This window comes from Arthrobacter sp. 7Tela_A1 (assembly GCF_049311065.1).
Classification (GTDB): Bacteria; Actinomycetota; Actinomycetes; order Actinomycetales; family Micrococcaceae; genus Arthrobacter_B.
This window is the reverse complement of sequence record NZ_JAXIOO010000025.1, coordinates 1-53,446: the sequence shown is the minus strand read 5'-3', so window position 1 is coordinate 53,446 and position 53,446 is coordinate 1. Positions and strand designations below refer to the sequence as shown.

36 protein-coding genes and 1 tRNA gene are annotated in these 53,446 nt (G+C 66.7%); 29 read left to right on the top strand and 8 right to left on the bottom strand.

Annotation, left to right across the window (positions count from 1 at the left end; genetic code table 11):
* Window positions 1-50 precede the first annotated feature (50 nt).
* Window positions 51-857, bottom strand: a complete 807-nt coding sequence (locus tag TVB01_RS11550) for an RDD family protein (RefSeq protein WP_422456054.1) — start codon at window positions 855-857, stop codon at window positions 51-53.
* Window positions 858-1,024: 167 nt separating this feature from the next.
* Between TVB01_RS11550 and TVB01_RS11545 the strand changes: the two genes are divergently transcribed.
* Window positions 1,025-2,020, top strand: coding sequence for a stage II sporulation protein M (locus tag TVB01_RS11545; protein WP_422456052.1), 996 nt, complete (start codon window positions 1,025-1,027; stop codon window positions 2,018-2,020).
* A gap of 128 nt (window positions 2,021-2,148) precedes the next feature.
* Window positions 2,149-3,723 carry a DUF1461 domain-containing protein gene (locus TVB01_RS11540; protein ID WP_422456051.1) on the top strand — a complete coding sequence of 525 codons (1,575 nt, stop codon included), beginning with the start codon at window positions 2,149-2,151 and terminating at the stop codon, window positions 3,721-3,723.
* Window positions 3,724-3,798: 75 nt separating this feature from the next.
* Here TVB01_RS11540 and TVB01_RS11535 read toward each other — a convergent pair whose 3' ends face one another.
* Window positions 3,799-5,619, bottom strand: a complete 1,821-nt coding sequence (locus TVB01_RS11535) for an AMP-dependent synthetase/ligase (protein WP_422456050.1) — start codon at window positions 5,617-5,619, stop codon at window positions 3,799-3,801.
* A gap of 40 nt (window positions 5,620-5,659) precedes the next feature.
* A complete protein-coding gene (locus TVB01_RS11530) occupies window positions 5,660-7,279 on the bottom strand; it encodes a dolichyl-phosphate-mannose--protein mannosyltransferase (RefSeq protein ID WP_422456049.1) in 1,620 nt (539 codons plus the stop codon).
* Window positions 7,280-7,328: 49 nt separating this feature from the next.
* Here TVB01_RS11530 and rsmI point away from each other — a divergent pair, with 49 nt between their 5' ends.
* Both rsmI and TVB01_RS11520 read left to right on the top strand, forming a co-directional pair.
* Window positions 7,329-8,240 (top strand): 16S rRNA (cytidine(1402)-2'-O)-methyltransferase, encoded by a 912-nt coding sequence (gene rsmI, locus TVB01_RS11525; protein WP_422456056.1) that lies wholly within the window; start codon window positions 7,329-7,331, stop codon window positions 8,238-8,240.
* Between the two features lie 156 nt (window positions 8,241-8,396).
* The gene (locus TVB01_RS11520) at window positions 8,397-9,875 is read left to right on the top strand and encodes an NAD-dependent succinate-semialdehyde dehydrogenase (RefSeq protein WP_422456048.1); all 1,479 of its coding nucleotides are present in this window, start codon (window positions 8,397-8,399) and stop codon (window positions 9,873-9,875) included.
* A 107-nt stretch (window positions 9,876-9,982) separates the two neighbouring features.
* Here the strand turns inward: TVB01_RS11520 and TVB01_RS11515 are convergent, their stop codons facing one another.
* Genes TVB01_RS11515 through TVB01_RS11505 form a run of 3 tightly spaced genes read right to left on the bottom strand, consistent with a single transcriptional unit; the run spans window position 9,983 to window position 14,895 of the window.
* On the bottom strand, window positions 9,983-12,364 hold the full coding sequence (locus TVB01_RS11515) for a transglutaminaseTgpA domain-containing protein (RefSeq protein WP_422456047.1): 2,382 nt from the start codon (window positions 12,362-12,364) through the stop codon (window positions 9,983-9,985).
* Window positions 12,361-13,809, bottom strand: a complete 1,449-nt coding sequence (locus tag TVB01_RS11510) for a DUF58 domain-containing protein (protein WP_422456046.1) — start codon at window positions 13,807-13,809, stop codon at window positions 12,361-12,363. Before TVB01_RS11510 ends, TVB01_RS11515 begins: the two co-directional genes overlap by 4 nt.
* A gap of 24 nt (window positions 13,810-13,833) precedes the next feature.
* Window positions 13,834-14,895 carry an AAA family ATPase gene (locus tag TVB01_RS11505; protein WP_422456045.1) on the bottom strand — a complete coding sequence of 354 codons (1,062 nt, stop codon included), beginning with the start codon at window positions 14,893-14,895 and terminating at the stop codon, window positions 13,834-13,836.
* Window positions 14,896-15,007: 112 nt separating this feature from the next.
* On the opposite strand from TVB01_RS11505, the gene TVB01_RS11500 reads away from it, so the two are divergent.
* Complete coding sequence (locus tag TVB01_RS11500) at window positions 15,008-15,943, top strand: TatD family hydrolase (RefSeq protein ID WP_422456044.1); 936 nt, start codon at window positions 15,008-15,010, stop codon at window positions 15,941-15,943.
* Between the two features lie 274 nt (window positions 15,944-16,217).
* Window positions 16,218-17,345 (top strand): transglycosylase family protein, encoded by a 1,128-nt coding sequence (locus TVB01_RS11495; protein WP_422456043.1) that lies wholly within the window; start codon window positions 16,218-16,220, stop codon window positions 17,343-17,345.
* Window positions 17,346-17,374: 29 nt separating this feature from the next.
* Here the strand turns inward: TVB01_RS11495 and TVB01_RS11490 are convergent, their stop codons facing one another.
* A complete protein-coding gene (locus tag TVB01_RS11490; RefSeq protein ID WP_422456042.1) occupies window positions 17,375-18,607 on the bottom strand; it encodes a helix-turn-helix domain-containing protein in 1,233 nt (410 codons plus the stop codon).
* A 232-nt stretch (window positions 18,608-18,839) separates the two neighbouring features.
* Between TVB01_RS11490 and rsmA the strand changes: the two genes are divergently transcribed.
* The 3 genes from rsmA to TVB01_RS11475 are packed head-to-tail and all read left to right on the top strand — an operon-like array spanning window position 18,840 to window position 22,545.
* Entirely contained in the window at window positions 18,840-19,718 is an 879-nt protein-coding gene (gene rsmA, locus TVB01_RS11485; RefSeq protein WP_422456041.1) for a 16S rRNA (adenine(1518)-N(6)/adenine(1519)-N(6))-dimethyltransferase RsmA, read from the top strand.
* Window positions 19,715-20,662: a 4-(cytidine 5'-diphospho)-2-C-methyl-D-erythritol kinase gene (locus TVB01_RS11480; protein WP_422456040.1), complete on the top strand. Its 948-nt coding sequence runs from the start codon at window positions 19,715-19,717 to the stop codon at window positions 20,660-20,662. Before rsmA ends, TVB01_RS11480 begins: the two co-directional genes overlap by 4 nt.
* A gap of 23 nt (window positions 20,663-20,685) precedes the next feature.
* The gene (locus TVB01_RS11475; RefSeq protein ID WP_422456039.1) at window positions 20,686-22,545 is read left to right on the top strand and encodes an ABC-F family ATP-binding cassette domain-containing protein; all 1,860 of its coding nucleotides are present in this window, start codon (window positions 20,686-20,688) and stop codon (window positions 22,543-22,545) included.
* Between the two features lie 83 nt (window positions 22,546-22,628).
* Here TVB01_RS11475 and TVB01_RS11470 read toward each other — a convergent pair whose 3' ends face one another.
* Window positions 22,629-23,723: a TetR family transcriptional regulator gene (locus TVB01_RS11470; protein ID WP_422456037.1), complete on the bottom strand. Its 1,095-nt coding sequence runs from the start codon at window positions 23,721-23,723 to the stop codon at window positions 22,629-22,631.
* A 118-nt stretch (window positions 23,724-23,841) separates the two neighbouring features.
* Here TVB01_RS11470 and TVB01_RS11465 point away from each other — a divergent pair.
* The 20 genes from TVB01_RS11465 (at window position 23,842) to TVB01_RS11370 (ending at window position 53,349) form a co-directional block, all read left to right on the top strand.
* Window positions 23,842-23,913: transfer RNA gene (locus tag TVB01_RS11465), tRNA-Gln, on the top strand.
* A gap of 85 nt (window positions 23,914-23,998) precedes the next feature.
* Window positions 23,999-25,510, top strand: coding sequence for a bifunctional UDP-N-acetylglucosamine diphosphorylase/glucosamine-1-phosphate N-acetyltransferase GlmU (gene glmU / locus TVB01_RS11460; protein WP_422456055.1), 1,512 nt, complete (start codon window positions 23,999-24,001; stop codon window positions 25,508-25,510).
* Entirely contained in the window at window positions 25,507-26,490 is a 984-nt protein-coding gene (locus tag TVB01_RS11455) for a ribose-phosphate diphosphokinase (RefSeq protein WP_422456036.1), read from the top strand. The genes glmU and TVB01_RS11455 overlap by 4 nt, the downstream gene beginning before the upstream one ends.
* A gap of 329 nt (window positions 26,491-26,819) precedes the next feature.
* A complete protein-coding gene (locus tag TVB01_RS11450) occupies window positions 26,820-27,428 on the top strand; it encodes a 50S ribosomal protein L25/general stress protein Ctc (RefSeq protein WP_422456035.1) in 609 nt (202 codons plus the stop codon).
* Window positions 27,429-27,434: 6 nt separating this feature from the next.
* Window positions 27,435-28,019, top strand: coding sequence for an aminoacyl-tRNA hydrolase (gene pth, locus TVB01_RS11445; RefSeq protein WP_422456034.1), 585 nt, complete (start codon window positions 27,435-27,437; stop codon window positions 28,017-28,019).
* A 427-nt stretch (window positions 28,020-28,446) separates the two neighbouring features.
* Window positions 28,447-31,035 (top strand): AAA family ATPase, encoded by a 2,589-nt coding sequence (locus tag TVB01_RS11440; RefSeq protein WP_422456033.1) that lies wholly within the window; start codon window positions 28,447-28,449, stop codon window positions 31,033-31,035.
* Window positions 31,036-31,065: 30 nt separating this feature from the next.
* Entirely contained in the window at window positions 31,066-33,747 is a 2,682-nt protein-coding gene (locus tag TVB01_RS11435; RefSeq protein WP_422456032.1) for a LuxR C-terminal-related transcriptional regulator, read from the top strand.
* 162 nt (window positions 33,748-33,909) lie between these two features.
* Window positions 33,910-34,998, top strand: coding sequence for a Gfo/Idh/MocA family protein (locus TVB01_RS11430; RefSeq protein ID WP_422456031.1), 1,089 nt, complete (start codon window positions 33,910-33,912; stop codon window positions 34,996-34,998).
* On the top strand, window positions 34,995-35,999 hold the full coding sequence (locus tag TVB01_RS11425) for an NAD-dependent epimerase/dehydratase family protein (RefSeq protein ID WP_422456030.1): 1,005 nt from the start codon (window positions 34,995-34,997) through the stop codon (window positions 35,997-35,999). The genes TVB01_RS11430 and TVB01_RS11425 overlap by 4 nt, the downstream gene beginning before the upstream one ends.
* Window positions 35,996-37,138: a DegT/DnrJ/EryC1/StrS family aminotransferase gene (locus TVB01_RS11420; RefSeq protein ID WP_422456028.1), complete on the top strand. Its 1,143-nt coding sequence runs from the start codon at window positions 35,996-35,998 to the stop codon at window positions 37,136-37,138. Before TVB01_RS11425 ends, TVB01_RS11420 begins: the two co-directional genes overlap by 4 nt.
* On the top strand, window positions 37,135-37,836 hold the full coding sequence (locus TVB01_RS11415) for an acetyltransferase (RefSeq protein WP_422456027.1): 702 nt from the start codon (window positions 37,135-37,137) through the stop codon (window positions 37,834-37,836). Before TVB01_RS11420 ends, TVB01_RS11415 begins: the two co-directional genes overlap by 4 nt.
* Window positions 37,833-38,960, top strand: a complete 1,128-nt coding sequence (locus TVB01_RS11410) for a DegT/DnrJ/EryC1/StrS family aminotransferase (RefSeq protein WP_422456026.1) — start codon at window positions 37,833-37,835, stop codon at window positions 38,958-38,960. The genes TVB01_RS11415 and TVB01_RS11410 overlap by 4 nt, the downstream gene beginning before the upstream one ends.
* Window positions 38,957-40,489 (top strand): oligosaccharide flippase family protein, encoded by a 1,533-nt coding sequence (locus TVB01_RS11405; protein ID WP_422456025.1) that lies wholly within the window; start codon window positions 38,957-38,959, stop codon window positions 40,487-40,489. Before TVB01_RS11410 ends, TVB01_RS11405 begins: the two co-directional genes overlap by 4 nt.
* Window positions 40,486-42,633: a glycosyltransferase family protein gene (locus tag TVB01_RS11400; protein ID WP_422456024.1), complete on the top strand. Its 2,148-nt coding sequence runs from the start codon at window positions 40,486-40,488 to the stop codon at window positions 42,631-42,633. The genes TVB01_RS11405 and TVB01_RS11400 overlap by 4 nt, the downstream gene beginning before the upstream one ends.
* Window positions 42,630-44,624, top strand: a complete 1,995-nt coding sequence (locus tag TVB01_RS11395; RefSeq protein WP_422456023.1) for a glycosyltransferase — start codon at window positions 42,630-42,632, stop codon at window positions 44,622-44,624. The genes TVB01_RS11400 and TVB01_RS11395 overlap by 4 nt, the downstream gene beginning before the upstream one ends.
* Window positions 44,621-45,340, top strand: coding sequence for a hypothetical protein (locus TVB01_RS11390; RefSeq protein WP_422456022.1), 720 nt, complete (start codon window positions 44,621-44,623; stop codon window positions 45,338-45,340). Before TVB01_RS11395 ends, TVB01_RS11390 begins: the two co-directional genes overlap by 4 nt.
* Window positions 45,337-45,990, top strand: coding sequence for a hypothetical protein (locus TVB01_RS11385; RefSeq protein WP_422456021.1), 654 nt, complete (start codon window positions 45,337-45,339; stop codon window positions 45,988-45,990). The genes TVB01_RS11390 and TVB01_RS11385 overlap by 4 nt, the downstream gene beginning before the upstream one ends.
* Window positions 45,991-45,992: 2 nt before the next feature.
* The gene (locus TVB01_RS11380; protein ID WP_422456020.1) at window positions 45,993-47,354 is read left to right on the top strand and encodes an O-antigen ligase family protein; all 1,362 of its coding nucleotides are present in this window, start codon (window positions 45,993-45,995) and stop codon (window positions 47,352-47,354) included.
* Window positions 47,351-48,733, top strand: coding sequence for a hypothetical protein (locus TVB01_RS11375; RefSeq protein WP_422456019.1), 1,383 nt, complete (start codon window positions 47,351-47,353; stop codon window positions 48,731-48,733). Before TVB01_RS11380 ends, TVB01_RS11375 begins: the two co-directional genes overlap by 4 nt.
* A gap of 134 nt (window positions 48,734-48,867) precedes the next feature.
* Window positions 48,868-53,349 carry a DUF4082 domain-containing protein gene (locus TVB01_RS11370; protein WP_422456018.1) on the top strand — a complete coding sequence of 1,494 codons (4,482 nt, stop codon included), beginning with the start codon at window positions 48,868-48,870 and terminating at the stop codon, window positions 53,347-53,349.
* The last annotated feature ends 97 nt before the right edge of the window (window positions 53,350-53,446 follow it).

Genomic DNA, 53,446 nt, shown 5'->3' with positions numbered 1-53,446 from the left:
GCGGGCGGGCTCGGCGCCCCCCGCCGCCCCGGTGTGTTGTTGTCCGGGACCTAGCGGTCTTCGAACGGCAGCCGGTGCAGCCGGGAACCCAGCTTGCCGGTCCGTTCGCGCTGCGCACTCAGCCGCGCGAAGTCACGTTCGCGCCGCTGCACCATCACAGCGCGCAGGTAGCTTTCCGGGAGGGTGCCCGCCGGCGGCGGGGGAGAGACGCAGGCAGAAACTTCAGTTGCCAGTGATTCACCGAGGGAAGCGCGGGCATGGGGGGTCATCCGCAGCGACTGTGCGAGGAAGCGGGACACCCGGCGGGAGAGGGGATCCGGCAGGCGGCCAATGTCGGCCAATTGTGCCCACGCCGCCAGCTCCGGGGGCATCACCACGACGGGCGGAATTTCCGCCTTGACCCTCTCGCGCAACGCGTAGGTCCCGGCAAGCATGTCGCCGAGCCGTTTGGACTTCTCGTTGAAAACGGCTGTCACAAAGGCCAGGGATCCCGCAAGCATGTAGATTTCCAGCACCGCGAGGATGCCGCGGGTAAAGGCCTGGCGGAACCGTACCGCGCCGCCGTCGTCACGCACGATTCGCAGGCCCATGATCAGTTTTCCCAGGGATTTGCCACGGGAGAGGGTCTCCACGGTGACGGGCAGGATCAGGAAGATGAGCACTACGGAGACCAGCAGGAGGGCGCGGGTCAGGGCGTCATCCAGTGTTCCGTCCAGTGCGTTTCCGACCAGGAAAAACATAAGAACGAGCAGCAGCAGCTGCGCGGTGACGTCGATGATGGTGCCCAGCGCCCGCGCGGCGAATGAGGCGGGGCGCAGCTCAAGGACAACGGCCTCACCGGTCACTACCGTGCTCATGCCTGCCTCACGTTCAGTTTGCTCCATCCGGGACTGCGTCTTGCGGTGCCCGCTGCTTGGTCCGGACCTACTTTACCGACTGGCCTCTGCATTCGGCGGCAGGTCCCGGCCCCGGTCCTGCCGCGTCCCGGAGACCGGGCAGCCGGACGAAACGCTAGGGTGAAGAGGTGGATATGGATGCCTTCGCCGCAGTGCACCGGGATGACTGGGAGCGGCTCGACGAACTGACCTCCCGCCGCCGGTTGAGCGGAGGAGAAGCAGATGAACTGCTGCAGCTTTACCAGCGCGCGTCGACGCACCTGTCCGTCATCCGTTCCATCGCCCCGGAAGGCGCACTTTCGGCTTCCCTGTCCATGCGGCTCTCCCGGGCCCGGACACGGTTTACCGGTGCCCGTTCCAACTTCTTCGAGGACCTCGCCGGGTTCTTCGTCTACTCCCTGCCGGCCGCGTTCTACCGGGTCCGCTTGCTCACGGTCGCGGTGGGGGTGCTGTTCACGGCAGTGGCGTGGCTGGCGGGAGCCTGGGTAGTGAACACCCCGGGCGTGCTGGCAGCGATGGGTACCGATGCAGAGCTGCGCCGGTACGTGGAGTCGGACTTCGTGAACTATTACTCTGAGAATCCCGCTGCATCCTTTGCCGGCATGGTCTGGACCAACAACGCGTGGATTGCGCTGCAGGCCGTCGCCTTCGGCGTCACCGGCATCTGGGGGCCGTACATCCTGTACCAAAACGCCATCGGGGTGGGGACGGCCGGCGGGATGATGGCTTCCTTTGGGCAGCTCGACGTGTTCTTCACCTATATCCTTCCCCACGGGTTCATGGAGCTGACCGCCATCTTCGTGGCAGCGGCAGCGGGCCTCCAGATCTTTTGGGCGCTGGTCTCACCGGGACCCAGGACCCGGCTGACGGCGCTGGCCCAGGAAGGCCGTTCGCTGATGACCGTGGCGCTGGGCCTGGTGGTTGTCCTGTTCATTTCCGGACTGGTGGAAGGGTTCGTCACGCCCAGCGGCCTGCCGGCCTGGCTCCGGATCGGCATTGGAGCGGCCGTTTTCGCCGCCTACTGGGCCTACACCCTCATCCTGGGTAAACGTGCCTGCCAGGCTGGATACCGGGGCGACCTGCTGGCGCGCGATGCAGGGGAAGCATCGGTCCGGGCCGCCTGAATCCGCCAGCCCGTGCAGTGACCCGGCATGGTTCGGGGTGGCACCCGTAAACCGGGTGCCGTCCCCGGTAGGGTCTAAAGAGGACGAAGCCGGAGCCCCCACCACCGGTGACTTCATACAGGATTGGGATGAGAGACGAAGCAGTGGCAAGCCAGGACCAAGACCCCACGACGGAACGCGCACCATCAGGTGCGTCCACTAACGGGAACGACGCCGGCCCCAGCGACGCCAGCGAGACGATCGTCAGCGGCAGCCACGCCGAGGGCACCGCTGCGCGTCGGCGTGCAGCGGATCAGGTGCCTGCCGAGCACGATGCGTGGGACGCGGAATTCGCCGGGCTGACGGGAGCGGAGAGTTCCGGGGAAGGCCGGGACCTGGACGGCAGGACGCCTGCTGCAGATCCCGCTGCAGCCCCAGCGACTCCAGCCCCAATCCAGACTGACGACGCGGCCGCGGCTGAAGCAGCCGCCCCGGTCAAAGACGCTGCCCCGGCTGAAGCCCTTGCCCCAACCCCGGCTACCTCATTGGCTCCGGCTGAACCCGAACCGGACACCGCGGCTGCGCCGGACACCGCGGCTGCGCCGGACACCGCGGCTGCGCCGGCCGCCCGGGGAGAGGTGCCCGGTGGTCATCCCTCCGTGGCCCAGCGGAGCAAGCTGCCCATGCGTGCCGCGAGCACCATGCCCAACCTCAGCCGTTACGAGCAGGCATCCACCGGCAAGGGCGCGCCGGATCCGGCGGAGCCGTCGGGCCCGGTCGAACAAGGATCCGGCCTTTCCGCCGCGGGCGCTGCCTCCGGTCCTGTCCGGAACCGCCCGGAAGATACCGAAGCAGAGGGCGGCCCCTGGTACGGGCCGGCGGACGGGGAACCCGCTTCCACCGGCCCCTCAGCGCCGGAGCAGCCAGCCGATGGTCCGGGCATTTCGGAGGAAGAAGCCCGCCGCCGCCACACCGAGCGAGAGCGTGCTGCTGCCGCAAAGCCTGTGCTGGCGCGGGTCATCCAGGTCGCTATCGCGGCTTTCTTCCCGGTGATGCTGCTTGCCGGCGCCATCCGGGCCGTCGCCACGCCTGTCTTCCTCTGGGTCGAGTACCACCGGCCGGGCTTCCCGGCTGACGGCTTCGGCTTTACCACCGAGGACCGGATGACCTACGGGTCCTACGCGGTGGACTATCTGCTGAACTTTTCCTCCCCGCGCTATCTGGGAGATCTGGTGACGCCCCAGGGGGAGCCCCTGTACCTCGCCACGGAGGTGTCCCACATGGCTGACGTCAAGGCGGTCCTGATGGTGGCCTTCCTTGCTGCGGCCGGCATGGCGCTTCTGAGCATTGCGGGAGCTGTCTACCTGGCCCGCCGGTGCCCGGGGGGCATCAGGCGTGCCCTGTTTGCCGGAGCCGTGGTGACGCTTGCCGTGATTGCCGCTCTGCTGGCCGCCGCCGTAGTTGCCTGGGAAGAGTTCTTCACCCTGGTGCACAACATCTTCTTCTCACAGGGCAACTGGACCTTCCGAATGGACGACACCTTGATCCGGCTCTTCCCTTCGCAGTTCTGGATGGACGCGGGAGGCACTGTTGCCGCGATAGTCCTGCTGGCCTGCATTCTTGTGATGGTCTTCACGTGGCCTACCAAGCGGCGGCGTGAACGTTCACGTGCTGCCCGGGATGAGGCCCGGAAGCGCTACCTCGATTCCCTCGAGGCGCTCTAGGTTTCACCGCAACGCAGAAGGCCCCGCCCCCGCGGTTTTTTCGGGGGCGGGGCCTTTCACGTTGCGGAAGCTGGGTTACGGCTGCTTGGCGTACATCTTCTCCACTTCGGCGGAGAAGTCCTGAATAACGGCCTGGCGCCGCAGTTTCAGCGTGGCGGTGACGTGGCCGGTGTCCAGGGAGAAGTCCCGGGGCAGAACGGTGAACCGCCGGATCTGCTCGGCCCGGGAAACGCTGGAGTTCGCGGCGTCTACCGCCAGCTGGACCTGCGCCAGGACCTGGGGATGCTCTGCGGCTTCCAGGCTGTTCAGCGCGAGTCCGTTTTCCGCGGCCCACGCCTGGAGCGCTTCGTCGTCGAGGGTGATGAGCGCGCCAACGAACGGCCGGCCTTCCCCGACCACCACTACCTGCGAAACCAGACGGTGCTCGCGGATCTTCTCCTCCAGCGGCCCCGGGGCAACGTTCTTGCCGCCCGCCGTTACCAGAAGGTCTTTCTTCCGCCCGGTGATGGACAGGAAACCATCCTCGTCCAGGGAACCGATGTCACCGGTATGGAACCATCCGTCGCTGAACGCCTCGGCCGTGGCCTCCGGATTGCGGTGGTAGCCGTTGAAAACACCCACGCCGCGGACCAGCACCTCGCCGTCCCCGGCAATCCGGACTGCGTTCCCCGGCATGGGCAGCCCCACGGAGCCAACCCTGGTCAGCGGAACCGTGTTGACCGACGCCGGAGCTGTGGTCTCGGTCAGGCCGTACCCCTCCAGCACCGTGATCCCGGCGCCGCGGAAGAAGTGGCACAGCTGGGGGCTCAGCGGGCTGGCCCCGGAAATGGCGATCTTGAGCTTGCCGCCGAAGGCATTGCGGACCTTCGGATAGAGGAGGCGGTCGAACAGGGCATGCCGGGTCCGCAGCGCCGGGGAAGGTCCTTTGCCGCCCCGTGCCGCACGGTCAGCGGCCTCGGAATAGGCGACGGCGGTGGCTGCCGCAGTTTCGAACAACCGGCCCTTGCCAGCCGCCTGGGCCTTTGCCTCTGCGCCGGCATAGATCTTTTCGAAGATACGGGGAACGGCCAGGAGGAACGTGGGCTGAAGGGACTGCATATCGTCGACCAGTTCGGCTGCAGTCGCACTGTGTCCCAGCGTCACTCCGGCAGCGAGGCAGCCAACCTGGACGGCGCGGGCCAGCACATGCGCCAGCGGAAGGAACATCAGCGTCCGGGCACCGGGCTGCTTGAGCATCTCCGGAAGCAATTCGATGACATTGACCGCAAACAGGGCGAAATTACCGTGGGTGATTTCGCAGCCCTTGGGACGCCCGGTGGTGCCCGAGGTGTAGACCAGAGAGGCGGCGTCGGCCAGGCCTCGGGAGGAACGGACAGCTTCCAGTTCGGCGTCCTGCACACCCGCGCCCAGGGAAGCGAGGCCGGCGAGCGTGTCCGCGCCGTCGTCGTCGGTAAGTTTCCAGACCTTCACGTCCAGTCCGGCGGCCGCCGCACCGGAGGCAACAATGCGTGCCTTGTTGCCATCTCCGGCAAAGGCGAGGCGGGCACCGGAGTCCTGCAGGATCCACTGGACCTGGCTGGGGGAGGAGGTTTCATACACGGGGACCGTCACCGCTCCCGCGAACCAGATCGCCAGGTCAGCGACCGTCCACTCATAGCGGGTTCCGGACATGACCGCTACGGCGTCCCCGGGCTGCACGCCCTGGGCCATAAGCCCCTTGGCGACGGCGGTGACCTGGGCAAGGAAAGCGGCACCGGTGACGTCCTGCCAGCCGGATTCGTTCTTCCGGGCGTACAAGGGACGTTCGGGAGCCCGGGCTACTGTCGCCAGCAGGAGATCAGTGATGTTGGAGTCGCCGGGGAGCTCGACGAACAAGTCGGTGGAGGATTCGCGCACAGCGACTCCCCTTTCTGTGCAAGCACAATTGCGGTGAGACCTAGATCCAGCTCGGCATCCACATTCGGAGCCGCCAATCGGAGTAGGGGATGTTCTCGGCCGTCCAGACCGGATAAAAAAACGCAGAGACGAGAATAGCAGCAGCCACGAAACATGCTGCGATGACCGCGCCGCGCCTGCGCCGCAGTGCCGAGTCAGCCGACCGGCCCAGTACCAGCCCCAGCGTGAAAGTCAGGGCAAGAATGAGGAACGGCTCGAAAGCGACGGCGTAGAAGTAAAACATGGTCCGGTCCGGAAAAGCGAACCAGGGCAGGTAGCCGCCGGCAAGTCCCGCGAGCATGGCACCGGCCCTCCAGTCCCGCCGGCCGATCCAATATGCCAGGACCACTCCCAGGCTGAGCAGGGCGGCCCACCACACCAGCGGGTTGCCCACCGACGAGATCGCCGAGGCACAGTTTTCGAGGCCGCAGCCCGGGCTCTCTGGTGCAGGTGTCTCGTAGAAGAACGAGGTGGGCCGGCCCAGGAACAGCCAAGACCAGGCACTTGCCTCGTACGGGTGCTCTGAGCTGAGACCGTTGTGAAAGGTGACGGCGCTTCGGTGGTACTCCGCGAGGGAGCGGATGGAGTCGGGAAGCCAGCCGAAGGCGTCCGACGGATTCGTTGCGGCCCACTGCCTGCCGTAGGCGCCTGAAGAGCGGAACCATCCGGTCCAGGCCGCCGTGTAGGTGGCCAGCGCCACGGGAATGACAGTGAAGAAGGCCGGAACACCGTCCTTCGCCAGTCCGGCGGGCCAGTGGCGGATGCCGGCGACGCGCCTGGCGGAGATATCCCAGAGGACGATCATCACCCCGAAGACGGCGATGAAGCCCAGGGCAGACCATTTGGTGCCCACAGCCAGCCCAAGGCACACTGCTGCCACAATCCGCCAGGGGCGCCACAGCAGCCACGGCCCGGTCCTCAGTGCAGACGTCGAAGGAAAGGCTCCGGGCGGTACTCCGAGTTTTCGGGCCAGGCGCCTGCGGCCGTCGTCGCGGTCCAGGAGCAGTGCCCCGAACGCGGCCAGGACCCAAAAGGCAAGGAATACGTCCAGCAGGGAGGTCCGCGAGTGGACCAAATGGTGGCCGTCTACAGCAAGGAGGACTCCGGCTGCAGCGCCGAGCAGCGGGGACTTGAACAGCCTGCCGGCAATCAGGGCGAGCAGCAGCACCGTGAGGGTGCCCGTGAGTGCCGCGGAGAAACGCCAGCCGAAACTGCTCTCCGCCCCGAAAAGAGCCATGCCGAAAGCGATCATCCACTTGCCCACCGGCGGGTGCACTACATATTCCGGATCCTCGAGCAGGACGCCGGGTTTCCCGGAGCTGAAGGAATCGTTGGCGTCCTCAGGCCAGGCCCGCTCATAGCCTGAGACCAGATAGGAGTAGGCGTCCTTGACGTAGTAGGTTTCGTCGAAGATCAGGGTCTCCACTTCGCCCAGCCTGACAAAGCGGAGAACGCCCGCCAGAAGGGCCGCTCCCAGGGCAGCTGCCCACATCCAGGGACGGGCCGGGACCGCCGCGCCCAGCAGCCGGTCGCGTAAGGCCTCCGGTGTGAACGCACCCGCAGGGGGCAGGACCCGCGCCGCCTCTGCCCGTGGCGGGGCGGGGGGCAGGGACAGGGTCACGGGCTCAACTCTATAGTGTGTCGCGTAGGGTTGGAGGGTGGACTCAAGCATGGACGGACCCCGGCAGCCAGATATTGCCGGCAGCATTGTTGGCGCCGGCACACGGAGTGCCGGCGGACCCGGCCAGATCGTCCTGGCAGCTACGCCGATCGGCAACATGGGAGACGCCACAGTCCGGCTGATCGACCTGCTCCAGAGCGCCGACGTGATTGCCGCGGAAGATACCCGGCGGCTGCACCGCCTGGTCAGCGCCTTGAAGATCACCCCGACCGGTCGCATCCTGAGCTACCACGAGCACAATGAGCAGTCCCGGACTCCCGAACTGCTGGACCTGGTCCGCGGCGGTGCGGTCCTGCTCATGGTCACCGACGCCGGCATGCCCTCCGTGTCGGATCCCGGCTACCGGCTCGTAGAAGCCGCGGCAGCCGAAGGCATTCCGGTAACGGCTGCTCCAGGACCGTCCGCCGTGCTGACGGCGCTGGCGCTCTCAGGCCTGCCGACCGACCGGTTCTGTTTCGAGGGTTTCCTGCCGCGGAAGGCAGGCGAGCGGGCGGCACGGCTCGACGAGCTTGCCGCCGAACGCCGGACCATGGTCTTCTTCGAGGCCCCGCACCGCCTCGAGGTGATGCTGAGGGCCCTCGATGCCGCGTTCGGGGGCGACCGTCCGGCAGCGGTGGCACGCGAGCTGACCAAGCTTCACGAACAGGTGCTGCGGGGCCCGCTCCGCGAACTGCTCGAATGGGCCGAATCCAGCGAGATCCGCGGCGAGATCGCCGTCGTCGTGGGCGGGGCAGGAGAAGCATCGCCTGAGGCGCCTGAGGACCATGTGGAGGCGGTCAACGCCCTGATCTCCCAGGGATCACGGCTCAAGGACGCAGTGGCGACAATCGCCTCCGATGCCAGGATCAGCAAACGCGAACTCTACGAAGCCGTGCTCGCGGCACGGGGGACTCAACCCTAGCCACGGCTGCCGGCACCGACCCTGGGCCAAGTGCACAGTGAAGTGCCCGATGTGTTGTGCAGGTACGCATTTACACCCGGCAGTCACCGTTTTACGGTAAAGGCAGCACCGGACGAATGTGATCCGGAAAACCCACGTACGTATGGAGGCTCACCCATGGCTGTAACCGCTGACCGCGAGGCCCAACTGCTGGCCCAGGTTCCCACCGGCCTGCTGATCGACGGAGAATGGCGCGACGCCGCCGGCGGGAAGACCTTCGACGTCGAGGATCCCGCCACCGGCAAGGTGCTGCTGAGCATCGCCGACGCCAGCACCGAAGACGGCGCAGCCGCAATGGACGCCGCTGCAGCGGCGCAGGAGTCCTGGGCAGCCACTGCGCCGCGCGTCCGCGGCGAGATCCTGCGCCGCGCCTTTGAGCTTGTCACGGCCCGCGCCGAGGACTTCGCGCTGCTCATGACCCTGGAAATGGGCAAGCCGCTGGCTGAAGCGCGCGGCGAAGTTGCCTACGGCGCCGAGTTCCTGCGCTGGTTCTCCGAGGAAGCCGTCCGCGTCACCGGCCGCTACGGCACTGCTCCGGACGGCAAGTCCCGCATCATGGTCACCAAGAAGCCGGTTGGCCCCTGCCTGCTGATCACCCCGTGGAACTTCCCGCTGGCCATGGCTACCCGCAAGATCGCTCCCGCGGTGGCCGCCGGCTGCACCATGGTGCTCAAGCCCGCGAAGCTCACGCCGCTGACGTCTCAGCTTTTCGCCGCCGTGATGATGGAAGCCGGCCTGCCCGCCGGCGTCCTGAACGTTGTGTCCACGACGAAAGCAGGCGAGGTAACCGGACCGATCATGAAGGACGACCGGCTGCGCAAGGTCTCTTTCACCGGTTCCACCCCGGTCGGCCAGGGGCTGATCCGTGACGCTGCGGACAAGGTGCTGCGGACCTCCATGGAACTGGGCGGCAACGCACCGTTCGTCGTCTTCGAAGACGCCGACATCGACAAGGCAGTGGAGGGGGCCATGGCAGCGAAGCTGCGGAACATGGGCGAAGCCTGCACCGCAGCCAACCGCTTCATCGTCCACGAAGACATCGCCGACGAGTTCAGCGAGAAGTTTGCCGCCAAGGTCGGTGCGCTGACCACCGCACGCGGTACGGAGGATGAGTCCAAGATCGGGCCGCTGATCGATGCCAAGTCCCGTGACAAGGTCCACTCCCTGGTCGAGGACGCCCTGGACCACGGCGCCACCGCCGTGGTCGGCGGCGCCCCGGTGGACGGCCCCGGCTACTTCTACGCACCCACCGTGCTGAAGAACGTGCCGGCCGGTGCCCGGATCCTGAAGGAAGAGATCTTCGGCCCGGTGGCTCCGGTCATCACCTTCTCCACCGAAGCAGAAGCCGTGAAGCTGGCCAACGCCTCCGAATACGGCCTGATCGCCTACGTCTTCACCGAGGACCTGAACCGCGGCCTGCGGATCGGCGAAAAACTGGAGACCGGCATGTTGGGCCTGAACGCGGGCGTTGTCTCGAATGCCGCGGCACCGTTCGGCGGCGTCAAGCAGTCCGGCCTGGGCCGCGAGGGCGGCGATGAGGGCATCGAGGAGTACCTCTACACGCAGTACATCGGCATCGCCGACCCCACGGCCTAGCAGCCCTGGATCAGGCCGGGGACGTTCCCGGCCTGCCGAGGTGTCCCGTCACTGGAAAGCAACAGGTGGCGGGACACTTCTGTTTAACGACCGGTTTCCGAAAGGCGTTACTTCTTCCTGGCACGACCCAGGGACGCAGGGAAGAACAGGGCACGCAGCCGGGTCCCCAGCGGTGCTGAAACGCCCAGCGCGTGGGCCACGGCGTCGACGTCGGACCACGTGGACGGGAAGGTGGCACTCCGCCCCGCAGACCCTGCCGCGGGGCCCGAACCGGGCACCGGGGCAGCGTAGGCCTCGGTTTCGTAGTCCCGGCGCAGCCGCTGCAACGCCGCTGCCGCAGGTCCGGTGAGCCCGGCCTCGGTCACGAGGCGATCCGCATAGGACCGCGGGGTGTCCGCTGTCCTGGCCGGGTAACCATAGTCCTGGCCAAGGTCTGTGGCCTCTGCCCAGGCCAGCCGGGCGCCCCCAGAGGAGCCGTGGGAGCTGCGGCGCAGCCGGGTCCGGCGCCGCCGCAGTGCCCACGGTGCCAGGATGGCTGCTGCAGCCACGAGCACCGCGATTCCGACGCCGGCTACCGGCGCACCGCCGGTTTCCACGGGTTCTTCAGGGAGAGTTTCAGGGCCCGGGGCAGGGGTGGACGGGGCAGGTGCCGGGATCGCGGCGCCTAGTCCGCGCGGGTCATTGTCTGCCTGGACCGCAGAGGCTGCGTTTGCTTGCCGCGGGATGGCATAGGTGGGTACGACGCCCCGGGACGGTGTCGGTTCAAAGCGGACCCAGCCAACACCTTCGAAGTAGAGCTCTGGCCAGGCGTGTGCATCGCGGGAATCGACCGCAAACTCGTCCAGTTCCTGCCCGTCAGGACCCGCAGCCGTCTGGTTGGTGGAACGTCCAGGTGCGTAGCCAAGGCCGATCCGGCTGGGAATGCCGACTTCGCGGGCCATCACGGCCATTGCCGAAGCAAAGTGTACGCAGTAACCGGAGCGCTGTTCCAGGAACCGGGCCAGAACGTCCATCCCGTTGCCGTCGTAACCGCCTTCAACAGGCGCGTCGAGGGAATAGCTGAACTCCGGGCCGCGGAGGAAGGACTGCAGCGCCAGCGCCTGGTCGTAGGGAGAGGCCTTACCGGACGCTGCCTCACGTGCGGTATCCCGGATGATCTGGGGGAGATTGTCCGGAAGCTCGGTGAAAATCCCGTCCACGGCGTCCTCCGGAGCCGGCTGCACTGCCGCCAGCCTTTCACTTGTCACCGTTGGCACAGCACTGCGGACTTCATACCCGGACTGGCCCTGGGCGCTGCCGTCCGCCGAGAGGAGGGTCATGGTGGACGGATCCCAGGTCCAGGCTCCGGCTGCCCCGGAGATCGAGGACGGGGCATAGGGAGCCAGCAGCCAGGGGCTGGCGTAGGACTGCGAGGCAATGAGCGTCGTTGTGACGGTGGTTTCGATGTCGGGACTGGCAGGTTCCCGGGGGATCATCGCTCCGGTTCCGGTGCGCCGCTCCTCCGAGCGGGTGTCCGGCGCCCAGCGGCTGCCGGAAAAGTCCTCCAGCGTCGTGGACCGCAGGTAGAGCGGGCGGGTGGAGTCCGTGGCGTAGGTGATGCGGCCGGTCGCGGTGGGCTGGCGCAGGTCGTTCCCGAGGGTGACCACGGGGTTGAGCCCGGTGGTGCCGGCGAAGAAATCCATCCGTGCGCCCTGCGGAAAAGCGCCCGTGTTGAAACCCGGTATTGCAAGGGGTACCAGCAGGGCGGCGATCACGGCGCCCGCCCCGATCCCCAGGGCGCCTGCGGCATGGGCGTTGGAAGGCCGGTTTGCCGTGCCGTCTTTCGTTCGGTTTTTCGTGGGCCCTGTGCCCGTGGCTCGTTCCTGCCACACCCCGGCGGCCAGGACCAGGAGGAAGCCGGACGCCGCAGCAGCGAAACCGGCTGCACCCACGCTCTGCGGCTTAATGATCGCCGGAACCAGCAGGATCGTGAGGAGGCCCAGGCCGCTGGCTGCAGGCATCCGCAGGGTTACCGCTAAGGTATCGACCAGGACCGTGACCAGCCCGATGGCCAGGCACGCGATGAAGACGACGCCGGGATCCGGAACAACGGGAATGACCTGCGTGATCACGACACTCTGCGCCTCTGCCAGCAGGGTCTCCGCCCGGGCCAGGGTAGCTGCCGTAGGGATCACGCCCAGGAAACTCTCCTCCGAGGAGAACACGAGTGTCAGGGCCATGGCCAGCACCAGGAGCCCTGCCACCGGGACGAGTACCGTAGGCAGCAGGAGGTACCGCGCCAGGGCCATCGATGCCGAAACCGCGACGACGATGAAGGCGAGGGGCCACATCCAGGCCAGGCCTTCCAATACGCCCTGCACGCTGAATGCACACAGCAGAACCGCCGCGGCCGCTGCAGCCGAGGTCATCAGCTGGGCGGAGCCGGTGCGGGGGCTGCGCGTACCGGGATCCTCCGGCCGCTGCCGGGTCCGGGTTGCCGTTGCCGTCATCGTGCCCCTCCCAACTGATCTGCCCGCTGGCCGGCAGGCTGTGCCGCTGTCTCCGACCAGACGGAGGCCAGCGGCCGGGAGGGGACTGCAGCCACCGCACTCCAGCCTGCCGCCCGAAGGACAGCCAGCGCAGGAGCCGAGGCAGCGGGACGCTCGCAGACCAGGAGGGCAACGGCCGCCGGGGCCAGTTCACCGGCCGGTGCCAGCCGGCGGGCATCAGCTTCGGTCAGGGCCCCGGTGACGACGGCGAGCGGGCCGCGCTGCTTTTGGCCGAGGAGCGCCTCCGTGAGGACATCGCCGAATGGACCGCGGACCCCCGGAGCCTGCTGCGGAGCAGTCCAGGTCTGGGCCGCTCCCGGGAAGCCGGGCGTGCGGCGCCGGAGCAGTTTCGCCGGCTGCGGCTCCGGGGCGCCCGCGCCCGACGCTTCGAGCCCCAGGGCAGCCAGCCCCTCTCCCAGTTCCTCGATGCCGGCGGGACCAGTGAAGGTATCCGTCCCGGAGTCGACGGCCGAAGGTGACCGGGCGAGGCCGGGCCGGGCCAGGACATCAAGGACACGCACGGCAAAACCGTGCTCCATGAGGTGCGCCCCAATGGACATCACTGCCGAGACAGCCCACTCGAAGGACTCGGAGCTTGCCGGGGCGGAACCATCGGCTGCCTCCGCCCAGAACGGCGAGAGGAACCCGGTGTCGTAACAGGATTCACGCTGGTCCAGGATGAGCGTCGCCCGCGGGGTGGTCACCGGCTCTTCCTGGCGGACCATCAGCTCGCCGTGCCGGGCTGTGGCCGACCAGTGCACCCTCCGCATGGGATCCCCGTGCCGGTACTCCCTGGTGGTGACGTCGTCCTGGCTGGCTACGCCCTGCAGGCGGGCAGCGACGGGCCCGTCTGATCCGCGGAGCCCCTCGAGAACCCCTGCCGGAAGCTCAGCGGGTGCCGGCTTGACGATCAGCGGGTCCGTTCCGCCGATGGTGTGGCGCAGCACGGCCAATCCGAAGGGGTCCTGGAACCCGGCGCTGACCGGGCCGATCCGGTACATGCCGCGTCTGGAGGAGCGCAGCCGGTATTCGTATCTGCTGGTTCCACGGGGGTCCGTCCGGGTCGCCGGGAACCGGAACTGCGGGCTCGCGCCAAACCGGGGAGGCAGTTCCTCCTGCATGGTGGCCGACGCGGTAAGCGGCCGGACCGGAGTTATGGACAGGGAGATGTTGACGGCGGTCCCGGTCTGGGCCGTGACCGGGACGAAGGTACGCTCCACGGTCAGGACCGGCCGAAGGAGCCGAAGGGCGAGTGCGGCGACCAGGGGCAGAAGGATCAGGAACACTGCCAGCAGGAGAAGATCGCGGCGTCCGAGTACCTGAGCGCTCAGCAGGGCAACGACGCCGGCCGCGGCCAGTGCCCAGCCGCGGCTGGTGAGCATACGCGTACTGACTTTGGACTGCATGGCCCTCCTCGGGCGGGCTGGCGGTTACGGCCGGGCGGCGGGAAGCTGGGCGCCGGGCGGCCGGGGGACCGGCACCTTCGCCAGGATGGCCTGCAGCACGGCCGCGGGAGTTTCCCCGGCGCCCAGGGCCTTGCGTTCGAGGATCAGGCGGTGGGGAAGCACTGCGCCGGCAAGCTGGGCGACGTCGTCGGGCAGGACGAAGTCACGCCCGTCCAGGGCTGCGCGGGCCTTGGATGCCCGCAGGAGCTGCAGCAGTGCCCGCGGGCTCGCCCCGAGGCGGATCTGCGGGTGGTCCCTGGTGGCCGCTCCGATAGCCACCGTGTATTCCTTGACCGCGGCGGAAACATAGACATCCCGGACCCGAGCCGTCATGGCTGCGATGTCGCGGGCGGTGGCCACCGGAACAACCGCATCCAGCGGCGATACCGACTGGTGGGTCTCGAGCATCTCCATTTCCGATGCCGTGTCCGGGTAGCCCAGCGAGATCCGCGCCATGAACCGGTCCCTCTGGGCCTCGGGGAGCGCGTAGGTGCCCTCCATTTCCAGGGGATTCTGCGTGGCCACCACCATGAAAGGTTCTGCCAGCCGGTACGTCCCGCCGTCGACCGTGACCTGGCGCTCTTCCATGCACTCCAGCAGTGCAGACTGGGTCTTCGCGGAGGCGCGGTTGATTTCGTCCCCGATGACGATGTTCGCGAAAACCGGGCCCTGGCGGAACTCGAAGCGGTGGGCATCCTGGTTGTAGATGGAGACTCCGGTGACATCCGACGGGAGCAGGTCCGGCGTGAACTGGATACGGGTCACGGAACAGTCCACTGCCCTGGCAAGGGTCTTGGCGAGCATTGTCTTGCCGACTCCGGGGACATCTTCCAGCAGGACATGTCCCTCGGCGAGGAGCACCGTCAGGACCAGGCGGGAGGCGTCTTCCTTGCCGTCGATCACTGAGTTGATGGCATCCAGGATCCTGGTGCTGGCCGCGAGGAAGGTGTCCTCTGCCGTCCCTGTTCCGCCTCCGGACAGCGGAGCAAGCCCGGAGCCCGGCGCATCAAGACCAGCGGTGGCAGCAGACGTGTCTCGAGCGTCCATGAAAACCTTTCGGGCTACGGCGGACACAGCCGAAGCACTCGCTAAGGAGAGCACGGCTGGCGGTTTGGCACATATGTACGTACAGGGTACAAGCTCACTTAGGCTTAAAGACATGACTATCGATGGCGGTTATTTTCCGGGGCAGATACCGCAGACCTACCAGCAGCAGGAAGGGGACACGACAGGCGGGGATCACCGCCCGGGTAAGGCTTTCGGACCGGCACCGGAACCGCTGCCCGTGACCGTCCCCGATAACCACACACACCTGGACTACGGTGCACCGGGCGCCGTGGGGATCTCCGCAGCGCTGGATGCCGCTGCCGCCGCCGGGGTCAGCGGAGCCGTTCAGGTGGGAACGGACCTGGAATCGTCCCGGGCGGCGGCGCGCCTGGCCCGTGAGGACCACAGGCTGCTCGCTGCCGTGGCAATCCATCCCAACGATGCGCCGGAGCTGGCCGCTGCCGGAACCCTCGATGATGCCCTTGCCGAGATTGAGTCCCTGGCCCTGCAGCCGCGGGTCCGGGCGGTGGGAGAGACCGGGCTGGACTACTTCCGTACCGGGCCTGAGGGCGTGGGTGCCCAGCAGTACTCGTTCCGGCGCCACATCGACATTGCCCGGCGCACGGGCACCGCCCTCCAGATCCACGACCGCGATGCGCACGATGACGTGGTCAAAGTCCTGGAAGAAGAAGCCGAACCGCACGCCGTCGTCTTCCACTGCTTCTCCGGAGACGCCGGCCTTGCCCGCATCTGCAATGAAAAGGGCTGGTACATGTCCTTCGCGGGAACAGTCACTTTCCGTAACGCCGAGGGTATCCGCGATGCGCTCGCGATCGCTGAGCCGGACCTGGTCCTCGTGGAAACGGACGCGCCGTTCCTGACCCCGCACCCCTATCGCGGCCGAAGCAACGCCAGCTACATGATCCCGTACACAGTGCGGGCCATGGCGGAGGTCCGCGGCGTGGAGCTGGACTCCTTCTGCGCCTCGATCAGTGCCAATACCGAACGTGTCTACGGCAGCTGGGAGCAGGGCAGCCTGCCGGCGTGATAAGCCCGGAACCAGATGATGTAACGAAAGTCACAGGTCAGGGCCCGGTTTGCCCGCAGATCACGGTTCGGTTACGGTAGGGACCTATTAGCCGGGGTCGGGGAAGGCTGCCGGACTGATACCAGCTCTTTGTCTCAGCGCATCTGCCTCCCGGCGGAGTGCGCAGACACCGAAGCGGTCCCTGCCTGCACCCGCCGGCGCTCCGTGAGATCCGGAGTCCGCCCGGCTTGTGCCATGTCCCCGTGCCCGGGAGCTGTAAAAGTTTGGAATTGGCGTGGCAACTTCTTTCGTGAGGCGCGGGCTCAAACTCGGCGGCCAGGCCGCCGTCATGGTGGCCCTCATCCTGGGGCTTGTGGCCTTTGTCGGCACCAACAAGTCTGTCGTCCTCAAGGTGGACGGCGAATCCAGCGACATCCTGACCTTTGGCGGCACCGTCGAGGACGTCCTGGAAAAGGCCGACATCCAGCTGGCTGCGGCAGACCTGGTTGTTCCCGCTCCCGGCACCGAGGTGCAGGACGGCACCACGATCGAAGTCATCACCGCCAAGACCGTTGACGTGAACGTCGACGGCACCGGCCACACCATCCAGACCACCGGAGCTACGGTGGCCGACCTGGTTTCCGAACTCCGGGTCTCGTCGAAGTCATCCCTCTCCGCATCGCTGGACACTTCGCTCACGAAGCTGACCGGGCTCTCCATTTCCACCCCCAAGACAGTCCTGCTGGTAGCGGACGGCAAAACCACACAGATAGAAACCACGTCCGGCACGGTCCGCGAACTTCTCCAGGAGACCGGCACCGAGCTTGCTCCGGCGGACCGGCTCTCGGTTCCTGTCCGCGCGGAGATCACTGACGGCATGGTCCTGAAAGTCACCCGTGTCCTGACCGGTTCCCAGGACACTGTCACCGAAGCCGTCCCTTACGAGACCCGTACGGTCGAGGACCCGGATCTTTTTGAGGGCGAAAAGAACGTCACGGCAGCCGGTGTCCCGGGCGAACGGACGCTCGTCTTCAACACGGTCATCCTTGACGGACGCGAGGTCAGCAGGAGCCTGGCCAGCGAAACCCTCAGCGTGGCGCCTGTTGCCGAGACCGTAGCTGTCGGGACCAAGAAGCGTCCCGCACCGGCTGCTCCGGCCGGAGGCACCGCGCCCGCCGGAGGCACCTGGGCCGCGCTGGCCCAGTGCGAGTCCGGCGGAAACTGGCACATCAACAGCGGCAACGGCTATTACGGCGGACTCCAGTTCAGCACCCAGAGCTGGCTTGGTGCCGGAGGCGGCGCCTACGCCCCCGTAGCCAGCGGGGCGACGCCCGAGCAGCAGATCGCCGTCGCGGAGAATCTCCGCGCTAACGGCGGCTGGGGCCACTGGCCCTCCTGCGCGCGGAAGCTCGGACTCCTCTAGGCCCGGCCGGACCCGGCCCTCCATTCGCATCAGCCCTGGCAGTCCTGGACGAGGGACTCTGCCAGGGCTTTTGCGTGCCCGGACCGGTCCGTTGCACCGGCCCTGAGGAACAGGGCAACGCTCTCCTGCAGGCGTTCAGCTGCCTGCCGGCTCTCGCCGAGTGATGCCAGGCTGATGCCCAGTTGAAGGGCAACCTCTGCTGCTGTCTGCGGAGCCAGCCGCTCCCGCTCGGCGTACGCCTGGGACAGCAGGATGACCGCTTCGACATTGTTCCCCCGCAGATGCTGCCAGCGGCCGCGTGAGTGAAGCAGGTCCAGCGTGTCGGACGAGGATTCACCGACGACGGCGAGAGCTGCCTGGGCCCTTTGCATACAGTCCAGAGTCATGTCGTCGTGCAGGCCCGAGGAGAGCCGCATGCTGGCGGAGGCCTTGTTGAAGGACGCCCAGAGCCCAAGGTCCTGCCGGGGGCTGAGCAGTGAGGCGGCCCGCTGGTGGAACGCCTGGCCGCCTGTGCTGTCACCGCGCCGGAAAGCCACGTTTCCGACGGTCCAGAAACCCTTTCCTGCTGCTGTGGGATCAGGCACGGTGTCGAGCAGCGGGAGCAGGAGGACACGGCAGATCTCCCAGGCTTCCGCCACCCGCCCGCTTTCGGTCAGGGCAGCCGCCAGGCACTGGTACGCCTCCACGAGGACCACGCCGCCCTTGGCAGGGGCCGCCTCAGCAGCCGCGACTGCCGCCTTCGCGTGGCTGACCGCCTGGACCAGGTTGCCCGATCCCTGATACGCCGTCGCCAGCAGCGCCCGGGCACGGGCGCGAAGGGCGTCCCGCCGCAGGGCCAGGGGATGCCGTGCCAGCAGCTGCGCCTGCTCGATGCATCCGGCATAGTTCTCCAACTTGAGCTGGGAGCGTGCGGCGAGGAAGGACAAGTCCCACCATTCGTTCAGGTCCTGCTCAGCCAATGCGGCGGTTGCTCCGGCCAATGCCTGATCCAGGCACTGGCGGTAGCTCCGTTCGTCCCACGCCTGGGAGGCGCTCAGTGAGAGGTAGAGCGGACTGGCTGTTCCGCCCGGCCGCCGGAGGGTGCCCGGGGCTGTTGAAAGCTGCTGCACAAAGTGTTGGATAGCGCCCGGTCCAGGTTCGCGGCGTCCCGCCTCCAGCAGGGAAACGTCTCTCTCACGCAGCATCGGCGCAGCCAGTTCGGCACGGCTGAGGAAGCGTCCCCGCCGTGCGGTCCGAAGCTTTTCGCCAAAGGTTTTGCCCATCGCCATATCCGCCGTTCGCCTCGGTGCGGCAGACTTAAGTCCGCCAAGGCTCGAATGCTACCGGCGGGTGTTAAGCCGCGGGAGAGCAAAAGGGACAACCGAGGAGGAATCGCATGAACACGTACCCGATGCATCCGGTGCAGTGCTCGAGGACGCGGGTTGGTGACTGGCCCGACTAGGCGAAAGGTCCCTGGAAACCGGAGAAGCAGGGCTCTGGCGCTAGTATTAGGCAGTGACTGATTCCGTTTCGACGCCCGCTTCCCGGCCCAGGCCGCTCCTCGGCGCCACCGATATCCGGGCGCTGGCCGAGGAACTCGATGTCCGGCCCACAAAAACCCTCGGACAGAACTTCGTCATCGACGGGAACACTATCCGCAGGATTGTTGCGGCGGCCTCGCTGGACCCGGAGGAAACCGTCCTGGAGGTCGGACCCGGACTGGGATCCCTGACCCTGGGCCTGCTGGATGCGGCACGCGAGGTGGTCGCTGTCGAGATTGATCCGGTCCTGGCGGGACGGCTCCCCGAGACCGTCCGCACCTGGCGTCCGGCCGAAGCGCAGAACCTGCATGTAGTCCTGGCCGATGCCATGCGGGTGACGGAACTGCCCGCACAGCCCACTGCACTGGTTGCGAACCTTCCCTACAACGTTGCCGTTCCCGTGGTGCTGCACCTCCTGGAGAACTTTCCAACCCTGCGCCACGGCCTGGTCATGGTGCAGGACGAAGTGGCCGACAGGCTGGCCGCCAAGCCGGGCTCCAAGACGTACGGCGTGCCCTCGGTCAAAGCAGCCTGGTACGGGACCATGCGCAAGGCGGGCGTGATCGGGATGAACGTCTTCTGGCCTGCACCGAAGATTGCCTCCGGCCTGGTCGGGTTCGAGCGGCACACGCCGCCGGACACGACCGCGAGCAGGGAAGAAGTGTTCGCCGTCATTGATGCAGCCTTTGCCCAGCGCCGGAAGACCCTGCGCGCCGCCCTTGCCGGCTGGGCCGGGAGCCCGGCCGAGGCGGAGCATGCCCTTCGGGCCGCCGGCGTCGACCCCAGCGCCCGCGGTGAGGTGCTGGATATCCACGCTTACACCCGGATCGCGGAGGCGCGGCACGCAGCATGAGCAGCCCGGGCATCCACACGGCGAGCGTCAGCGCGCCCGGAAAGATCAACGTTTCCCTGCAGGTGGGGCCGCTCCGCGAAGACGGCTACCACGCCGTAGCCAGCGTCTACCTGGCAGTGAGCCTCCTGGAGGACGTCAGGGCCACTGCGGCGCAGTCCGGAATCACTGTCGCAGTCGAAGGCGGCGGACCGCTGCGGATCCCCGTGGACGGCATCCCGCTGGGACCGGATAACCTTGTGGCCCGTGCGGCGGCGGAGCTGGCACACCGGACCGGCCGCCGGGACCCGGCCGTGGATTTGCTGATCACCAAGCGGGTTCCCGTTGCCGGCGGCATGGGAGGCGGGTCCGCGGACGCGGCAGCCGCCCTCCTCGCGTGCAACTCCTTGTGGGGGACTGGCCTCTCAACCACCGAGCTGGCCTCGATTGCCTCCGGTCTCGGCGCGGACGTACCGTTCGCCCTGGCCGGGGGAGCCGCCGTCGGGCTGGGGGTTGGAGACCAGCTGACCCCGCTGGACGCGCAAGCGTCGCTGCATTGGGTGTTGGTGGCCTCCACGATCGGGCTGTCCACACCGGCGGTGTACCGGCGCCTGGATGAGCTTCGTGCGGGCAGGGACATTGCCGAACCAGCTGCAGCCGATCCCCGGGTCCTGGAAGCAGTCCGGTCCGGGAACGCTCCCGAACTGGCTGGCGTTATGCATAACGACCTGCAGGCAGCCGCACTCTCACTGGCGCCGCAGCTTGCACCTGTCCTGGACCGGGGACGGGAACTGGGGGCACTCGCCGGGATCGTCTCCGGATCCGGGCCCACCCTTGCTTTCCTGGCCCCGGATGCGACGGCAGCGGCAGCCCTCGAATCGGCCCTGCGTGCCGAGGGGCACAACGCCCTTGCCGTGCACGGCCCGGCCCGCGCTGCGGAAGTCACCGCACCGGCTGACATCACCTGAACCACCGACGAAAGTAGTTCCGATTGGCACACCTGCTTGGCGCTGAAAACCTCAGCATCGCCTTTGGCACCCGCACCATCCTGGACGGCGTCTCGCTGGGACTGGACCAGGGCGACCGGATCGGCATGGTGGGACGCAACGGCGACGGCAAGTCGACCTTGATGCGCCTCCTCGCAGAGCGGCAGACCCCCGACAGCGGCCGGGTCACCCGCCGCCGCGACGTCACCGTGGGTTACCTGGACCAATCCGATGTACTCGACGGCGAACTCACCGTTGGACGAGCGATCGTCGGTGATGCGGCGGACCACGAATGGGCTTCCAATCCAAGGATCCGGGACGTCATGAGCGGCCTGGTCCAGGAAGTGGACTGGAACGCCAAGGTCTCCTCGCTGTCCGGCGGGCAGAAGCGGCGCGTAGCCTTGGCCAAGCTGCTGATGGGGGACGACGACGTCGTCATGCTGGATGAGCCCACCAACCACCTCGACGTCGAAGGCGTGGCCTGGCTGGCCCGGCACCTGAAGCAGCGCTGGCGCTCCACCGACGGCGCACTGCTGGTGGTCACCCACGACCGCTGGTTCCTTGACGAAGTCTGCACCCGGACCTGGGAAGTGCACGACGCCGTTGTCGATCCCTTCGACGGCGGTTATGCCGCGTATGTGCTGGCCCGTGCCGAACGCGACCGCACGGCGGCCGTCGTGGAGGGCAAGCGGCAGCAGCTGATCAAGAAGGAACTGGCCTGGCTGCGCCGCGGCGCACCGGCCCGGACCTCCAAGCCGAAGTTCCGGATCGAAGCCGCCAACACCCTGATCGCCGATGTTCCCGAGCCGCGGGACACCCTTTCGCTGAACAAGATGGCCACGGCGCGGCTGGGCAAGGACGTGCTGGACCTTGAGTCCGTCTCACTGACGCTGGGGGACACCGAGCTCTTCCGCAACATCACCCTGCGGCTGGCTCCGGGCCAGCGGCTGGGAATCGTGGGCGTGAACGGCGCCGGCAAAACCACCCTGCTGCGCCTGCTGAACGGCACGGTGGAACCCACGTCCGGCCGGCTCAAGCGCGGCAAGACCGTGCAGACGGCTGTCCTCACCCAGGAGGTGCGGGAGCTGGACGACGTCGCCGACCTGCGCGTTATTGAGGTCATCGAGAAGGAAAAGCGGGTCTTCAACGTCGGCGGACGCGAATTGTCCGCCGGTCAGCTGGTGGAACAGCTGGGCTTCAGCTCCCAGCGCCAGTGGACACCGGTCCGCGAGCTTTCCGGCGGAGAACGCCGGCGGTTGCAGCTGCTGCGCCTGCTGGTCGGGGAGCCGAACGTGCTCATGCTGGATGAGCCGACCAATGACTTGGATACCGATACTCTCGCCGCCGTGGAAGACGTGCTGGACGGCTGGCCCGGAACCCTGGTGGTGGTCTCCCACGACCGGTACCTGCTTGAACGCGTCACGGACACCCAGATGGCGCTGCTCGGTGACGGCAAGCTCCGGGACCTGCCCGGCGGCGTCGACCAGTACCTTCAGCTGCGCGAGGCGGCGCTGGCGTCCGGAGCGGGAGGCGGAGCGGCCTCGCAGGCCAACCGCGCGGCGCAGGCGGGTGCCTCCCGTCCGGATGCTGCCCACGGAAGCGCAACGGCCACGGCCGTGGCAGCCAGCCGGTACTCCGAGGCGGACAAACGCACGGCGCGCAAGGACCTCACCCGGATTGAGCGGCAGCTGACCAAGCTGGCGGCGCAGGCCGACAAGGTCCATGAGCAGATGAATGCCGAAACTGCCGGCGGCAACCCCGATTTCGAACGGCTGGCGGACCTGAACGCCAAGCTCAAGGCCGTTGCTGCCGAGCAGGAGGAGCTGGAAATGGAGTGGCTCGAGGCTTCGGAGATCCTGGAGTAGCCCCATCGAGATGACAGAAACTGCCCGTATCAGCGCTGAAACGGGCAGTTTCTGTTATCTCGGTGACGGGGAAAGCCGCAGGGCTAAGCGTCGACGCCGGAGGCCGGGTTTTCCTGGGCCAGCAGCTGGGGCAGTACGTGATCGCGCAACAGCGGCGAAATGTCGTTACGGGCGAAGGCCTCCGCCGGGGTTAGCCAGAGGGTTTCCTCAATTTCCGCAGCTGCCTGGGGTGCCTTGGCAGCACCGCTGCCAAACGGACCCGGAACGTTCAGCCCAAAGAGGCCCGCATCGATGAACGTGTTGGCCTCATTGGCCGCCGGCCCGTACCAGCGGCCAATGTCGGACAAATCCTCCGGCACAACGTCGAGCCCCAGTTCCTCGTTGACCTCGCGCGCAGCGGCGGCACGGAAATCCTCACCCGGTTCAAGCTTGCCGCCGGGCTGCATGAAGCGGCGGGTGCCGCGTTTGCGGACCAGCAGGATGCGCCCGTCGCCGTCCCGCAGCAGGACTGCCGAAAGGGTCAGGACCACAGGCGCTCCGGCTCCGGGAATGCAGCCCAGTGCGGGTTCCTTCTGCAGCCCGGTGAGCCCGTTCCAGGACAGGTTCACCAGGTGCGCCGCCACGGTCGCCTTGTCGGGAGAGCGCGCGTCCAGCCACCACTGCCCGGTCATCGCGACCATGCCCACGAGCATCTGGGCGTACATCCCGCCGACTTCGGCGCTGAGGCCGCGGCTGCCGAATTCCTTGGAAAGAATGTGCTCCACGTCTGCGGCGATGCGGGACAGCAGAGTGGAGAAGGTGCCTTCGGGCTGGGACGGAGGAGCATCGCGGACCAGGATGCGGAAACCGTCCGTGTGGTTTTCGATGTAGTCCAGCAGCGCGTAGGCGGCCCGCTCCAGCAGGACGCGTGGACCGGCGTCAGCGCCCAGCGCCTCGGTGATGGCAGTCAGGAGCCGGTGGAATTCGGTGTCGACAACCTCCGTGTAGAGCGCTTCCTTGGAACCGAAGTGTTCATAGACCACGGGTTTGGAGACTCCGGCACCAGCGGCGATGTCCTCGATCGTGGCACCTTCGAGTCCGCGCAGCGCGAAGAGTGAACGGGCGACGCCGATCAGCTGGGCCCTGCGCTGGATACCGGTCATGCGGGGCCTGGAGCGCGCCGCTGTTATTCTCGCCACTGTCCCAGTCTACGCATTGCCGCACCGGGGCCCCCGGCAGCCGGACCTGCCCCAAGTCGCGGACGGGCCCGAAGACGTGGCAAACTGGACTCTTGTGTGCAGCCGGCGCTGCACACTTTCCGCCCTGGTGTAACGGCAGCACCCCGGCCTTTGGAGCCGTGGAGTATAGGTTCGAATCCTATGGGCGGAACGCAAAGGCGGCAGCCTCAACCGGGGGCAGGGAGCATTGCCCCAGCCCCCTTCCGGACAACGTGTAGGAGCGCTTTTTCGTGAGCATGCAGGAACCGCAAAGTACCGGAACGAAGGCCCCGGCCGGTCCGGCCGCCGTAATCGTCCTGGCAGCCGGGGCGGGCACCCGGATGAAGTCACGCCTCCCGAAGATCCTGCATCCCGTTGGCGGCGTCTCCATGGTCGGCCACGCACTGAACGCCGCCCAGGCGCTTCACCCGCGCACCCTCGCCGTGGTCGTACGCCATGAACGCGACCGGGTCGCAGACCACATTGGCACGCAGCAGCCCGGAGCCCTGATCGTTGACCAGGACGACGTCCCGGGAACCGGCCGGGCAGTCCAGGCCGCCGTCGAAGCCATCGACGCCCTCACCCCGCTCGAAGGGACCGTCGTGGTCACTTACGGCGACGTGCCGCTGCTGGAAGCGGACACCCTGCGCGAACTCGTGGCAGTCCACAATGTCGATTCGAACGCCGTCACCGTCCTCACGGCCCGCGTTGAGGACCCCACCGGCTACGGCCGGGTCCTGCGGGCCGACGACGGAACCGTCACCGGGATCGTGGAGCAGAAGGACGCTACTGCCGAGCAGCTGGCCGTGAACGAAATCAACTCCGGGATCTACGCCTTCGACGCCGCCGTGCTGCGCTCGGCGCTGGGCCAGGTCAGCACGGACAACGCCCAGGGCGAGATGTACCTGACCGACGTCCTGGCCATCGCCCGGGCAGCGGGCGGGCGGGTTGCCGCGGTTGTCACCACGGACCAGTGGCAGGTCGAGGGCGCGAACGACCGCGTGCAGCTCGCAGCACTGAACGCCGAGCACAACCGGCGGAACCTGGAGCGCTGGATGCGCGCCGGCGTGACCGTCGTGGACCCGGCCACTACCTGGATCGATTCCACCGTCACCCTGGACGAGGACGTGACGATCCTGCCCGGCACCCAGCTGCACGGCACCACTGCGGTGGCGCGCGACGCCGTCGTCGGCCCGGACACGACCCTCACCGACGTGAGCATCGGCGAAGGCGCAAAGGTCATCCGCACCCACGGCTCCGATGCCGTGATTGGGGCAGGCTCCGACGTCGGACCCTTCGCCTACCTGCGCCCGGGAACCCGGCTGGGGGATCGGGGCAAGATCGGCACGTTCGTGGAAACCAAGAACGCGGTGATCGGTACCGGTTCCAAGGTTCCGCACCTTTCCTATGTGGGGGATGCCACCATCGGTGAGCACTCGAACATCGGTGCAGCCTCCGTCTTCGTCAATTACGACGGCGAAAAGAAGCACCACACCACGGTCGGATCCCACGTGCGGATGGGCAGCGACAACATGTACGTAGCGCCCGTCACAGTGGGGGACGGGGCGTACAGTGGAGCTGGAACGGTGATCCGCAAGGATGTTCCGGCGGGCTCGCTGGCCATCAACGTGGCTCCCCAGCGCAACCTCGAGAACTGGGTGCCGGCCAACCGCCCCGGCTCCGCTGCAGCGCAGGCCGCCGAGCGCGCCCAGACACAGACTTCCCTCTCCGGTACTGATATCCCCACGCGAGAAAGCGAACAGTCATGAGCAGCGTAATCACGGCACAAGGTGAAAAAAGGCTTGTCCTGGCCACAGGACGGGCACACCCTGAGCTGGCGGAGGAAGTGGCCAAGTGTCTCGACACGGAGCTGCTGCCGCTCGCTGCCTATGACTTCGCCAACGGCGAGATCTACGTCCGCCCGGGCGAGAGCGTGCGCGGCAAGGACGTCTTCGTCATCCAGGCCCACCCGGCCCCGCTGAACAACTGGCTGATGGAACAGCTGATCATGATCGACGCGCTCAAGCGTGCCTCGGCCCAGCGCATCACCGTCGTTTCCCCGTTCTACCCGTACGCACGCCAGGACAAGAAGGGCCGCGGCCGCGAGCCGATCTCCGCCCGCCTGGTGGCAGACCTGTACAAGACTGCCGGCGCCAGCCGCGTCATGAGCGTTGACCTGCACACCTCGCAGATCCAGGGCTTCTTCGACGGTCCGGTGGACCACCTGATGGCCATCCCGCTGCTGGCGGACTACATCCGCACCCGCGTGGATGTCTCCAACGTGACCGTGGTTTCCCCCGATACCGGCCGCGTCCGCGTCGCCGAGCAGTGGGCTGAACGCCTGGGCGGTGCGCCCCTGGCGTTCGTGCACAAGAGCCGCGACCTCACCGTTCCGAACCAGGCTGTGTCCAAGCAGGTTGTGGGCCAGATCGAAGGACGCACCTGCGTCCTCATCGACGACATGATCGACACCGGCGGAACGATTGCCGGCGCCGTGCGCGTGCTGAAGGAAGCCGGGGCCAAGGACGTCATCATCGCGGCCACCCACGCTGTGTTCTCCGACCCGGCCGCCCGCACCCTGGCGGAATCCGGCGCCCGCGAGGTCGTGGTGACGAACACCCTGCCGATCCCGGCGAACAAGCGCTTCGAGCAGCTCACCGTGCTCTCGATCGCACCGCTGATCGCCCGCGCCATCCGTGAGGTCTTCGAAGACGGCTCGGTGACGAGCCTCTTCGACGGCAAGGCCTAGCCTTTCCGGAGTCCTTTCACCGAGAGGCCAGTTACGGCCGGTTTGAGCCCTCAAACCAGCCGTGACTGGCCTCTCGATGGTTGGTAAGGACTTCGGAGGGCGCTGGGGGAGTGGAAAGCCCGACGGCGGGAAGCTGGTAGCATTGTCTTCGATGCCTAGGCGAGGGAGGCCCCGGAATTTCCCGGAGGACCTCCGTTATCGACGGTGGCTGGCAACTTCTCATCTGCACCCGCTCCTGTATAAGGGAGCGGCCGATGCAGCTGGTTCGTTCCGATACCGGCGCCGGATAGGCAACTGAAATCCCGGAAGAACCACAACAGGAGTTAGCAATGTCTGAGCAGAAGCTCGCAGCAACCACCCGCACCGAGTTTGGCAAGGGCGCAGCCCGCAAGGCCCGCGTCGCCGGCAAGATCCCCGCAGTCATCTACGGCCACGGCGCCGACGTCCTGCACATCCTGCTGCCGGCCAAGGCCACCACGCTGGCCGTCCGCACCCCGAACGCCCTGCTGGACATCGACGTCGACGGCGAAGCTCACCTGGCACTCGCCAAGGACATCCAGCGCGACCCGATCAAGCAGATCATCGAGCACATCGACCTCCTGACCGTCCGCAAGGGCGAAAAGGTTGAGGTTGAGGTCAACGTCCATGTTGAGGGCGAACTGGCACCGGGCGCCTACGTGTTCAACCAGGAAGCCAACACCGTCCTGGTTTCGGCTGACGCCACCAACCTGCCGGAAACCATCACCGTGAGCATCGAAGGCCGCAAGGCCGGAGAGCACATCCACGCTTCGGACCTGGAGCTGCCGGCCGGCGTCGAGCTCCTCCTCGATCCCGAGACCATGGTCATCAACATCTCCGAGTCCGCTGTCCAGGACCTCGGCGAAACCAGCGAGACTGAAGCAGCTGAAGCTCCGGCTGCTCCCGCCGAAGAGGCATAGTCCTCTTTGAACAGCAGCACCTGGCTTGTAGCCGGGCTCGGGAACCCCGGGCCCGGCTACAGCCGTAACCGGCACAATGTCGGCCAGATGGTCCTCGACGAACTTGCGTCCCGGATAGGCGGCACGTTCAAGTCCCACAAGGCGCGCGCCCAGGTCCTGGAGGGCCGCATTGGCATCGGCGGCCCCCGGGTCGTCCTGGCCAAACCCCTGACGTACATGAACCTTTCGGGCGGACCGGTCTCTGCCCTGGCCCGTTTCTACGGGATTGAGTCCGACCACGTCGTGGCGGTCCACGACGAAATCGACATCCCCTTCAACACCGTCAAGCTGAAGCTTGGTGGGGGAGAAGGCGGGCACAACGGACTCCGTGACATTTCCAAGGCACTGGGCACCAAGGACTACCTCCGTGTACGCATTGGCGTGGGACGCCCTCCCGGACGGATGGAAACGGCCGATTATGTCCTGAAGGACTTCGGCAGCGTTGAGTCCAAAGAGCTTCCCTTCCTGGTTTCCGACGGTGCGGACGCCGTTGAACTCCTCCTTTCCGAGGGGCTCACAGCCGCTCAGCAGAAGTTCCATACCGGCTCCTGAACTGAGTTTTCGGTATAGCCGCAGGTCAGGCCATACGAGTAGGACCTGGGCAATTTTCGGGTAATTAACCAGTGCTCCCAGCCCCCCATGGGGGCATTGTTTGCCCCATGGGCCGGGCCTAGACTGGCCCTAGCCTTCGGGCTCCTGAGCGGGGCCGGCGTCGGGAGGCCTCCGAGACTGGGCCACCCCCATCCCGGCGCCGGTCCCTTTTCATTCCCCTCGTCCCCTTGGCTGTCTGGGGGCATGACTCTGCCCGTTCGAGACACACGTGCGCACACTCCGTCAATACCTTCCTATGGGGGTAGATGGAGCGTACTGTGACTCCAGTGACTCGCGCTGCTGGCTGCGCTTCACACATCGATATATGGGGCATTGTGGGGAGACACATGGAACGGCGAGAAGTGCCGCGCGAATTGGCTGGCGCGGCATGACATCCGGCAGGACAGACGTCCCCCTTGTTGGCCGGGATTCCATTCTCCACAAGCTCAAGTCAGAACGTGACGGTCTCCGGGGCATCTTGATCGTCGGCCCGGCCGGAAGCGGAAAGACGGCATTGGCAGAGGCCCTTGCCGACAGTGCGTCAGGCTTCTACGTCCTCAAGCTGCACGCGACACAGGTTTCGCGCAAAACCCCTTACGGTGCCATGGCCTGGCTGCTGAGCAGGCTTCCGGAGGCCAGCCAGCTGCGTCCTGTCCAGGTGCTGCAGGAAGTGCAGCGTTTTCTGCAGCGGCAAGCCGGCGAAGCACCCCTCCTGGTAGTTGTTGATGACGCAGACCAACTCGACGCCCCTTCAGCCGTTGTTCTTTCCCAGCTGGCGCGGGGCGGAAACGCAACCATCCTGGCCACCGCCAGGGACATCCTCCACGCCGAGCCGGAAATCCTTGAACTCTGGTCCCACGGCTACCTGCAGAGGACAGACCTTGAGCCCCTGCCGCCAAGCGGCGTCCGGGCCCTCATGCAACACGTGCTGGGCCATCCCGTGTCAGAGCCCGCCGGGACAGAGATGTGGGTCCAGACCCGGGGCAATCCGCACCACACCATCCTGATGACGAAAGACCAGGTGAAGGCGAAGCGGCTGGTTCTTTCAGACGGCGTCTGGGTCATGGCCCGCTCCTATGTGCACACCGGTTCCATCGCCGAGCTCTTCTCCGCTGAGGTGGCCAGGCTCCTGCCGGAGGAGCGCAGGGCAGTGGAAATACTGGCCTTCACCAGGAGTTTGCCGGTGTCGCTCATGCTGGAGCTGTCAGCGCCCGAAACCCTGGACTCACTGCAGGACTCCGGATTGGTTGAACTAACCACGGGCAGGACTCCGATGATGCGGTTGATCGACCCGCTGATGGCCACGGTTGTCTCCGAAAACGTGCCGCTGGGACGCAGCCACCAGCTGTGGCAGCAGGTAACCCCCCATATCGAAGGCGAGGTGGAACTGGACCCTGCTGCCGTCACCGCCTATGTCTCATGGGCGCTGGCCTGCGAGGGCAGGCCGCACCCGGACATCGTGCTGCATGCTGCCAGACTGGCGAACGGCATGGGCAGGCCTTCTGCCGCACTGCTCTACGTCCGGTCCGTTAGCGGAGACGGACCACACCAGGACCTGCTGATAGAGGAAATCCGTGCCCTGTATGCCCTCGGCGAGAACCGGCGTGCTTTGAGCATCCTCAGGCAAGCCGAAGGGGGCTTTCGGGCCACCCGGCCGGAACAATGGACCGAGCTGATGCTGATCAAGGCTGTCCTGCTGCACAGCCTGCCAAAAGAAGGCAACGCCCAGGAGGTCCTGGACGGGCTGCGTCCACCGCCGGGAACCGGCTATCCTGCCGAGAGGGAGGCAGCCCTCACCCTTGTGCAGGCGGAGGTGTGGATGTCCGACGGCGACTATCACGCCGCCGTCGAGCCCCTGCTGGGCCTCCGTAACAGCCGGGATACTCCCGAGAGGTTCAAGGCACTGGCGACTGCCATGGCCGCAGAATCACTCGCCATGAGCGGACGGGCGGAGGAGTCCGTGGAGCTGATCGAACAGTCATGGGAACTGCTGCAGGCTCCGATGGAGGCTGCTGACCAGAGCATTCTGGTGACCCGCGTCTTCTATGCCTTCTACTCGGCGGGAGAACTGGACCGAGCCTCAGGCCTCGTTGAAGCGCTGAGTGACGGAATCCACGAGTCTTACCGGGGAACTGCCGGTGAACTGGCCAAGGGGTTCATCCACGCTGTCGCCGGCGAAACCGACGCAGCACTGGATGTGCTGGTGCCGGGACTGTGCCAGCTAAGGTTCCGCGACCCTGCAGACCTGCTTCCCCTCGCAGCTGCACTGGTCTCCTACGTGTATGCCCAACGCGGGGACGCCGTGCAGGCGGCCGCATACCTGGACCTGGCACCCCGTTTCAGGCACAAGCCGTCCTGGCATGTCGAAAAGATCAGTGACTACTTCCGGATCCTGGCCCAGGAAGGCGGGGCGGCCTCACGGCTCGCCCAGATGGCTGAAGAGGCGAACCAGCGGGGAAACACCTCCTTTGCGCTGGCCTGCCTTGAAGCGGCCGTGTCGCAGGGAGACCGGCGGGCGGCCGCCGTGCTGGCCCGGGTTGCTGCCGCGGCAACCGGGCGGTGGGCCGAAGCACTGAAAGCGTACGGCCGGGGCGTCGCCGACGGGGATCCACGGTTGCTGCTTGAGGCAGCACAGGGTGCGGCAGCACTCGGCAATCACCGCCTGGCTTACCTGGCAGCCCAACTGGTACGCAGGCAGGAAGGCGCCGCACCGGCGCCCGGCGTGCTTCGCAGTGCCGCAGGCGTTGAAAATAACGCCTATCGCAGACTCCGCCGGGAACATAGTCTCGAACGGATGCTGGAGGGACTCAGCGATTTTGAGGCCCGGCTGGTGCATCTGGCAAGAGGGACCGAGACACGGACCCAAATCGCCGGTGAACTGAATCTGTCAGCCCGTACCGTGGACTGGCATCTGGGAAAGCTTTTCGAGAAGCTGCGTGTGTCCGGGCGGTCCGAGTTGAGAGAGATTCTGGGCTAGGAACGATCCGGGAGTGAAGTGGGGGGAATAATGCAAGGTTTTACTTCGCAGCAATTGGTTGGCCGGGACGAGGAAGTCGGGGCAGTCCTGGACAGCCTGCGCTCGGCCGAGCTGCGTGGTGCTTTGATCGTGGCTGAAGCAGGGCTGGGCAAGAGCGCACTGGCCAACGTCGTGGCTGCGAGGCTGGGCAGGGAAGTGCCTGTGCACCGGGTTCATGCCAGCTCGGCCTTGACCGGAATCCCTTTCGGGGCGCTGGCACCCCTGCTTCCGGTCCTATCGGCCCATGACACGGATTCGCCACTTGCCGTGATGCGGGCCCTGCTTGAACGCCTGCGGCCCGCAGACCGCGAAGGGCGGGTGCAGCCGCTGGTGGTGGTGGATGACGCCCACGCACTGGATGAGGCAAGTGCCGACCTCCTCTCACAGCTCATGGTCTCCGGCACCGTGCGTATGCTGCTGCTTACCCGGAGCATCACGGACATCCCGGCCGGGATACCCGCACTGGTCTGGAGCGGAGTGATTTCGCGGCACCACCTGCTGCCCCTCACCGACGTCCAGGTCCACGAACTGTGCAGCCAGGTCCTTGGCGGGCCGGTCCTCAGCACCACGAGTGCCGAGCTGGCCCGGAAAAGCGGTGGAAATCCGATGTTTGTCCTGGCTTTGATCGCCGAAACACAGCGGACCGGGAACCTGGTGTCCCGCCACGGCGTGTGGCTGCTGGGAGAAAACGTCCGCCCGCCCCAGGGCCGCCTCGGGGACCTTCTCAAGGCCCAGCTCTCCGGGCTTTCGAACGAAGAGCGTGAAGCCATGGAGATTATTGCGCTGGCGGAACCGGTGCCCGTCGGGGTGGCTTTCCAGTTGGGGCTGCACCGGTCCGTGGACTCCCTGACGGCCTCGAACCTGGTCAGCGTAGAACACGAAGGACCCCGGTTGCTGCGTCCCAGGCACCCGCTGTACGGGGAGCTGGTGAGGCACATGGTTCCTGCGGCGCGCAGCGCGCGTCTGCGGCAGCGAGTGCTTGAGGTCCTGCCGGAGCACACCGATTCCATGGACGGGCTGCTGCGCAGCGTTGCCTGGTCCCTGGACTGCGGCGCAAAGGTTCCCGACGACCAGCTGCTCCGGGCAGCCTTCATGGCCAATAATTTCTTCGACAGCAACTTTGCCCTGCGCGCGGCCCGGGAGATCCAGGATCCCCAGCTGCTGCCGGCCGCCAGTGTCCAGATAGCCCGGGCACACTACCAAAGCGGTAATCACGGAGCAGCCCGGGAGCTCGTCGCCGGCACGGTCCATGCTTGCTCGGACCTCACGACCGCCAAACTGGGAACCCTGCTGGAGGTGCAGCTAAGACAGCACGGGGAGCCCAACGCCGAGGAACTCCACGGCGCCCGCAGCGCCTGGGAGGCTGCCATCGACCGCATCGAAGCCAGCGCGGTCGCCGACGGCCGGGCAAACGCCGAAATGATGTCCGACGTCGCGTCCTCCCGGCGTGGCGCAGCGCTGCTTGGGGCGCTCATCGACGTTGCAGGGGGGAGTTACCGCACCACCGCCGCCCAGCTGGCGGACCTGCTGACGGAGGCGCGTGCAGCAGGCGACCTGGAAGCGGTATTGGTTGCCTCGGCCCTGCTCGGTGACATCCACACCTGTACCGGGCGGGCGGAAACGGCGGTCAACTTCACCCGTGAAGCACTGGGGATCGTGCTGCGAAACGACCACCGTTTCCTGGCCTACTACCAGTTTGTCCTGCACCGCCATCTCTCAGCCCTGCTCTGGGCCGGTTACTGGGAGGAAGCGCAGAACTCAGTGCACCAGGATCTTGTCGCCTCCTCGCGGAGCTTCATCCGGATCGGGGGCTCTGTGGACCTGTGCCTTGCCGTAATGGAGCTGCGCCGGGGCGACCTGCGTGCGGCCCTGCCCAAGCTTGCGGCGGCCATTGAGGGCCTGCGGGCACACGATCCTGAGGGAAGCCTTCCCCTGGCCCTTGCGATTGCCGCGCAGATCTCCGCACGGCAGGGCGATACCGGACGGGCAGACGAACTCCTGGCCGACGCCGGAGAGCTGACACCCCGCGGGACGCTGACGACGCGCGTCATCGCGGCAGGCAACCGCCTTGCCGCGGAATACGCCCGGACGAATGATCCCGCCTTTCTCGAGGATCTCCGCCAGGCGGCGGCGCAGGCCGAAGAGCAAGGACTCGTGGCGGCCGAATTCGAGCTGCGGGCGCTGAGCATGAATCTCGGCGATTCCACGAACATGAACCGCCTCCTGAAGTTGAGCGAAGACGTCCAAGGGCCACGCGGACGTGCCATGAGTGTCTTCTCCAGGGCTGTCCTGGACCAGGATGTTACAGCCCTGCTGCATATCGCCTCGGAGCCCGTCGACGCCGACAGTGAGGGGCTGCGGCCGCTGGCGCTCCAGGAAGCACTGAGGCTGGCAAAGACCAGTGGGGACCGCACCCAGGTGCAGAGGGTCCAGCGGACCATCGGCAAGGGAACCGGCACGACTGCCTCCCGCCGCAGTACCTCGGGACCGCCGGTCCTCACCCGTCGGGAGAAGGACGTTGCGGCCTTGGTCGTCAAGGGTTACCGCAACGCTGAAGTCGCGGAGCGGCTGTACTTGTCCGTCCGGACCGTCGAGGGACATATCTACCGGATCTTCGAGAAGCTGGGCATCAGCAAGCGTGACGAATTGACCGCCGAGCTGATGGGGGAGTAGCGCACCGATTGTCTCTACTCGGTACGGAAGGAATCCGTCCGGGTAGAAACCAGTGACGACCGGTATACGGTACTCATCCGACCCGTGACCCGCTGTTCGTAGGGTAATCCGCAGTATCAAGCTCAGCCCCCATGGCTGCGGACAGAACAGTTGGTCTCAAAAGTGCACCCATCACCCGCCCTTGCTTCGGCCCTGCCCGAAACCCCCCTGAACGTCGCAGTCATCGGGGCCGGCTACTGGGGGCCTAACCTGGCACGGAACTTCCACGGCAGCACGGACTGGCGCCTCACAGCCATCTGCGATCTCGACACCGAGCGGGCCGGGCGCCTGGCAGCCTCAGTGGGCGGAGTGCCGGTGCTTTCCTCGGTTGAGGAACTTCTCCAGGACCCGGAGCTCGACGCCGTGGCCATCGCCACGCCGGCCCGCACCCACCACCCGATCGCTGCCGCCGCACTCACCGCGGGCAAACATGTCCTGGTGGAGAAGCCCCTGGCGGATTCCCTGGTCCTCGGTGAACAGATGGTGCAGATGGCCCGGGACGCCGGACTGATCCTGATGGCGGATCATACATACTGCTATACCCCGGCCGTACTGAAAATCCGGGAACTCGTGGCTGCCGGTGAACTCGGCGAAATCCTCTTCATCGATTCGGTGCGCATCAATTTGGGCCTGATCCAGCCCGACGTCGATGTCTTCTGGGACCTTGCACCGCATGACCTCTCCATCCTGGACTTCATCCTCCCCGGCGGCCTGCAGCCGACTCGGGTCTCCGCGCACGGGTCCGATCCGGTGGGCGCCGGTACCGCCTGCGTGGGACACCTGGTCCTGGAACTCGAGACCGGCGCCATGGCCCACATCCATGTGAACTGGCTCAGCCCTACCAAGATCCGGCAGCTGGTCATCGGAGGCAGCCGCCGCACCCTGGTCTGGGACGACCTCAACCCCCAGCAGAGGCTGAGCATTTATGACCGCGGCGTAAACCTGAGCCGTGACACGGGAGAGGACGAACGTTCAGCGTCGATCGTCTCCTACCGGCTGGGCGACACCTGGTCGCCGGCCCTGCCCGAACACGAAGCACTGGCAGCGATGGTCACGGAATTCGCAGCCAGCATCCGGACCGGAAGGCCTTCCCTCACCAGCGGTGCAGCCGGCGTCCGCGTCCTATCGGTGCTCGAAGCCGCTACCCAGAGCCAGAAAGCCGGTACCCCCGTCCCGCTCCTCCCCACTCGCGAACTGGAATCCGCCTCATGACACAGTCCCCATCACTGCAGGGCGCGGCAGCGCTCGTTACCGGCGGTGCCGGAACCATTGGCTCCGCCATCGTTGACCAGCTCCTGGCGGCAGGCGCCGGAGAGGTGCGCGTTCTGGACAACCTGGTCCGCGGCCGCCGCGCCAACCTTGCCGATGCCCTGGAAGATCCGCGGGTCAGCCTCTATGAAGGAGACATCCGCAACCGTGACCTGGTCCACGACCTCACGGCCGGAGCGGATCTGGTTTTCCACCAGGCTGCCATCCGTATTACCCAGTGCGCCGAAGACCCCCGGCTGGCCCTTGAAGTGCTGGCCGATGGAACCTTCAACGTGCTCGAAGCAGCCGCTGCGCACAACGTGGGAAGGGTCGTGGCAGCCTCCAGCGCCTCCGTCTACGGGCTCGCCGAGCAGTTTCCCACCCCCGAGACCCATCACCTGCACAGCAACGACACGTTCTACGGGGCTGCCAAGGCGTTCAACGAAGGCATGCTGCGCAGTTTCCAGGCCATGTACGGACTTCGGTACACGGGGTTGCGGTACTTCAACGTCTACGGGCCGCGCATGGACGTCCACGGGGTCTATACCGAGGTCCTGGTGCGGTGGATGGAACGGATCGCAGACGGGAAGCCGCCCCTGATTTTCGGCAGCGGATCGCAGACGATGGACTTCGTCTACACCACCGACATCGCGCGTGCCAACGTGCTTGCCGCGCAGCAGAGCGTCCCCGGAGCGATCTACAACGTTGCCAGCGGAACGGAAACCAGTCTGCTGCAGCTGGCCCGGCAGCTGCTGGAGGTCATGCATTCGGACCTCGACGTCGAGTTCGGCCCTGAACGTGAGGTCAACGGGGTCAGCAGGCGGCTGGCTGACACAACGGCTGCGCAGGCCGAGCTCGGTTTCACAGCGGAAGTGCCCCTGGCCAAGGGCCTGGCTGAGCTTGTGGAGTGGTGGCTTCCGCTGCGCTCGGAGATCGCGGCCGGACGGGGGAGCGCAGGAGCATGACCAGAATCAACGTCATGAAACCGTGGCTCGGCCCGGAGGAAATCGCCGCGGTCAGCGAGGTCATTTCCTCCGGCTGGATCGCGCAGGGACCACGCACCGCACAGTTCGAGGCAGCGTTTGCGGCGCGGATGGAGGCGGGCTATGCAGTGGCTGCGTCCAGCTGCACGGCGGCGCTCCACCTGGCCCTGGTGTCGGCGGACATTGGACCCGGAGCCGACGTCGTCGTGCCCTCCTTTTCATTCATCGCCACGGCCAACGCACCCACCTACGTGGGCGCCCGGCCGGTGTTTGCCGATGTGGACCCGGTGACCGGGAACCTGACGGCGGAAACAGTCGGGGCTGCGCTTACCCCGGCAACACGTGCGGTCATCGCGGTTGACCAGGGCGGTATGCCGGTAGACCTTGTCCCGCTGCGGGCACTGTGCGATCCGCTGGGCATCACGGTCCTGGAAGACGCTGCCTGCGCCGCCGGAACCCGTTACGCCGGTGCACCGGCCGGGGCGGGAGCCGAAATCGCCGCCTGGTCATTCCACCCGCGGAAAATACTCACTACCGGCGAGGGCGGCATGGTCACCACCTCGCGCCCTGAATGGGCGGCTCGCGCCCGGGCCCTTCGCGAACATGCGATGAGCCTCTCCGCTGCCGAACGCAGCGCCAGCATCCTGGCACCCGCCGAGTCCTACACGGAAGTTGGTTACAACTACCGCATGACGGACCTTCAGGCGGCGTTGGGGCTGGTCCAGCTGGACCGGCTCGACGAAGTGGTGAGAAGGCGACGCGAACTGGCTGCCGGTTATGCCAAGGCATTCGCTGAAATCGAGGGACTGCGAGCGGTCACCGATCCGCCGTGGGGAGAGTCGAACTTCCAGTCGTACTGGATCGAGGTCCTGCCGGAGTTCGGCACGGACCGCAACGGGGTGCTCCAAGCCCTGGCAGCAGAGGGCATCTCGGCCCGCCGCGGCATCATGGCCTCCCACCTGGAACCGGCTTACCGGGAGCGCGATACCGGCACCGCTTCCCTTGAAGTCACCGAACGGCTTAGCGCCAACACCTTGATCCTGCCGCTGTTCCACGAGATGACAGAGTCAGAGCAGGCACGGGTCATCGAGACCGTCGCAGGCATTGGCCGGCAGCCATGAACATGCCGGCGCTGCTGATCCTGGCCGCAGGAGGACTGGCCCGTGAAGTCCTGGCCTCGCTCCGGCTGACCGGAGATTACCGGGTCTACGGGTTCCTGGATGACAATCAGGCCCTGCACGGAACCCTGGTCGAAGGGGTACCGGTACTGGGCGGAATCGACGACGCCGTCAACTATCCGCGCTGCCGGTTCCTCATCGGCGCAGGCTCCGGGGCGGCCCGGAGGCAGATCGCCGAGGCACTGGACCGCGCCGGAATCGGAGAGGAACGGTTCGCCACCTTCGTGGACCCCGCGGTGCACCTTCCCGAGAGCTGCACTGTGGGAACGGGCAGCATCCTGCTGGCCGGAACGGTCCTGACAGCCAGTGTGTCCGTGGGCAGGCACGTTGCGGTGATGCCGAACTGCACGCTCACGCACGATGACGTCATCGAGGACTACGCGACCCTGACTGCGGGAATCTGTCTGGGAGGCAGCGTTCGAGTCGGCACCGGCGCCTACGTCGGAATGGGCGCAACCGTCCGGCAGGGTGTGCACATCGGAGCCGGTGCCGTGGTCGGCATGGGTGCTGTGGTGCTGCAAGACCTCCCCGCGGGGCAAACCTGGGCCGGGGTTCCGGCCAGGAAACTGCAACCTCCGGTGAACACCCTTTCCCCAGTGATGGCCGGCTTGCCCGACGACGACAGGACTCATCCGGAATGAAAACCACCCCTGACCTGCGGGTACCGCTTGTGGACCTGGCCGCCCAGCACGCAGAAGTCGACGAGGAAATCCAGGCCGGCCTGAAGGACGTCTTCGCCCGGACCGCTTTCATCGGCGGCACCTACGTCGCCGAATTCGAAGAATCGTACGCACAGTGGCTGGGAAGCCGGCATTGCATCGGCGTCGGGAACGGCACCGACGCCCTGGAACTGGCCCTGCGGGCCTGCGGCGTGGAACCCGGCGCGGAAGTCATCCTGCCGGCCAACACGTTCATTGCCACCGCCGAAGCCGTGTCCCGCACGGGCGGCCGCCCGGTGCTGGCCGACGTGGACCCGCAGCACCTTTTGATCGATCCGCAGAGCGTGCAGCAGGCGGCAGGTCCAAACACCCAGGCACTGATGCCCGTGCACCTGTTCGGCCAGACAGCCCCGGTTGAGCAGCTCGAAGCAACGGCCCGCCGCTTCGGCTCGGTCATCATTGAAGACGCCGCCCAAGCCCAAGGCGCCGAACGGTTTGGCCGCCGTGCCGGTACCCTCGGGGACGCCGCCGGGACCAGCTTCTATCCGGGCAAGAACCTGGGTGCAGCAGGTGACGCCGGAGCGGTCCTGACCTCCAGCACTGACATTGCCGGACGGGTCCGTCTCCTGGCAGACCACGGCAGCACGGTGAAGTACCTGCATGAGGTCCCCGGAATGAACTCCCGCCTGGATGCCGTGCAGGCGGTAGTCCTCAGTGCCAAGCTGGCCAGGCTCGAAGCCTGGAATGAACGCCGCCGGGAGGCTGCTTCCTACTATGCCGAACTGCTTTCCGGGATAGCTGGACTGGTTCTCCCGTCCACTGCCGAAGGCAACACGGATGTCTGGCATATTTATGCGGTCCGGGTGCCCGCGGCCGAGCGGAACCGGGTGCTGGAAGCCCTCACCGGTGCCGGCATCGCTGCCGCCATCCACTACCCGGTGCCTGTCCACCTGACCGCCGCGTACGCGCACCTCGGTTACGGTCCCGGCGACTTCCCGGTCAGCGAAGACGCCGCTGCACGGTTGATCTCGCTGCCCATCTACCCGCACCTGGAACGGGGCCAGCAGGAGTACGTGGCTGCCACCCTTGCGGAGACGCTGCGGTGACAGACCCGGCCGCTTCCTCAGGTCTCCAGCACATCGGGGCGCGGGCTGCCCGCGGTGCACTGTGGAGCGGGGCGAATGCGCTCATGATGAAGCTGGCCGGGATCGCCGTAATGGTGGTCGTGGTTCGGCTGGTGACGCCCCATGACTTCGGGGTCTTCGCCGCGGCGCTGGTGGTGCATGCCATCGTTTCCAGTTTCGGGGAACTGGGTCTCTCCTCCTGCATCGCCCGCCGCGATCTGGACCCGGAAAGGGTAGCTTCCACGGTGGCCCTGCTGGCCCTGGCCAGTTCCTTGCTGCTGGCAGGGGGCATGGCACTGGCCGCAGACCCGCTCGCCGCGCTGCTCGGTGCTCCGGAAGCCGCCGGACCCATCCGGGTCCTGGCGATCGCCGTCGTCCTGGGCGGAGTCTTCACGGTTCCCGGAGCCTTGCTGGTCCGTGAGTTCCGCCAGGGCAAGGTCTTCCTCGCTTCGGCCGTGGCGTTTGTGCCAACCAACCTGGTGCTGATACTGCTGGCGCTGAACGGCGACGGCGCCATGGCCTTCGCCTGGTCGCGCGTGGTCAGCCAGCTGGTCAGCGGCCTCGTCATGGCGCTCAGTGTGGACCGTACCTACTGGCCCCGCCTGCGCCGGGCCGAGGCAGGCCCGGTGCTGCGCTTCGGGCTGCCGCTGGCCGGAGCCAACCTGCTGGGCTACAGCCTGCTGAACGCCGACTACGCCATTATCGGGGCGTTCCTGGGACCAGTGGAGCTGGGCATCTACACGCTTGCGTTCACGGTGGCGTCCTGGTCCACGTCCGTCATGCAGTCCACCATCAACTCCGTGGCGATGCCTGCCTTTTCCGCGATGAGGGCCGGGTCAGCCGAGCTGCACGGTTTCCTGGCGAAGACCTCCCGGCTGGTAGCGCTGATAGCGTTCCCGATTACCGCGCTGACCATCGCCCTGGCCGGGGAGCTGGTGGCTGTCCTGTACGGGCAGCCCTGGGTTGCTGCCGCACCGGTACTGCAGGTCCTGGCGCTCTACGGCGGGATCTTCGCGGTGTCCCTGCTTCTCTCCAACCTGCTGGTGGGGCAGGGACGTGCCGGCTCCGTGTTCGGCGTCCAAGCCGTGTGGCTGATCGTCCTGATCCCTGCCGTAGGACTGAGCCTCGGACCCTTCGGACTGCCCGGTGCCGCGTGGGTCCACGTCGGCGTCATCGCGCTCGCCGTCATCCCCCTTTACCTGCGCGCTGTCCGCGGCACGGTTCCCGGGGCAGCCCGGCTCCTGGGCCGGGCTGCGGCCGCTCCCGCGGCAGCAGCCGCGGCCGCGGCCCTGGTCTCGCTGGGCGGAGCCGCGGCCGGGAACAGCGACCTGTCCCGGCTGCTGCTGGGCGGGTTCTCCGGCTGCGCGGCTTACGTGCTGCTCAGCGCACCAATGCTCCGCCGAAGCCTGCCCGCCATGACCCGCGGCCGGACAGGCAGCCTGCTGGCCGCCTACGACCGAATCGAACTCCCGCTGCTGGCACGGTTGCGGCGACACAAGGAGACCGTATGACCAGCACCTTCCAGGACCGGCCGCGGCTGCTCTTTTTCCGCTGGGCCAAGCCGGGACTTCCTGCGTTCCTGAACCGGCACCTGGACGAACATGTCCAGATTCTGCAGCACTTTTTCGAGGTCAAGGTCATTGACCGCGACTGCGACTACGCCGCCGAGTGTGATTCCTTCCAGCCGGCCCTGAGCATTTTCGAATCCGGTGTCTATGCCGGGGAGCGGAACATCAGGAACACCGGCAGCCGCCCGGACATCCCGAAGCTGGGTTTCCTGCATTCAGATGCCTACGATCTTGCCCGCGCTGTCTTTCTCTCGGACATGGACCGCTGGGGAGTGGAGGAGTTCTTCACCACCTCGGTAGCCATGGCCGAGTACACGCCCGAGATCGCGGACCGGCTCTTTGTCTGGCCAAACGCCGTCGACCCCGCCACCTTCCGGCGCTACCCCGTTGAGAAGAACATTCCGGTTCTCTTTACCGGCAGCCAGGAGCGGCACTATCCGTGGCGCAACGCCGTCGGGCGGGTGCTTTCCCGCAGCTTTGCCACCATGACCATGCCTCACTACGGATGGGGGAAGGGCGGCGGCCGGACGGTGCACGGCGAGCAGTACGCGCGGCTTCTCAGCGCCAGCGTCTTCGTGCCGGCGTGCGGAAGCATGTCCCGCGACCTGGTGCGCAAGCACTTGGAAATCCCGGCCGCGGGTTCCTGCCTGGTGGCGGAGGACACCCCCGCGCTCGCCGCATTTGGATTCGTGGACATGGAAAACTGTGTCCTCGGCGAGCCTGCGGAGATCCCGGACAAGCTCGATGCCCTGCTGGCGGATCCGGAACGGCTGGAAGCGGTGGTTGCTGCCGGCCATGACCTGGTGCACTCCAGGCATACCCAGGCCCATCGGAGCCAGATCAGGGAATGGCTCGACCTGCAGGAACAGCGCGGTGCCGGGGAACAGATTGTGCAGGCCGGGCCGGCAGGAAATCTTTTCCTGGCACCGGCCGGCGGCCGGCACCCGGACCCCTTCCGCGCAGGCGGGCGGGACCGCAGCCTGCTGGCCGGAGGATGGGAACGGCTGAAGTGCCGGGACGCGGACGGTGCCCGGCAGGAGTTCCTCAAATGCCTGAATTACTACTTCATTCCGGAAGCCGTCCTCGGGCTGGCGTTCTGCGAACTGTCAACCGGCAACGCGCAGGCTGCCAGGGACTGGACCACCCAGGCACTCGTGGACACGTTCACGGACCGGTCCGCCCCTGATCCGGACCCGGTCCTGTGGGCGACCCACATCCGCGCGCTGCTGTGCGCCGGGGAACGGGACCAGGCTGCGGCTGCCGCGCTGCGCTTCCCGGGCTTGAGGCACCGCGAACTGGACCGCATCCGGCGGAGCCTGGAGCTGGGGACGGCTGAAGGCCCGGCCCGTGCCTCGATCTGTCCTCTTCCATTCCGTTCGGACGAAGACTGGCTCCGCGAACTGAACGATCACCTCCAGGCCTGCGGCCAGCTCCCGCACACGGCCCGCAGCTCCGCCGGGGCATCATCGGCAGCCCGGGGTGACGGAGGCCTGCCGCCGGCAGCCCACGTCCGGCGCGATGTACGCCGCGCCCGGGAGCGGGCAAGCCGCCGGATCCGCTGGTGGCTGCGCACCGGAGCCGCCAAGCAGATCCGGCTGGGGCTTTCGCCGCTGAAGCAGAAGCTGCTGACCGACGATTTTTCCAGGACCATCACGGACGTGGTGAGGCGTGAGGGGCTCGACGGTGCTGTCCTCTACGGTGAACCGGGCCGGGACCGCGGACTGCGGGCACTCCACCGTGGACTCAGCCTGAATCCCTCACTGCCGCGGGTGACCACGATTCCGGGAAGCGGCGGTGAACCGACGGCTGCCCACGGGGCCCGGGTACTTGCCTACGTGGCGGACCCGGCGGCGGCTGCGGGAGCCGAGGAGTACCTCAGCGGCTGCGCTTTGGTCATTATCCGAGCCACAACCACCGCAGCCGGATACCAGCTGCTGGACGAATTGAGCGCGGGAAGCGGCCTGGTCCTCCTTGCCCACGATCCGCTCCGGGGCGACGTACTGCTGGGCAGTACGGGCCGCAGGAGAGCCGGGAACCCCCCGCGGGGCGGCCGGCTGGCTCCGCAGGCGGAAAGGAGCCTTTCATGAGTGCCACAGGTCCTCTGGTCTGGATAGCGGGAACGCCGTGGAATGAGATCGCCGGTACCGAGAAGCAGCTGGCGAACGCCCTGGCCGAGTACCGGGACGTCACGTGGGTGGATCCGCCGGCGCCGGTGTTCGGCGGGCGGGCCAGGGGACTGCTGCCTTTCACGGAGAGGGCGGCACACCGGATCACCCGGATCATCGTGCCGGTTCCTCCGGGTGCATCACGGCCGGTGGTCAAACCTGTGGCGGAAAAACTGCTGCAGCGTGCCCTGAAGTCCCGGCTGCGGGCAGGAAGGACACCCGCAGCCGTCATTGTTGCCGGACCCCTCGCACGGTTTCCCAGCGGCATACCCGGTGTGAAGGTTTTCTTCGTGACAGATGACTGGGTGGCGGGAGCCCCACTGATGGGGTTCTCCGCCGCCCGTATCGACCGCTGCATGCGCCGGAACCTCAGCGATGCGGACCTGATAGCGGCTGTCACCCCGGACCTGGCAGAACGGTTGCAGCAGCTGCAGCCCGGGGTGCCGGTTCTCCACCTGCCCAACGGGTGCGTGCCGCTTGCAGCTCCGCCGGACGGCCGCCGCCGCAAAGCAGCGGTGCTGCTGGGCCAGCTCAATGAGCGTCTGGACTTCTCCATCCTGGAGGCGCTGGCCAGCGCTGGGATCGAGCTGAAGGTCATTGGTCCGCGCACCGAACGCGACCCGGCGGTCAGCGCCAGGCTGGACACGATCCTGGCTGGGGACAACGTGAACTGGGAACCCGAGATCCCGGCTGCAGCTGTCCCGGACCGGCTCAGCACGGCTTCGGCCGGCATCACTCCCTATGCCGATACGCCCTTCAACCGTGCCAGTTTCCCGCTGAAGACCCTCGACTACCTCTCGGCGGGCCTGCCGGTGGTTGCCACAGACCTGCCGGCCGCCCGCTGGTTGAACACCGGGCATGTCCTCACTGAGGGCACCACCGAAGGATTCGTAGCCGCCGTGACGAGAGTCCTTGAAGAAGCACCCGCCCGGGACCAGATTGCCGAACGGCAGGACGTGGCCCGGGCGCATTCCTGGGATGCGCGTGCGCGGCAGCTCCTGGCTGCAGTCGATGCTCCGGCACCGGTGTGGGACGGCGACCACTTCCTGATCACCAGGTTCAACCTCCCCACTCCCGGCCCCGAATCCCTGGTCCGCGCCCGCGATGGGTGGCTCCGGGAACGGGCGGAGCTCTTCGAACGCTATTGCCTGCCCTCAGTGGCAGCGCAAACACAGACAGCATTCCGCTGGGTGATCTACTTCGATCCGGAAAGCCCGGGCTGGCTCAAGGACCGGATTCGGGAATGGTCAGCTGGCGGGGCGTTTACCCCCGTCTTCCGGGCCTCGGTCGAAAACGGTCAGTTGCTTGCGGACCTCCGGTCGCTCGCTGCCGGGCCGGCTGCAGAAGTGATGACGACCAACCTGGACAACGACGACGGCCTGGCGGCAGATTTCGTGGAGCGCCTGCAGCAGGCAGCAGCCCAGGCGCGCGGTGGCCGGAGCGCCCTGTACCTGCCGCGCGGACTGATCCTCAGCGGCCGGCGCCTATTCGCCCGGACCGACCGGACGAACGCCTTCTGCTCCGTGGTGGAACCATGGGCCGACGCCGTCACCTGCTGGAGTGACTGGCACACGATGCTCGGGCGCACGATGCCGGTGCGGGAAGTCCAGGGGCCTCCGGGCTGGCTTCAGGTGGTTCACGGCGGAAACGTCAGCAACCGGATTCATGGGGTTCGGGTCGCGCCGGACAACTACCGGGGACTGTTCCCGGGGCTGCTCAGCGGCGCGGAACGACCTTCGGCCGCCGAGCGCAGGTATGAACTGCTGCTGGGAACTCCACGCCGCGCGGTACGTTCCGGGCTGCGGACCGCGGCCAGGAACGTCCTGCTGAAGCTGGCAGGCAAAGACGGAATCGACCGGGTCAAGGAACACATCGGTGCCTTGAAGGCCGCGGCGGCGAGGGGAAGAGCATGACGATGCCACAAAGCCTGCGGGTGCTCGCCCGCCGCTGGTACCTGGTCCTCTTCGGGCTGGCAGTCACAGGAGCGATGTGCGCGGCAGCGAATTACCTGGTGCCGCCGTCCTACGACGCTCGCGGCAGCATGGTGCTCATGCCGCCGACGGCCAACGTGGGCGAGGACGGAAACCCGTACCTGCTGCTGGGAGGGATGAGTGAGGCGCTCGACGTCCTGGTCCGGCAAGCCAACTCGCCCAGCGTGCGTGACCGTGTGCTGGACGACTTCGGGTCCGCGACCTACACCGTGGAAGCTGACCGGACCACGAGCGGATCCATCGTCGTGGTCCAGAGCACAGCGGACACGGAGGCCGAATCCCTGGAGCTGCTGGAGGAAGCAATGCAGACGCTGCCGGCCACGCTGGAGCACATGCAGGATGAATTGGCCGTCTCCCAGGAACAGCGGATCGACATGATGTCCGTGGTTGTCGACACCGAAGCGACGCTCAACATCAAGCAGACGCTGCAGGTAGTTGGTGTGGCCGGGCTCATCGGTCTTTCAGGGACCTTTATGGTCACGGCCCTGCTGGACGGGCTTTTGCTGCAACGGCGTGAACGCCGGGCATCGGCCGCCGCAGTTCGGAACGGGTCCGGGCGGGAAACACCGGCGCGCAGCGGCAAACGTCCGGGGACCGTGTTGCAGCCTGCTCCAAAGAAAGATGTCCCGGTTCGGTGACCGCATCCCGCCTCATCGAGATCCTGCTCCGCCGCTGGTACGTCCTGCTCGCCGGGATCCTGTGCAGCGTCCTGGCGTTCTGGATCTTGAGCCAGTCACAAACCGTGTATGCCGCCCAATCCGACCTGGTGTTCCTGGCACCCGGGCTGCCAGGGGAGAGCCGCCACCTCACGGAAACCGAATCACAGACCCTCATCGATTTCACCGCGATCGTCGAACGCAAGGTCCTGGCCGGAAGCCCGTCCGCCAAGCTCGCTTCGCCGACCGCCTCACTGTTCGGCACCGGCATCCGTGAAGGCACATCGATCAACATCCTGGACACCGGCGGGCAGTGGGTGTCCTCCTTCAGCCGGCCGGTCTTGTCCGTGCAGGTCGCGGGCCCTTCCCTGGAACAGGTCAGCGAAGGCATGGAAGAAGTGCTTGCCGAGGTTCGTGCCGTCAGCAGGGATCTCCAGATCGAGGCGGGCGCCGACCCTGCATCCCTCATCACCGTTGAACGGGCCCCGGAAGAACTGATCATCACCTCCTTCGGGGCCACGCGCCTGGGGCAGGCAAAAGCACTGGTTGCCCTCGGCATCAACGGGTTCGCGCTCTCCTGCGTCGCCGCGGTGGCAGTCGATGCTGCCGCCGCACGCCGGGGAAGGCGGTAGCCATGTCAGGAATAGGCACCCGGCCGGCTCACGCCGGCGCTGCAGGCAACCGGGCAGGCACCATCGGCGACGCCGTTTCCTTCCTGACCGTGTACCTCATCCTCAGCGTTGCGCTGCCCTCCTACTTGTCCATTACCGCCCTGGGCTCCCTGGGTCGGCCGTCGACCCTGTGGGGGCTTCTCGCCCTGTTCTGGTGGGCTTTTGAACAGCTTCGGCGAACCACGCCCGTTCCCCATGGGTCAAAGGCTGTCCGCTGGGCGCTGCTGCTCTTCCTGGGGGCGGTGCTCATGAGCTACGCAGTCTCCAACCTGCAGGGAATCCCGTCCAGTGAATCCACCCCGGCAGACACGGGAATGCTCCGGGTCGCCGGGTGGGTGGGGGTCGCGCTGCTGGCAAATGACGGGATCGCCTCCTGGGAGCGTTGGCTGGTCCTGGTCCGGCGGCTGGTACTGATTGGCGGCCTGACAGCGGTCCTTGGACTGGGCCAGTTCCTGACCGGACAGAGCCTTCTCGAATGGATGTCCCTTCCCGGTTTCAGCGCGGACAGCGCCTATGGATCAGTAAGCAGCCGCGGAGAGTTTGTCCGTCCTTCCGGCACTGCGTCGCAGCCGCTGGAATACGCCGTCGTGCTGTCCATGGTGCTGCCCCTGGCGCTCACGCTGGCACTTACCGAGCGGCAACGCTCCCTCGCAGCACGCTGGTGGCCGGTCCTCGCTCTGGCCTTGGCATCGATCACCTCCGGTTCGCGCTCAGCCTTTATCGGCACGGCAGTGGGACTCATGGTCCTGGTCCCGACGTGGTCTGCCGCCGTGCGGCTGCGGGCACTGATCGCCATGGCGGTGTTGATGGGGATTGTCTATGTAGCGGTGCCGGGCATCGCCGGAACCGTGCGCGGCATGTTCCAGTCCCTCGGGAACGACTCGAGTTCGCTCTCCAGGACAGACAGCTACGACATTGCCGTGGACATCGCGTCCCGCAACCTCTATTTCGGGCGCGGCTTCGGAACGTTCCTGCCGCACTACCGGATTTTCGACAACGGTTATTTGACCGCGCTGGTGGAAATCGGCCTGATCGGGGTGTCCCTGCTGATCATGGTCCTGCTTATGACGGTGTGGGGTTCGCTCCGGGCCGCCCGCATGGCTCCGGCTGGAAGTCCTGCCCGCGCGGTGGGAGTTGCCCTGGCTGCCTCGATGCTGGCCGGAGGCGTCCTGTTCGCGTTCTTTGACGGCCTGAACTTTTCCATGTCCGCCGCCCTGCTCTTCCTTATGACGGGCGTGGCCGGGGGCTACCGCGGATTGAACAGTTACCGCGGAGTGAGCAGGGCCCAGGCAAACGGCAAAAGTCCCACTCAGGAGGATCCATGACAGTCCGGCAAAACAGCGGAACGGGAGCGCCGCCCGGTCCTGTCCGGGGGGAAGAAGCCACCCCCGGAGAGCGCGCTGCGAAACGGCGTGGCGGCGCAACCATGGGCCCCGGAGCGATGGGACTGGTCCTGGCGGCTGTCCTGACTGGATGCACCCCGGAAGCGGCTGCACCGGCGCAGGAGCCGGATGCGTCCGCGGACCTTTTCCTTCCCCGGATCCCCTGGGAGGGAGGATCAGAGTACTGGTCACAGTTCCCCAACGCCGACGCGGCGGGATGGTCCGATCCCGCATTCTTCCCGATCGTGTCGTGGCACAACGGGATCAGCAGCAATGAGGAAGTGCAGTATGACAAGTCCCTGGGACTGAACACGTATATCGGGCTGTCAGAGGACACCAGCTTCGATCTGTTCGAAGCCAATGATGTGTTCTGGATCGGTGACAGCCTCAACGAATCGTTCAATCCGGAAAGCCCCCATTGGGTGGGGACTTTCCTTGATGACGAGGTAGACGGCCGGTTCAGCCCTGAGCAGGGCCTGCGTCAGCTGGAGGCACGGGCGGAAACGGCTCCTGCGGGGATGTTCACGATGGCGAACTTCACCCAGATGGTCATTAGCCAGGACATGGCGGCGCGCGACGCGGAGAACCTGGTCAACGGGCCCACCGACGTCGTCTCGATGGACATGTACTGGTACACGGTCCCGCACTGTTCGCTGGAGCCGTACCGCAGTCCGTACCTGGTGGAAATCACCCAGCCGGCGTGCCGTACGGCGTCGAGCTACGGGAGGTCAGTAGAGGCGCTGCGGATGCGCGACGCTGCGGACGGTTCGCTGCAGCGGTTGTGGCATTTCGTCGAGAACCTTAACGGCGGGCCCGCTGAGGGAACGTACTCCGGATACGCCCAGCCTGGTCAGATCCAGGGCGCAGTCATGAGCGCCGTGATCAATGAGGCCCGGGGCATCCTGTATTTCAACCAGAGTTTCTCCGGCGAATGCGAAACGTCAAACGTGTTCCGGTCCTCGCAGGTGATCCCCGATTTCTGCGGACAGCCCCAGGTTGATGCCGTGCGGGAGGTCAATAACGTCATCCATGAACTGGCTCCGGTCATCAACACCCAGTCTTACGAGTACTCCTTCGGCGCGGGTCTGGACACCATGCTCAAGACCGACGGCACCCATGCCTATGTGTTCGCGATGCTGGACGGGGGAAGCGAACCGGGCGAACGGACTTTCAAGCTGCCGGAGGGGGCAGCCGCCGGAGACGTTGAAGTCCTGTTCGAAGACCGGGTCCTGGCTGCGGGAGGCGACGGCAGCTTCAGCGACAGCTTTGACCACGAGTACACCTTCCACATTTACCGTGTTCCGCTCGCCGGCCAAGGGTGAGACTACCCATGTCCGGCCGCCTTCTCCGCACCAATGCGGGGAATGAGCCAGTACTCCCTACTGCTTTGCTTCCGGCCGGAGACTCCTACCTTGGGGTCTTCCGGAACGGAAGAATCTGAAGGATCCAGATCACAATGCAAAACGAAACAACTCCGCGTGCCCCAGAGCGCCGGAGCGCCCCTGCCCTGACCGCACTGCTGCTGGCGGCCCTGCTGGCGGCCTCGCAGCTGGTGCTCCTGGCGCCGCTTCCGGCGGCCGCGGCCGAGAACTGCGCGGCGGCCGACAATCCGGTGGTCTGTGAGAACGCCAAACCGGGAGCGGACCCGGACGAGTGGGACATTGAGAAAGCCGGAGATCCCACCATCCAGGGATTCTCAACGGACATCAGCGTCAACGCCGGCGAAAGCCTCGATTTCAAGGTGAACACCGATGCCTCGGCCTACACCATCGATATCTACCGCACCGGCTGGTACCAGGGGCTGGGTGCCCGAAAGATAGCCTCGGTGACGCCGTCGGCGAAGCTCCCGCAGCACCAGCCCGAGTGCCTGCGGGACGTCAGTACCGAACTGGTTGACTGCGGCACCTGGAGCCGTTCCGCTACCTGGGATGTTCCGGCCGGCGCGGTTTCCGGGGTCTACGTTGCCTTGCTGAAGCGCCAGGACACCGGGGGCGCCAGCCACATCACCTTCATTGTCCGCAACGACGCTTCCAGGTCCGACGTCGTTTTCCAGACCTCAGATCCCACGTGGCAGGCGTACAACACCTACGGCGGTTCCAACTTCTACCAGGGAGCCGCGAACGGCCGGGCCTACAAGCTGAGCTACAACAGGCCAGTCACCACCCGGGGGGACAACGACGGGCGCGATTTCTACTTCAGCGCCGAGTACCCGCTGGCGCGTTTCCTGGAAAAGAACGGCTACGACGTCACGTATATAGCGGGCATAGACACCGACCGCCACGGCGAATCGTTGAAGAACCACAGTGTTTTCCTCTCCGTGGGCCATGACGAATACTGGTCCGGCGCCCAGCGCGCCAATGTGGAGGCGGCCCGGGACGCGGGGGTGAACCTGCAGTTCCTTTCCGGAAACGAGGTGTACTGGCGTACCCGCTATGAACCGTCAACAACTGACGGAACCGCATACCGCACGATGGTCAGCTACAAGGAAACCTGGGCCAATACCAAGATCGATCCGGAGCCGGAATGGACAGGAACCTGGCGCGACCCCCGCCTGGCCCCGCAGTCGCGGGGCGGCGGCGTTCCGGAGAACGCGCTGACGGGTACCGCCTACGTGGCGAACTTCTCGGACCTTCCCATCACAGTCAGCGCCGATGAAGGCAAATACCGGCTATGGCGGCACACCGAGCTTGCCTCCCAGAGCCCCGGCAGCCGCACCGAACTGGCAGCCCACACCATCGGCTACGAATCGAACGAGGACCTGGACAACGGTTTCCGGCCGCCGGGGCTGGCCCGGCTCTCCACGACCACCGGCCCCACACCGCAGTATCTCCGGGACTACGGAAATACGGTGTCCGAAGGGACAACCACACACCACGTGACCCAGTACCGGGCGTCGAGCGGTGCGCTGGTCTTTTCCGCGGGCAGCATCCAGTGGACCTGGGGGCTGGATCGGGAACATGACGGCTGGGGAGCTGCAGCGGACCGGCGGATGCAGCAGGCCCAGGTCAACCTCCTGGCGGACATGGGCGCGCAGCCGGATACCCTCGATTCCCAGCTCACCAGGACAGCTGCGAGTACTGACACAACGCCGCCCACGGCTGTCGTCACGTCGCCTGCCCCCGGGACATCCGCGGCCAATGGCACGGAGGTCACGGTCACGGGGACGGCCGCTGATACCGGCGGCGGTCGGGTAGCCGGAGTGGAAATCTCCACGGACGACGGCGAAACCTGGTCCGCGGCTCAGGGCACCACCAACTGGAGCTATACCTACGTCCAGCAGGGCATGGATACCCAGGCCATACGTGCCCGGGCCATCGACGACAGCGGCAATTTCGATGCTGCAGGAGTCTCGGTTCCCGTGGCTGCGACGGGTCCGTTCACGGTCTTCGGAACCACGGAACCGGAAATACCGGACAGCGGCGACGGATCCCCCGTGGAAGTGGGGATGCGCTTCTCGCCCTCCGTGAGCGGGTACGTCAGCGCTGTGCGGTTCTACAAGTCCGCGGCCAACACAGGCACCCATACCGGGACACTCTGGGACGCATCGGGCGGCGCATTGGCGACCGTAACCTTCACGGGGGAGAGTGCCTCCGGCTGGCAACAGGCTGCCTTCCCCACGCCCGTGGCAGTCACCGCCGGCGCCGGTTACGTCATTTCCTACAGTGCTCCTGCCGGGCACTACGCCATGGCTCCGGATTACTGGTCCAGCCGGGGCAAAACCGCCGCACCGCTGCTGGTCGCCGGCGGTTTCGGTGCATCGCCGGCAGGCGTGTACAACACCACTCCGGGACGGTTCCCGGCCGACAGCTACCGCAACACCGCGTACTTCGTCGACGCGGTTTTTGACACCAGCAGCAACGCCCCGCTGTCCGCCTCTTCCCAGACACCGGCCGACGGCGCGGCCGGAGTTCCGGCGGACACCCGCATCTCTGCTGTGCTGTCCAAGGAAGTGGTTCGCGAAAGTGTGGGCATTGTGCTGCGGGATGCCGCAGGAACACCGGTTGCGGGCAGCACCCGCTACTCGGCGGCGAGCCGCACGGCGGAGTTTGTACCGCAGGCTGCACTGGGCGAGGGTGTCCGCTATACCGCGGAGCTCAGCGCCGTGGACGGTGACGGCAACCCCCTGCTCTCCGGGGGAACATGGTCCTTTACCACCGCCAAGACCGTCGCCGAGGGTGAATGCCCCTGCAGCCTTTTCACTGAGGACTCCATTCCGGCCCTGCCCCAGCTTTCCGACGGAATCCCGCTGAGCCTTGGTGTCGCCTTCCGCCCGGAAACCTCCGGGACCGTCACCGGAGTCCGCTTCTACAAGGGGCCGGGAAACACCGGCGTGCACACGGGCCGGTTGTTCGGCCCCGGCGGAGCTGAACTCGGCGCTGTGACCTTCAGCGGCGAATCCGCCTCCGGCTGGCAGACGGCATACTTTGCCGTTCCGGTGCCCGTTCAGTCCGGACAGGAGTACGTTGCCGCTTACAGCTCGCCCAACGGCGCGTACTCGGCCAACCTCGGCCAGTTCGCGGGCAGCTACACGTTCGGACCGCTCACCGTTCCGGCTGACGGTGGACGGTACGTCTACGGCGGAACCTACCCGGAACGTAAATCCACGTCCGGCTATCTGGTGGACGTTGTTTTTGAACGGGGCGGTCCGGTGCTTGGGGTCTCCTCAAGGGCTCCGGCAGCCGGAGCAACAGACGTACCGGCGGATACAACCGTGTCCGGAGTGTTCTCCTCCGCTGTTGCGGCCGGTTCCGCGGCGTTCAGCGTGCGCGGCCCGAACGGAGCGCAAGTGGCCGGACAGACCGTGTACGACGCCGGAACCCGCACGGCCGTTTTCCGTCCCGCCGCACCGCTGGCAGGTTCCACTACCTACACGGTGGACCTGACGGCAGTTTCCGCCGAGGGACTGGCCGGGGACAGCAGCGGCACCTGGTCCTTCACCACGGCACAGGCCACACCGGAGGCAGAGTGCTGCAGTCTGTTCCCGCCGGACACCGTCCCGCTTATCTCGCAGGTGGCCGACGGGCGGGCGGTGGTTTTGGGTACGGCGTTCCACTCCGCGGTTGACGGAACGGTCCAGGGGATACGTTTCTACAAGGGTCCGGGTAACGCAGGCACCCACGCAGGACGGCTGTTCGCTGACGACGGCACGGTCCTGGCATCGGCAACCTTCACCGCCGAAACGGGGAGCGGCTGGCAAAGCGTGACGTTCAGCTCCCCGGTGCCTATCCGGGCGGGCAGGCAGTACGTGGCCGCGTACACCTCACCCACCGGCACGTACTCGGTCACGCCCGGCCAGTTTGCGTCGGCCTACGAGTACGGGCCGCTGAGCGTGGACGCTTCCGGCGGACGCTTCAGCTACTCCGGCGGCTACCCCGGAAGTTCCTCTGCCGCCAGCTACCTGGTCGACGTGATGTTCACGCCGGGGGATGTGCCGCCCGAACCGGAACTCCCGGACAACGGCTGCCCCTGCAGCCTTTACGCACCAGCCGATGTTCCACTGATTGACCGGGTGCTGGACGGCACGCCGGTCACGGTGGGGACAGCGTTCTCCGTATCCGTTCCGGGTGAGGCCAGCGCTGTACGGTTCTACCGCGGGGAGGGCAACACCGGGCCGCGCACCGGATACCTCTTCGATTCCAGCGGCACGGAGCTGGGCCGGGTATCCTTCCCGGACGGGCCCGTGGGATGGCAGTCCGCTGCCCTTTCCGCGCCCGTCCAGCTGGTTCCGGGTACGCAGTACACAGTGGCCTACACCGCCCCGGCAGGGGTCTATTCGGCTACACCCGGTGGCTTGGCCAATGGCCGGGACCGCAGTCCGCTGCTCGTCCCGGCCAACGGGGGGCGCTATTCCTACACCGGAGCCTTCCCGGACACGTCCTCGGGAGCGGCCTATCTGGTAGACGTCGTCTTCGGCACCCTGCCCAGCCCATCGGGCTAAGCGGGGAGGCGGCCCCGGGCGGCGGCCCCTGGCGGGGACCCGCGGCCGGACAGGGACTCAACGGAAGGACAAGTCAGCGGGCGGGCAAGTCAGCGGG

Excerpts from the sequence above, each read along its gene's own strand:
- TVB01_RS11550 (WP_422456054.1), bottom strand. The coding sequence starts at position 857 with ATGAGCACGGTAGTGACCGGTGAGGCCGTTGTCCTTGAGCTGCGCCCC.
- TVB01_RS11540 (WP_422456051.1), top strand. The coding sequence starts at position 2,149 with ATGAGAGACGAAGCAGTGGCAAGCCAGGACCAAGACCCCACGACGGAA.
- rsmI (WP_422456056.1), top strand. The coding sequence starts at position 7,329 with ATGGACGGACCCCGGCAGCCAGATATTGCCGGCAGCATTGTTGGCGCC.
- TVB01_RS11520 (WP_422456048.1), top strand. The coding sequence starts at position 8,397 with ATGGCTGTAACCGCTGACCGCGAGGCCCAACTGCTGGCCCAGGTTCCC.
- TVB01_RS11515 (WP_422456047.1), bottom strand. The coding sequence starts at position 12,364 with ATGACGGCAACGGCAACCCGGACCCGGCAGCGGCCGGAGGATCCCGGT.
- TVB01_RS11510 (WP_422456046.1), bottom strand. The coding sequence starts at position 13,809 with ATGCAGTCCAAAGTCAGTACGCGTATGCTCACCAGCCGCGGCTGGGCA.
- TVB01_RS11505 (WP_422456045.1), bottom strand. The coding sequence starts at position 14,895 with ATGGACGCTCGAGACACGTCTGCTGCCACCGCTGGTCTTGATGCGCCG.
- TVB01_RS11500 (WP_422456044.1), top strand. The coding sequence starts at position 15,008 with ATGACTATCGATGGCGGTTATTTTCCGGGGCAGATACCGCAGACCTAC.
- TVB01_RS11490 (WP_422456042.1), bottom strand. The coding sequence starts at position 18,607 with ATGGGCAAAACCTTTGGCGAAAAGCTTCGGACCGCACGGCGGGGACGC.
- TVB01_RS11480 (WP_422456040.1), top strand. The coding sequence starts at position 19,715 with ATGAGCAGCCCGGGCATCCACACGGCGAGCGTCAGCGCGCCCGGAAAG.
- glmU (WP_422456055.1), top strand. The coding sequence starts at position 23,999 with ATGCAGGAACCGCAAAGTACCGGAACGAAGGCCCCGGCCGGTCCGGCC.
- TVB01_RS11455 (WP_422456036.1), top strand. The coding sequence starts at position 25,507 with ATGAGCAGCGTAATCACGGCACAAGGTGAAAAAAGGCTTGTCCTGGCC.
- TVB01_RS11450 (WP_422456035.1), top strand. The coding sequence starts at position 26,820 with ATGTCTGAGCAGAAGCTCGCAGCAACCACCCGCACCGAGTTTGGCAAG.
- TVB01_RS11440 (WP_422456033.1), top strand. The coding sequence starts at position 28,447 with ATGACATCCGGCAGGACAGACGTCCCCCTTGTTGGCCGGGATTCCATT.
- TVB01_RS11435 (WP_422456032.1), top strand. The coding sequence starts at position 31,066 with ATGCAAGGTTTTACTTCGCAGCAATTGGTTGGCCGGGACGAGGAAGTC.
- TVB01_RS11425 (WP_422456030.1), top strand. The coding sequence starts at position 34,995 with ATGACACAGTCCCCATCACTGCAGGGCGCGGCAGCGCTCGTTACCGGC.
- TVB01_RS11420 (WP_422456028.1), top strand. The coding sequence starts at position 35,996 with ATGACCAGAATCAACGTCATGAAACCGTGGCTCGGCCCGGAGGAAATC.
- TVB01_RS11415 (WP_422456027.1), top strand. The coding sequence starts at position 37,135 with ATGAACATGCCGGCGCTGCTGATCCTGGCCGCAGGAGGACTGGCCCGT.
- TVB01_RS11410 (WP_422456026.1), top strand. The coding sequence starts at position 37,833 with ATGAAAACCACCCCTGACCTGCGGGTACCGCTTGTGGACCTGGCCGCC.
- TVB01_RS11400 (WP_422456024.1), top strand. The coding sequence starts at position 40,486 with ATGACCAGCACCTTCCAGGACCGGCCGCGGCTGCTCTTTTTCCGCTGG.
- TVB01_RS11395 (WP_422456023.1), top strand. The coding sequence starts at position 42,630 with ATGAGTGCCACAGGTCCTCTGGTCTGGATAGCGGGAACGCCGTGGAAT.
- TVB01_RS11390 (WP_422456022.1), top strand. The coding sequence starts at position 44,621 with ATGACGATGCCACAAAGCCTGCGGGTGCTCGCCCGCCGCTGGTACCTG.
- TVB01_RS11380 (WP_422456020.1), top strand. The coding sequence starts at position 45,993 with ATGTCAGGAATAGGCACCCGGCCGGCTCACGCCGGCGCTGCAGGCAAC.
- TVB01_RS11375 (WP_422456019.1), top strand. The coding sequence starts at position 47,351 with ATGACAGTCCGGCAAAACAGCGGAACGGGAGCGCCGCCCGGTCCTGTC.
- TVB01_RS11370 (WP_422456018.1), top strand. The coding sequence starts at position 48,868 with ATGCAAAACGAAACAACTCCGCGTGCCCCAGAGCGCCGGAGCGCCCCT.